At 43.5% G+C, this 57671-nt stretch carries 56 protein-coding genes (2 of these 56 running past the window's edge); 20 read left to right on the top strand and 36 right to left on the bottom strand.

The features are described from left to right. From K1X66_03525 to K1X66_03465, 13 genes are all read right to left on the bottom strand, one after another. A protein-coding gene (locus K1X66_03525) for a hypothetical protein (GenBank protein ID MBX7157438.1) crosses the window boundary here: on the bottom strand, nucleotides 1-633 show its 5' end (the start). 4431 nt of this gene lie to the left of the window's left edge; only the first 633 of its 5064 coding nucleotides appear in the window; its start codon is at nucleotides 631-633; its stop codon lies off the left edge, out of view. A gap of 15 nt (nucleotides 634-648) precedes the next feature. Beyond that, nucleotides 649-4518, bottom strand: coding sequence for a hypothetical protein (locus K1X66_03520; protein MBX7157437.1), 3870 nt, complete (start codon nucleotides 4516-4518; stop codon nucleotides 649-651). Nucleotides 4519-4572: 54 nt separating this feature from the next. Beyond that, nucleotides 4573-6477, bottom strand: coding sequence for a 1,4-alpha-glucan branching protein GlgB (gene glgB, locus K1X66_03515; GenBank protein MBX7157436.1), 1905 nt, complete (start codon nucleotides 6475-6477; stop codon nucleotides 4573-4575). 6 nt (nucleotides 6478-6483) lie between these two features. Further along, nucleotides 6484-7725, bottom strand: coding sequence for a glycogen synthase (gene glgA, locus K1X66_03510; GenBank protein ID MBX7157435.1), 1242 nt, complete (start codon nucleotides 7723-7725; stop codon nucleotides 6484-6486). A 69-nt stretch (nucleotides 7726-7794) separates the two neighbouring features. Continuing rightward, nucleotides 7795-10236, bottom strand: a complete 2442-nt coding sequence (locus K1X66_03505) for a hypothetical protein (GenBank protein MBX7157434.1) — start codon at nucleotides 10234-10236, stop codon at nucleotides 7795-7797. 136 nt (nucleotides 10237-10372) lie between these two features. Then, nucleotides 10373-12700: a hypothetical protein gene (locus K1X66_03500; protein MBX7157433.1), complete on the bottom strand. Its 2328-nt coding sequence runs from the start codon at nucleotides 12698-12700 to the stop codon at nucleotides 10373-10375. 90 nt (nucleotides 12701-12790) lie between these two features. Further along, on the bottom strand, nucleotides 12791-13450 hold the full coding sequence (gene rpe, locus K1X66_03495; GenBank protein MBX7157432.1) for a ribulose-phosphate 3-epimerase: 660 nt from the start codon (nucleotides 13448-13450) through the stop codon (nucleotides 12791-12793). A gap of 13 nt (nucleotides 13451-13463) precedes the next feature. Continuing rightward, nucleotides 13464-13844, bottom strand: a complete 381-nt coding sequence (locus K1X66_03490; protein ID MBX7157431.1) for a VOC family protein — start codon at nucleotides 13842-13844, stop codon at nucleotides 13464-13466. Nucleotides 13845-13853: 9 nt separating this feature from the next. Next, a complete protein-coding gene (locus K1X66_03485; GenBank protein ID MBX7157430.1) occupies nucleotides 13854-14930 on the bottom strand; it encodes a M42 family metallopeptidase in 1077 nt (358 codons plus the stop codon). An 87-nt stretch (nucleotides 14931-15017) separates the two neighbouring features. Beyond that, the gene (locus K1X66_03480; protein ID MBX7157429.1) at nucleotides 15018-15977 is read right to left on the bottom strand and encodes a hypothetical protein; all 960 of its coding nucleotides are present in this window, start codon (nucleotides 15975-15977) and stop codon (nucleotides 15018-15020) included. 132 nt (nucleotides 15978-16109) lie between these two features. Next, the gene (locus K1X66_03475; GenBank protein ID MBX7157428.1) at nucleotides 16110-17087 is read right to left on the bottom strand and encodes a hypothetical protein; all 978 of its coding nucleotides are present in this window, start codon (nucleotides 17085-17087) and stop codon (nucleotides 16110-16112) included. A gap of 129 nt (nucleotides 17088-17216) precedes the next feature. Further along, a complete protein-coding gene (locus K1X66_03470) occupies nucleotides 17217-18218 on the bottom strand; it encodes a DNRLRE domain-containing protein (GenBank protein ID MBX7157427.1) in 1002 nt (333 codons plus the stop codon). 45 nt (nucleotides 18219-18263) lie between these two features. After that, nucleotides 18264-19292, bottom strand: coding sequence for a DNRLRE domain-containing protein (locus K1X66_03465; GenBank protein MBX7157426.1), 1029 nt, complete (start codon nucleotides 19290-19292; stop codon nucleotides 18264-18266). 72 nt (nucleotides 19293-19364) lie between these two features. On the opposite strand from K1X66_03465, the gene rsmD reads away from it, so the two are divergent. From rsmD to pyk, 13 genes are all read left to right on the top strand, one after another. Then, nucleotides 19365-19928, top strand: a complete 564-nt coding sequence (gene rsmD / locus K1X66_03460; protein ID MBX7157425.1) for a 16S rRNA (guanine(966)-N(2))-methyltransferase RsmD — start codon at nucleotides 19365-19367, stop codon at nucleotides 19926-19928. Between the two features lie 10 nt (nucleotides 19929-19938). Continuing rightward, on the top strand, nucleotides 19939-20409 hold the full coding sequence (locus K1X66_03455) for a GNAT family N-acetyltransferase (GenBank protein MBX7157424.1): 471 nt from the start codon (nucleotides 19939-19941) through the stop codon (nucleotides 20407-20409). A gap of 144 nt (nucleotides 20410-20553) precedes the next feature. Continuing rightward, the gene (locus tag K1X66_03450) at nucleotides 20554-21390 is read left to right on the top strand and encodes a hypothetical protein (protein ID MBX7157423.1); all 837 of its coding nucleotides are present in this window, start codon (nucleotides 20554-20556) and stop codon (nucleotides 21388-21390) included. A gap of 144 nt (nucleotides 21391-21534) precedes the next feature. After that, entirely contained in the window at nucleotides 21535-22302 is a 768-nt protein-coding gene (locus tag K1X66_03445) for a hypothetical protein (protein MBX7157422.1), read from the top strand. 16 nt (nucleotides 22303-22318) lie between these two features. Then, on the top strand, nucleotides 22319-22486 hold the full coding sequence (locus K1X66_03440) for a hypothetical protein (protein MBX7157421.1): 168 nt from the start codon (nucleotides 22319-22321) through the stop codon (nucleotides 22484-22486). A gap of 251 nt (nucleotides 22487-22737) precedes the next feature. After that, the gene (locus K1X66_03435) at nucleotides 22738-23058 is read left to right on the top strand and encodes a hypothetical protein (GenBank protein MBX7157420.1); all 321 of its coding nucleotides are present in this window, start codon (nucleotides 22738-22740) and stop codon (nucleotides 23056-23058) included. Nucleotides 23059-23191: 133 nt separating this feature from the next. After that, nucleotides 23192-23686: a pantetheine-phosphate adenylyltransferase gene (coaD, locus tag K1X66_03430; protein ID MBX7157419.1), complete on the top strand. Its 495-nt coding sequence runs from the start codon at nucleotides 23192-23194 to the stop codon at nucleotides 23684-23686. Between the two features lie 12 nt (nucleotides 23687-23698). Next, nucleotides 23699-24190, top strand: a complete 492-nt coding sequence (locus K1X66_03425; protein MBX7157418.1) for a hypothetical protein — start codon at nucleotides 23699-23701, stop codon at nucleotides 24188-24190. Between the two features lie 6 nt (nucleotides 24191-24196). Further along, nucleotides 24197-24379 carry a 50S ribosomal protein L32 gene (rpmF, locus tag K1X66_03420; protein ID MBX7157417.1) on the top strand — a complete coding sequence of 61 codons (183 nt, stop codon included), beginning with the start codon at nucleotides 24197-24199 and terminating at the stop codon, nucleotides 24377-24379. A gap of 21 nt (nucleotides 24380-24400) precedes the next feature. Continuing rightward, entirely contained in the window at nucleotides 24401-25411 is a 1011-nt protein-coding gene (gene plsX, locus K1X66_03415; GenBank protein MBX7157416.1) for a phosphate acyltransferase PlsX, read from the top strand. Continuing rightward, entirely contained in the window at nucleotides 25408-26406 is a 999-nt protein-coding gene (locus K1X66_03410) for a ketoacyl-ACP synthase III (GenBank protein ID MBX7157415.1), read from the top strand. The genes plsX and K1X66_03410 overlap by 4 nt, the downstream gene beginning before the upstream one ends. 90 nt (nucleotides 26407-26496) lie before the next feature. Beyond that, nucleotides 26497-26829, top strand: coding sequence for a hypothetical protein (locus K1X66_03405; protein MBX7157414.1), 333 nt, complete (start codon nucleotides 26497-26499; stop codon nucleotides 26827-26829). Nucleotides 26830-26923: 94 nt separating this feature from the next. After that, nucleotides 26924-28330, top strand: a complete 1407-nt coding sequence (gene pyk / locus K1X66_03400) for a pyruvate kinase (protein MBX7157413.1) — start codon at nucleotides 26924-26926, stop codon at nucleotides 28328-28330. A 41-nt stretch (nucleotides 28331-28371) separates the two neighbouring features. Here pyk and K1X66_03395 read toward each other — a convergent pair whose 3' ends face one another. After that, nucleotides 28372-28914 carry an NAD(P)H-dependent oxidoreductase gene (locus K1X66_03395; protein ID MBX7157412.1) on the bottom strand — a complete coding sequence of 181 codons (543 nt, stop codon included), beginning with the start codon at nucleotides 28912-28914 and terminating at the stop codon, nucleotides 28372-28374. Further along, on the bottom strand, nucleotides 28915-30744 hold the full coding sequence (gene typA / locus K1X66_03390; GenBank protein MBX7157411.1) for a translational GTPase TypA: 1830 nt from the start codon (nucleotides 30742-30744) through the stop codon (nucleotides 28915-28917). Nucleotides 30745-30897: 153 nt separating this feature from the next. On the opposite strand from typA, the gene gyrB reads away from it, so the two are divergent. Continuing rightward, on the top strand, nucleotides 30898-33378 hold the full coding sequence (gene gyrB, locus K1X66_03385) for a DNA topoisomerase (ATP-hydrolyzing) subunit B (GenBank protein ID MBX7157410.1): 2481 nt from the start codon (nucleotides 30898-30900) through the stop codon (nucleotides 33376-33378). Between the two features lie 2 nt (nucleotides 33379-33380). After that, entirely contained in the window at nucleotides 33381-36008 is a 2628-nt protein-coding gene (gyrA, locus tag K1X66_03380) for a DNA gyrase subunit A (GenBank protein MBX7157409.1), read from the top strand. Nucleotides 36009-36013: 5 nt separating this feature from the next. On the opposite strand, the gene K1X66_03375 is transcribed toward gyrA, so the two are convergent. Next, on the bottom strand, nucleotides 36014-36961 hold the full coding sequence (locus tag K1X66_03375; GenBank protein ID MBX7157408.1) for a sigma-70 family RNA polymerase sigma factor: 948 nt from the start codon (nucleotides 36959-36961) through the stop codon (nucleotides 36014-36016). Nucleotides 36962-37015: 54 nt separating this feature from the next. Beyond that, a complete protein-coding gene (locus K1X66_03370; GenBank protein ID MBX7157407.1) occupies nucleotides 37016-38857 on the bottom strand; it encodes a bifunctional homocysteine S-methyltransferase/methylenetetrahydrofolate reductase in 1842 nt (613 codons plus the stop codon). Nucleotides 38858-38982: 125 nt separating this feature from the next. Between K1X66_03370 and K1X66_03365 the strand changes: the two genes are divergently transcribed. Beyond that, complete coding sequence (locus K1X66_03365; protein MBX7157406.1) at nucleotides 38983-39993, top strand: TIGR00730 family Rossman fold protein; 1011 nt, start codon at nucleotides 38983-38985, stop codon at nucleotides 39991-39993. Between the two features lie 13 nt (nucleotides 39994-40006). Here the strand turns inward: K1X66_03365 and K1X66_03360 are convergent, their stop codons facing one another. From K1X66_03360 to atpB, 9 genes are all read right to left on the bottom strand, one after another. Then, nucleotides 40007-41077 (bottom strand): TIGR03032 family protein, encoded by a 1071-nt coding sequence (locus K1X66_03360; GenBank protein MBX7157405.1) that lies wholly within the window; start codon nucleotides 41075-41077, stop codon nucleotides 40007-40009. A 9-nt stretch (nucleotides 41078-41086) separates the two neighbouring features. After that, nucleotides 41087-41497, bottom strand: a complete 411-nt coding sequence (atpC, locus tag K1X66_03355) for an ATP synthase F1 subunit epsilon (protein ID MBX7157404.1) — start codon at nucleotides 41495-41497, stop codon at nucleotides 41087-41089. 14 nt (nucleotides 41498-41511) lie between these two features. Further along, complete coding sequence (gene atpD, locus K1X66_03350) at nucleotides 41512-42927, bottom strand: F0F1 ATP synthase subunit beta (protein MBX7157403.1); 1416 nt, start codon at nucleotides 42925-42927, stop codon at nucleotides 41512-41514. 14 nt (nucleotides 42928-42941) lie between these two features. Beyond that, nucleotides 42942-43826, bottom strand: a complete 885-nt coding sequence (atpG, locus tag K1X66_03345) for an ATP synthase F1 subunit gamma (protein ID MBX7157402.1) — start codon at nucleotides 43824-43826, stop codon at nucleotides 42942-42944. Nucleotides 43827-43829: 3 nt separating this feature from the next. Continuing rightward, nucleotides 43830-45362 carry a F0F1 ATP synthase subunit alpha gene (gene atpA / locus K1X66_03340; GenBank protein ID MBX7157401.1) on the bottom strand — a complete coding sequence of 511 codons (1533 nt, stop codon included), beginning with the start codon at nucleotides 45360-45362 and terminating at the stop codon, nucleotides 43830-43832. A gap of 21 nt (nucleotides 45363-45383) precedes the next feature. Next, nucleotides 45384-45779, bottom strand: a complete 396-nt coding sequence (locus tag K1X66_03335; GenBank protein MBX7157400.1) for a F0F1 ATP synthase subunit delta — start codon at nucleotides 45777-45779, stop codon at nucleotides 45384-45386. A 15-nt stretch (nucleotides 45780-45794) separates the two neighbouring features. Continuing rightward, entirely contained in the window at nucleotides 45795-46349 is a 555-nt protein-coding gene (atpF, locus tag K1X66_03330) for a F0F1 ATP synthase subunit B (protein ID MBX7157399.1), read from the bottom strand. A gap of 57 nt (nucleotides 46350-46406) precedes the next feature. Further along, complete coding sequence (locus tag K1X66_03325) at nucleotides 46407-46610, bottom strand: ATP synthase F0 subunit C (protein ID MBX7157398.1); 204 nt, start codon at nucleotides 46608-46610, stop codon at nucleotides 46407-46409. 77 nt (nucleotides 46611-46687) lie between these two features. Beyond that, the gene (atpB, locus tag K1X66_03320) at nucleotides 46688-47509 is read right to left on the bottom strand and encodes a F0F1 ATP synthase subunit A (protein MBX7157397.1); all 822 of its coding nucleotides are present in this window, start codon (nucleotides 47507-47509) and stop codon (nucleotides 46688-46690) included. Between the two features lie 107 nt (nucleotides 47510-47616). On the opposite strand from atpB, the gene K1X66_03315 reads away from it, so the two are divergent. Genes K1X66_03315 through clpP form a run of 3 tightly spaced genes read left to right on the top strand, consistent with a single transcriptional unit; the run spans nucleotide 47617 to nucleotide 50120 of the window. Then, on the top strand, nucleotides 47617-48150 hold the full coding sequence (locus tag K1X66_03315) for a hypothetical protein (GenBank protein MBX7157396.1): 534 nt from the start codon (nucleotides 47617-47619) through the stop codon (nucleotides 48148-48150). A gap of 34 nt (nucleotides 48151-48184) precedes the next feature. Beyond that, on the top strand, nucleotides 48185-49480 hold the full coding sequence (tig, locus tag K1X66_03310; GenBank protein MBX7157395.1) for a trigger factor: 1296 nt from the start codon (nucleotides 48185-48187) through the stop codon (nucleotides 49478-49480). Between the two features lie 28 nt (nucleotides 49481-49508). Next, the gene (gene clpP, locus K1X66_03305; protein ID MBX7157394.1) at nucleotides 49509-50120 is read left to right on the top strand and encodes an ATP-dependent Clp endopeptidase proteolytic subunit ClpP; all 612 of its coding nucleotides are present in this window, start codon (nucleotides 49509-49511) and stop codon (nucleotides 50118-50120) included. A 60-nt stretch (nucleotides 50121-50180) separates the two neighbouring features. Here clpP and K1X66_03300 read toward each other — a convergent pair whose 3' ends face one another. From K1X66_03300 to K1X66_03270, 7 genes are all read right to left on the bottom strand, one after another. After that, on the bottom strand, nucleotides 50181-50945 hold the full coding sequence (locus K1X66_03300; protein MBX7157393.1) for a hypothetical protein: 765 nt from the start codon (nucleotides 50943-50945) through the stop codon (nucleotides 50181-50183). A 181-nt stretch (nucleotides 50946-51126) separates the two neighbouring features. Continuing rightward, entirely contained in the window at nucleotides 51127-52047 is a 921-nt protein-coding gene (locus tag K1X66_03295) for a cation diffusion facilitator family transporter (protein MBX7157392.1), read from the bottom strand. A gap of 64 nt (nucleotides 52048-52111) precedes the next feature. Next, on the bottom strand, nucleotides 52112-52276 hold the full coding sequence (locus K1X66_03290; GenBank protein ID MBX7157391.1) for a hypothetical protein: 165 nt from the start codon (nucleotides 52274-52276) through the stop codon (nucleotides 52112-52114). Between the two features lie 70 nt (nucleotides 52277-52346). Continuing rightward, nucleotides 52347-53213 carry an SDR family oxidoreductase gene (locus K1X66_03285; GenBank protein ID MBX7157390.1) on the bottom strand — a complete coding sequence of 289 codons (867 nt, stop codon included), beginning with the start codon at nucleotides 53211-53213 and terminating at the stop codon, nucleotides 52347-52349. A gap of 25 nt (nucleotides 53214-53238) precedes the next feature. Then, the gene (locus K1X66_03280; GenBank protein ID MBX7157389.1) at nucleotides 53239-53457 is read right to left on the bottom strand and encodes a hypothetical protein; all 219 of its coding nucleotides are present in this window, start codon (nucleotides 53455-53457) and stop codon (nucleotides 53239-53241) included. Nucleotides 53458-53542: 85 nt separating this feature from the next. Further along, nucleotides 53543-53818, bottom strand: coding sequence for an acylphosphatase (locus K1X66_03275; GenBank protein MBX7157388.1), 276 nt, complete (start codon nucleotides 53816-53818; stop codon nucleotides 53543-53545). A gap of 3 nt (nucleotides 53819-53821) precedes the next feature. Next, nucleotides 53822-54679, bottom strand: coding sequence for a TatD family hydrolase (locus K1X66_03270; GenBank protein MBX7157387.1), 858 nt, complete (start codon nucleotides 54677-54679; stop codon nucleotides 53822-53824). A 137-nt stretch (nucleotides 54680-54816) separates the two neighbouring features. On the opposite strand from K1X66_03270, the gene K1X66_03265 reads away from it, so the two are divergent. After that, nucleotides 54817-55248, top strand: coding sequence for a transposase (locus tag K1X66_03265; protein ID MBX7157386.1), 432 nt, complete (start codon nucleotides 54817-54819; stop codon nucleotides 55246-55248). Between the two features lie 42 nt (nucleotides 55249-55290). Here the strand turns inward: K1X66_03265 and miaB are convergent, their stop codons facing one another. The 3 genes in view from miaB to K1X66_03250 are tightly spaced (at most 45 nt apart) and all read right to left on the bottom strand, a layout consistent with a single transcriptional unit that may run on beyond the window. Continuing rightward, nucleotides 55291-56634, bottom strand: a complete 1344-nt coding sequence (gene miaB, locus K1X66_03260; protein ID MBX7157385.1) for a tRNA (N6-isopentenyl adenosine(37)-C2)-methylthiotransferase MiaB — start codon at nucleotides 56632-56634, stop codon at nucleotides 55291-55293. A gap of 45 nt (nucleotides 56635-56679) precedes the next feature. After that, entirely contained in the window at nucleotides 56680-57045 is a 366-nt protein-coding gene (locus K1X66_03255) for a peptide chain release factor-like protein (protein ID MBX7157384.1), read from the bottom strand. A gap of 45 nt (nucleotides 57046-57090) precedes the next feature. Further along, nucleotides 57091-57671 carry the 3' portion of a thioredoxin family protein gene (locus K1X66_03250; GenBank protein ID MBX7157383.1) on the bottom strand. It continues 1504 nt past the right edge of the window, so only the last 581 of its 2085 coding nucleotides appear in the window; the start codon falls outside the window, past its right edge; its stop codon occupies nucleotides 57091-57093.

The raw sequence follows: 57671 nt of genomic DNA, 5'->3' as shown, positions 1-57671 counted from the left end.
ATCAATCGCCTGTTGAATCTGTCCCTGTTCCATCGCCAAAACCGAACGACGCAATTTTGCTTTTTGATACATGTCGGTGCCCTTGGCAACTTGTTTTAAAATCCATTCGAAATTAAATTCCGCCTCATCCCAACGCCCATTAAATTGCGCTTCGCAACCCATGTGCAATTCCGCCTCTCCTGCCCAAGGACTATCGGGAAATTCAGTTCGATGTTTTTGAAAGAGTTGCACAGCCTCGGAATATTTATGCCGGTTCCACAAATCCATTGCTTTCGCAAAAAGCAGATTATCTTGTTCTTGACGCTTGCGTTGAACAGAATTCCTGATCGCCTTAGGCTCGGCAGGCCCCGTCGGAGTCAAAGGGCTACCGAGTTGACCTGCGCGGCGCAACTCTTTTTCGCCAGGCACTCGAGTTAAGTCTAAATTTCTTAAAGTAATTTTTCCTTTTTCGCCGCCATAAGGTGCGGGATAAATTTGATCAACAATTGATTTTTGCGATCCTTGCTTATGTGGGTTAAGCCATTGTTGAGCTTGAATTAAAAAATTTGTCTTTTTCTCTCGGTCAACCAGAAGAAAAGCTAAACTCATGGCGATAAGTCCACCCACTAATCCGATACTGATTATTTTCTTCATGTTTCCTTGTCCAATTTAGAAAATGAGCACTGCATTTTCCGGTTTTTTTAAAGTGATAATAGGCGCTTCTTCATCTTGAGGATCGCCCGGTGGCAACTGAGATTGATTCGGATCCAAAGGAAACGCGTCGTCTTTATCATTGACCCCATCCCCATCGGTATCAGGAAGAAAAGGATTGGTTCCTATCTCGTCTATTTCTACTGCATTGATCAGACCATCCTTGTCGACGTCCAGATCGACCGGGTTGATATTAAGTTGAATCGATACCCCATCAATCACCCCATCACCGTTGCTATCAGGATTTGTCGGATCCAAAGTTTCTCCATAAGTCTGTTGTAAAAGATATTCTTCATAATCCGAAAGCCCATCTCCATCATGATCCACATCAGCACTAGAAGTCGCAGGATCAAAACCGTAGCTTACCTCCCATCCATCTGGCATACCGTCGCCATCTGAATCAATTTTTTTCGGATCCGACTGATAAACATTCACCTCTTCGCCGTCTTTTAGTCCATCGCCGTCGGTATCGGCTAATTGCAAGCTGGTGCCTGCCTCATATTCACCCACATTAGTTAACCCATCGGCATCCCCGTCTCCATTGGCGTCCTCAGGATTATTTTTATCAAATCCTTGTTTCATTTCCCAAGCATCAGGCATTCCATCATTATCCGTATCAACAAATTCATCCACTCCAACATCCACAGGATCATTTCGCCATTCACCATCAACATCCCAACGAGAAAGCGCCAAATTTGCACCCGCGTTACGCGCAGCACTGCTAGCCTTTAAACGAAAACTGTTAGGAATTAAACCGGGATTTTCACCCCAAGCGCCATGCTCACCATTCATCACAAAAGAATGAGAAACATTAATCTCGCCCTTATTAGTTAAATAAATTTGTTTTTTATTTTCTTCGTCCTCATTCCAAACAATGGAATTTTGCAAATATAAATGGCCTTTTAACCCTACATAGATTCCTTTGCCACTGGCTGCATTACTCGTTTTATTTTCAACAATCAAACAATGATTAACCCAAAGACGTCCCGCATCCAAATGAATTCCCCCTGCCTTACCCACATCACTATTCCCTTGAATGATACAATGACTGATCGAGGCCATATTATTTTTCCCCATCGAAACATTGATACCTGAACTTTTGAAACCTGGCTGGTGAGTAATCACAAAACCATCTAACGCCCAATGATTGTCTTTCTCGTTAAACGCCTCAAAAGCCTCATTATTTGATTTTGAACTAATAGCTGGTAAAGATCCTTGACCTAGCTCTCCTAATAATAAAACACGTTTCCATAATGGATTAATCGATTCCTGATAAGTAGCCGCTTTCACAAAAATCACAGAATAAACATTTGTCTGTGCTGATGCTTTACTGATCGCTTCCGCAATCGTTTTATAAATATTATCATTCGGCGAATTAGCGCCGTTCACTGGATCCACAATGTGATGGGGCACCGGAAAACTATCTTTATCATTAGGCAAGGTGTTATTGGCAAATTCGTAAACATTTGGAATGCGATCTCCATCCAAATCCTGAAGACAATCGGTGTCATCGAAAGGATTCAAACCATAAGTATTTTCCCAAGGATCAAGCATCCCATCATTATCACTATCCGACTCCTCATAAGTCGAAGTGGTGGCTTGAAATTCCATGGCGCTTTGATTGGCCTGCGCCTGAATCGTGCTAGCTGTGTTATAATTCAAAGCTTGTTTGTAATAAATGCGAGCAAGTCCCTGCCCATCACTTTTGGTTTCGATAGCTTCAAGCAAAGGGGTATTGCCGTCGTTGTTTAAGGAAAGTTTTCCGCCGCCTGATAAAACCGTAAATGTGATTGGCGCATTTATCATGGACTGGCCTTCTTTTGTCACTTTAACAGTCAAAGCTTGCGGCAAAAATTGATTGGGGGAGCTTTTCTGATTATTGCCCTGAGTAATAGTAAGCGTGGGCGAAAATCCTTCGTAATAATCGTTAGGATCCGTTCCTTGTTGCTGTTCTTCCTGATTACTTTTTCCATCACCATCCGCATCGTCCCAACCACTTTGATCTACTGAATTACCAAAATATTTTAATTCCCACACATCAGGCAATCCGTCTTGATCCATGTCGGACTTGCTATAAAGCTCCTGCACTTCCGTCGTTTTCAAGGCGCGATCGTAAATGCGCACCTCATCAAATTCCGCAAACGTTGGCCAACCCCAAGCACCTCGACCCAAAAGAAAACCGTTGGATGAAACGTTTAAGGGAGTAATTGATCGATCAGCATCTCCTATAAATTGATCATCCACCCAAATCTTAAGTTTTTGTTCACTGCCATCTCGAATAAAAGTGAGTCGATGCCATTGATTATCTGCTAAAGAAGTAATTGGCCAATCCGTAAAACCCACGACCCCACTGATCCACCAGAGATAATTACTTTGCCACAAATAGCCTACAAGCTCATAAGTACTCTGTTCATTGATAGCATTAAAAAGCATTTGCTTGCCCGAATATTGTGTTTTCAATAAAAACGAAATCGTTACGTTATTTTGTCCATCAACCAAATCTCCATTTAATTGAAGATAACCATAAGTATTATCGAGCGATAAAGCCCCACCCACGCCTGCCGCCGGTTTCCAAACACCGCCCTCCTGCAAAAAACCATTACGTTGATAAGAAGATTGATCATAAGCCACCATCCCCTCCGCTTCATTTAAGGGATAATAGCCTTGCAAACCTAAAAAAAGACTATCGCTCATACCATAACCATACGTGTCATAAAGCGTAGGATTGGTTTGAAGTTTAAATTCTTGCAAGGCCGTAAGCGAGTCTTGATCATCATCACTGTTCGCATCGGAAGGATCAGCCGGATTCAGTCCATACTCTAACTCCCAAGTGTCTGACATCCCATCCAAATCAGCGTCACCTTCATTGCCATTTTTTGTCATGGTATTGCCAAAATTTTCCAACTCCCAATAATCCGCTAAACCGTCCTTATCCATATCAGACTTGTTATAAAGCTCCTGTAATTCCTCAGGTTTCAAAACGCGATTATAAATGCGCACCTCATCGAACTCTCCATACGTTGTCCACCCCCAAGCACCTCGACCAAAAATGAAACCATTTGGCGCAATATTAAGCGGACCTAAAGATCGATTCGCTTGGCCAACCAAATGATCATCCACCCAAACACTTAAACTTTGCCCTTGCGCATCGCGCACAAAAGCAAAACGATGCCATTGGTTATCCGCTAAAGATTCTGTTTGCCAGTCCGTGAACCCATTGATGTCACTGATAAACCAAAGATAATCACTTTCCCAAAAAAACCCTACAAGCTCATAAGAACTCTGTTCATTACCCGCATTAACTAATATTTGTTTTCCCGGATATTGAGTTCGAAACAAAAAAGAAATAGTCACATTGGTTTGCTGGTTAATCAAACCTCCATCAATCTGAAGATAACCTAACGTGTTATTTAATTCTAAAGCCCCACCCACACCAATTTGAGGATTCCAAGCGCCACCCTCATAAACATAGCCATGTCTTTGATAAGGAGTTTGGTCAAATGCTACGATGCTTTCCGTTTCGTTAAGGGGATAGTAACCTTGAAGACCTAAAAGCAAACTATCACTCATCCCAAAACCTTGAGTATCATAAAGCGTCGGATTTGTTTTTAATTGATATTCTTGCAAAGCCGTTAAAGAATCTTGGTCGTCATCACCTTTAGCATCCAAGGAATCTGTAGGATCTAACCCATATTCCAATTCCCATGCATCAGGCAAACCATCTTGATCGCTATCAGGCTCCGCATACAAATAGTTTGCTTCTAGAAAAAATCCTAAAATAAGAGAAAATAAGGCTAAAGAGACTCTTTTCTTTTCAAGAGAAATCATACGGGAGAATCCGTTTGTAGCCGCTTTTTAAGATAAGAGTCAAGATCAAAACAACTAAGACAGAAGTTTAAAAAACGAAATACTCAAGGGTGGCAACGTCAAATTTAACGAAAAATTTCTTCGTTGCGCAGGCACTTTCTCCGCATATTTTCCTCCCCAATTCCCGCGCCCACTACCAACATATTCTCGAGCATCGCTGTTAAGAATTTCCTTCCAAAAACCCGCCTCAGGCACGCCCACGCGATAATCCTCTCTGACTGCAGGTGTAGCATGACAAACCACCAAAATCAGATCCTGCGCCGTTTCGCCACGACGCAAAAAACTCACCACACTACTGTCCGCATCATTAAAATCCACCCATTCAAAACCGGAAGAATCAAAATCCTTTTCATGCAAAGCAGGCTCCTGTCGATACAAACGATTCAAATCGCGCACCCACCGTTGCACCCCAGCATGCAACCCATTTTCTAAAAGATGCCAATCGAGACTACCTTCATGCGACCACTCCCTCCCCTGCGCAAATTCGCCGCCCATAAACAATAATTTCTTACCCGATTGAGCATACATATAACCCAATAACAATCGCAAATTAGCAAATTTCTCCCACTCATCGCCGGGCATAATTTCCAGAAGTGATCCCTTTTCGTGAACCACTTCATCATGAGAAAGCGGCAACACAAAATTCTCGTTAAACGCATAAACCATTCGAAACGTCAGTGACCCTTGATGAAACTTGCGAAAAATGGGATTTTTCCGAAAATAATAAAGCGTGTCATGCATCCACCCCATATCCCATTTCATATGGAAACCTAGTCCTCCTTGTTCCACGGGTCGACTCACTGCCGGCCAAGCCGTTGATTCCTCCGCCATAGTAATCGTGTCAGGAAAATAGTGTCGTACCGATTGATTAAATTGTTTCAAAAGCGCAATCGCATCCAAATTTTCATTGCTCCCATAACAATTCGGAATCCATTCACCCGCCTTACGCGAATAATCCAAATACAACATCGAAGCCACCGCATCCACACGAATGCCGTCGATATGATATTTATCCAGCCAAAACAAAGCGCTACTTAATAAAAAACTTTTTACTTCGTGCCGACCATAATTAAACACACCACTCTTCCAATCGGGATGAAACCCCTGTCGCGGATCAGCGTGCTCATACAAATGCGACCCATCAAAAAAAGCCAACCCATGCGCATCATTTGGAAAATGCGATGGCACCCAATCCAAAATCACGCCAATGCCATGCTGATGCAAGCAATCAATCAAAAACATAAAATCTTGCGGCGTCCCAAAACGGCTAGTCGGCGCAAAATAACCTGTCACCTGATAACCCCAAGAACCGTAAAATGGATGTTCCATGATCGGCAAAAATTCCACGTGCGTAAAACCCATCTCCTTCACATAATCCACCAAAAGCGGCGCCAACTCGCGATAAGTCAAAAACCTATGTCCTTCTTCTGGAATACGACGCCACGAGCCCAAATGTAACTCATAAATCGACATCGCATCACGCGAAAAATTCTGCTTCTTTCTTTCCGCCAACCAATCCGCGTCTTGCCATTCATAATCCAAATCCCATGCCACAGACGCTGTTCGCGGCGGCGTTTCATGGCAAAATCCGATCGGATCCAACTTTTCCGCACAATAACCACGATGTCGTGAAACAATATAATACTTGTAACGATCCCCCTTCTTCACCCCAGGAATAAATCCTTCCCAAACCCCTGAATGACCGGTTGCCTCCATGGAATTCGCTGCGCGATCCCAATCGTTAAAATCTCCAATACAAAAAACTTTTTCCGCATTCGGCGCCCAAACCGAAAAATGCGCCCCTTTTTTTCGTGACTGAGTAGTCAAATGACAACCTAACTTATCGTAAAGACGCAAATGCGTACCCTCATTAAAAAAATGAATATCTTCCTGACTTAACCATGTGTTTTGTTTTTTCATTTTACTTTACTTAAGGACAGACCCTTTTTTCTTAAGCAATTCCTCATAAAATTCCAGTGTTTGTCGAGCAATCGCAGACCAACTAAAATATTTCTCAACCCGTTCACGCCCCTTAATCGCCATCGATTTTGCCAGTGTAGAATCATTCAAAATCCGATTCATCGCATCGGCTAAATCATGAGAAAATTTTTCTTTATCGATCGGCTCCGGATCCGCCAAGCTTCGCGCCTGAATTGGCACCAAAAATCCCGTCTCACCATCCACCACCACTTCAGGAATTCCACCTACTTTTGAAGCCACTACCGGTGTCTCACACGCCATCGCTTCCAAATTAATAATCCCAAACGGCTCATAAACCGAAGGACACACAAACACCGCCGCTTGCGAATAAAATGCAATAATTTCTTGGCGCGGCAACATTTCCGAAATCCAAACGATCGAATTTCTCGTTAATCTGCGCGCCTCATCCACCAACTGTTTCATTTCCACTCCTATCTCTGGAGTGTCAGGCGCTCCGGCACATAAAACCACTTGCACCCCTTCCTTCAAATGAGCAATCGCATTGACCAAATGCAAAATCCCTTTCTGCCGCGTAATGCGTCCCACAAACAAAACATAGGGAACATCCGGATTCACTCCGTAACGCTCCAAAACCGACCGATCATACCGAGGTTGATACTGTTTTAAATCAATCCCGTTATGAATAATTTTAACTTTATCAGGCTGTACTCCATACAACTTTTCCACCTCTTCCTTCATCGACTGGGAAACCGCGATCACCCCATCAGCATTCTGATAAGCCGTGCGTTCAATCCACGAACTCATCTCATAACCCCTACCCAACTGCTCCTCTTTCCACGGTCGATGCGGCTCCAAAGAATGCGTCGTCAAAACCAACACCGCATCCAACAACTGCTTTACCAAACATCCACCAAAATGGCTATACCAGGTGTGACAATGCACCACATCGGCCTTTGCTAAAGAACCTGCCATCACCAAATTTCTCAACAACGGATCAAAAACTTTCTTATGTCGCACATCCGCCACAGTCGGAAAATGAAATTTAGGCTCAACACCTTGCACATGAAAATGCTCTCGCTCTTCCTTTTGCTCACCAAAACACAACACCTCAATCGAATGTTTTCTCCCCTCCAAATTCGCCAACTCGCGAGTCAAATACTCCACATGCACCCCGGCTCCTCCATAGATATTCGGCGGATATTCGTTCGTCAAGAGAGCAATGTTCATGAAGAAGCAAATTTTTAAAACAAAAATGCCTCTGTGACAAATAAAGATTACTTGTATTGCAACTATTTATCACACCTTAGGAGCCATCGACGATTGCGGTTGCAAGGAAGGATCAACACTCATATTAAGTTCCCCTTCAGGTTCGCCTTCTTCAATTAGAGACATATTTCTTTCAATGGACTGTTGCGCTTTTTCTTCAATTTTGGCCCATGCTTCATCGCTTCTCTTTTTTCTTTTAGCTTCTGCCACTAAAGTTGGTGCTGGAGGTTCCGCATCAGGAATGATGATAACATTAGGAAACTTACCTTGGAGTGACTTGTCAATTTCATCATCGTCCCTGATTTCAGCAGCGCTAGCAAATCTTTCTGCAGCTTTTTCTTCACGTTGTCTGGCCTCTTCAAGTGGAGCCATAGGATTGGCTTCAGCAACAGCTCCTTCATAAGTTGCGAGCGCGACTGGCACAGCTACATGTTCTATGATAGCATCTTGAGCTGCGAGTAAGCCATGACCTATGTCAACGCTAGTGTCGGGACTAGCTATAGGATTAGGCATTCCCATCATATAGCCCCACCCATCCACAGCGTAAGCCAACCCTTCCTCGGTATAATGGAGACCAGTCATAACACCTTTTCCAACCCACTTCATGCCTTCCCAAGCCATGCCTTCTGCAGTGCTTTTGAAATAAGCTTCTCCTCTAGCTTCAGCTTCTTGTTCTACTTTTACTTTGGCAGCCTCCTCGGCTGCGATCTGTTCATCCACACGAGCCTCTACATATTTATCATAAGCACGTTCAGCACTCTCTTTAGCCGCGTGCGCTTTAAATGCAGCGCCGATCACCGTCACAAGTTCACTCAATCCAGCATCAGGACGAGCAGCCGCTTCACGCACCTGAGCTAGCCTTTCATTAATCATTCTGGCTTCGGCCCCCGCCTTTTGAGCCTCTTCACGCGCTGCCTCAGCTTTACTGGGAACTGTAATAAGCGTTGCCAAAGTAATACCACCAACACTAATGGTTGTAACTTGTTTAGTGTAGGCCTCGTTAGCGTGTTCCAATGCTTGAGCTTTTTCAGCAGCTTTTTTTTCTGCCTCTTCAGCTAATGCTCGTTGAGGATGAGTCGCGCCAGGACGATTAGCAATCTTTCGAGTTTCCTTAGCGCGCTCTGCCGCATGCACAGCTTCAATCCGCGCTTCGACTAACGCCACACGCGCTTCAGCCAAACGCCTAGCAGCAGTGTTGATAACTTCGAGATCGGTTTGCCCACTCGCAATCAATTTAATACGAGCTTCTGACTCAAACGCTGAAGCAGTTCTAGACCTCGCACCATCGACATAAGATGGTTTATTGTTTAGCGCATAGGCTAAATCTTCCACAGCCTCTGCCTCGTATTGGGCATAGTTTGCTACTTGACTATGCGTATCAATCTCTATCCCAAGGTCACGCAATTTTTTAGTTAATTCCTCAGCTCTCCGCGAACCAGGCACAGCGGTAGCTAATTCACCCCGCACCCAACTCTCTCGATCCCGCGCTAATCTAAGTGCATCACGAGCTGTTTGAACCTCTGCTCTAAGTTCAGATGCCGGACGCGGATGTTCACGCATTCTCTCAGCCAAGTAATCAGCCCTTTGATTAGCGTCACGGATTTGGACTTCTAAAATTGTCTCTTCCACCGAAGCGCCTCGCCCAGCTATATCAACCAAAGCCTCAGCCTCCCTTTGAGCTAAAGCCGCATCGCTCGCCACCACCGTTTGAAGCGCTTTATCCGCATCCTCTAGTGCTTCGGCTCCAGCTTCATCCGCTTTTTTATTATAAACTTTCACTGCTTCTCTTGCCTTTTCAGCGTCTTGAGCCTTTTCAATTGCCAAAGCTTCAAGCTCATCCAAAGTTAAAGGCCTACCATGAGCCTCTACAATTTCTTGCTCAATTTCACGCAGTCTATTAGCTGATTCCCGAGCTTTAATAGCCAAATTTTCAGCATAACGCCTAAACTGATCAGCATAAACTCGATCAGCCTCAGCCTTTTGTATGATAAAATCTATTACCTCTTGACGAGGTGTGCCAGGATCAAAACGATAAGCCGAATATTTAGCAATAATCTCATCTGTCGGATGCCGCACATGTTCCGCGGTTTCTTGCGCAACGCGGTCCAATTGTTCAGAGAACCTTTGACCTTGTCTCGCCTCATCTGCGCTTACTTTAACGGCTTGAGCGGCTTCTCTGAGACGATTTGCTTGCTCCACGAGGGCATCCGCATAATGTTGTAAAACCGTAGCATGACCTCTTCGCATAAGAGCTTCACGTCGTCTCATTATTGCATAGCCCACACGAGGATTAACGGCTGCAATCGCTCCTCTTCCTGATGCCGTCGTTCGAAAAGCAGTGACCCCACCTTCAATAGCATAGGCCCGTGAGTTAAGAACCATAGCACGCCCTCCGGTTTGGCTAACGGCTCTTTGAAGACGGCGCAAGCGGGCAACTGCCGCAGCACCACGAAGAATAGCAGGAACAGCCATTAGATTTATCCTTCCAATTTAAGACAAAATAGTTTCCTTATTATATAAAGCAATAAAACTCATAAAAAATCTTTGTCAAATTTTAAAAATAAAATGCCTCTGGGACAAATAAAGATTACTGCGTTACAACTATTTATTATACCTTAGGAGCCATCGATGATTGCGATTGTAAGGAAGGATCAACACTCATATTGGGTTCATCGGCTGCGCACATATTGTTTTCAAGAGAAGGATCCACCGATTGGTTTGCCTCCTCAATTGCCGTCCATACTCTACTGTTATCTTTTTGACCCAAATCTTTTTTACCTCCAGCTTCAGCCAAAAGCGTTTTTCGATCCAAAGGCTCCTCTTGACTAGGAACAATAACAGGAACAGGATGCACACTGCTTTCTTCAATCTCGATATCATCCTCAACTTTTCGGGCTGTTTTAAAATTGTAATAAGCTACTTCTCGTTTTAGTAGTTCTTCTTTTATACCATTACTCAACTCGCTCAAACCTTCGCCAGTTGCTTGCACAAGACCAGGCACTTCATAAATCAACTGTCCTAAAGCTACCAAACCTGTGCCATCAAGACTTACCTGATCCAAAGTTCCAGAGGAAAAATCTGTAGAAGCGCCATTTTCTCCATCTAAAACTGAAACCCCTTCTTCACTTGGCACATCCTCAGAATAAGTGTCAGTCCACTCACCAAGTTCTTTACGACGTTGCTCGGTCACAAGCGCTTGAACATAAGCATTCCTGGCTCTCTGAGCTTCTTCAGAAGCCTTTTTCGCCTCTTCCATCGCCATCCCATAATCGACCGATCCACCCGAAGCTGCCGATCCCTTTACTTTTGAAAACTTCTCGTTTGCAAGCCGAGCTTTTACACTCGCATCCCTAAACTCAAATTGAGCATCCTCCACTAATGCCTCAGCATCTGTTGGAATAGAATAGCTGGCTGCTACACCTGCTGCAATGGTCAGCCCCCTAGCAACGCGACGTTCCATATCGTATCGAAACTTGGCTAAACCAGCTGCTTCAGCCGCTTGACCCGCCTTTTGTTTGGCTTCATGGGCCGCTACCCGATCTGTCTCGGTAGCTCTAGGCCTGGCTGCCCAATTATCTAAATTTTTAGCTTCCACAGCGGCTTCATCAGCTTGAAAACGTGCTCTTCTAAGAGCCGCGCGAGCTCTAGAAAAACGTCCCATGGCTTGATTCACTTGCTCTAAAGTTGCTCCCGTGCTAGCTGAAACATATTCAGCCCGAGCAGCAACCCCAATGGCCCGTACAGCTCTTGTTTGAGCATTAGACAACGCAATACGGGCATTAAATACTTCAAGTGTTGCTTTTTCATCAAACACCTCACTCATTCCAAGTTGATATTGATAAAATTTAGCTTGATCCGCTGCCTCTCTAGCTGCCTCGGCTTGTTCAATGAATTGATTAATATCGGTTGGAATTTCATCTGCAGACCTCGCAGTGGCTTCATATCCTTCAACAGCTTCTTTTAACCTGTTATAGTCAGCGGTTGATTGTGCAGCTCTGGCTTCAGCTCTTAATAAATTCTCTTGAAACATATCAGCCTCAGCAACTAGTCTATCTGCTTCTCGCCTCGCGATGCCCGCAATTTGCTTCACTTCTTGCTGCGCCACTGCATCACCAGTAGTCGCTCTTGCAAGCACACCTTCAATTGCACCTGTTTCTAAATCATCAAAAATCCCCTTTTCTGCAATTATTACCGCCGCTTCAGCACTTCTTGACTCACGAAATAATTGATCAGCCATTTTTCTAGCTTCCTGAGCCTCAACTGCTGCAGCTTCTGCGCGCTCAAAAATATTAACAGGCTCAGCTATACCCAACTCTTCTGAAATACGACGTCCCTGAACTGAGGCCAAACGCTCCCGGCGAGCTTGTTCCGCTAAAGCACGTTTCATTTCAAAATCAGCCTCTGCTTCTGCAAGATTACGTTCCGCTTTTTCTAAAATTTTTTGAGCCCTTTCACGCTCCCCAGCAGCAGTTGGACTATTATTTTTTACTGCCCAATCACCCTGAGCTCTATCCACTGTCTCTCTTGCATTAATCATTTTTTCACGGGCTGCTCTTTCCGCTTCAATACAGTCCAAACGAGCGATAACATCGCTAGGTGCTCCCGTTCGATGAGCTGTCCGAGCCGCTTCCGCTAAGCGAAGCGCTTCTGCTTCTTTAGCCTCTGCAAAGCGCTCCGCCGCCACAGCGCCACGCTTTGCTATATTTGCATAACTACGTCGAGCCAAAGCAACCGCAACTCGCTGTCTAGCCGCGGCAGGAGTAGTCGCCCCAGCTTGAGCCAACGCAGATCTGGCACTTGTCACTCGAGCTTCTGCATTCGCCATACGCCTTAAGACTAAATCCAATGATCTTTTTGCTCGACCTATCCGACTGGTTACACCCCCAGCTATACCTACTCCACGAACAATCCTTGCTCCAGTCGCTAAACCACTCATTATTGTCTATTCCTTTAGATAAAAATATTACTCCCAACAATAAATTCCACAAAAAATAATGGTCAAATTTTAAGTAAAAAATCGTCCCACCTAACTACATTTAGCCATTCTTGCAATGGTTTCGGCCATATCTTCTGCCCCATAAAGCGAAGTGCCCGCTACCAGGACATTGGCTCCATTTTCTACGCACTCTTTAGCATTTTCTAAATTCACACCGCCATCCACTTCAATTTCAAAATCTAATCCCATATCATCACGCCATTGTTGGGCCTGTTTTGTTTTCTGAAAAACTTCTGTAATTAAACTTTGGCCACCAAACCCTGGATTGACTGTCATGCATAATAATAAATCAATCTGTTGTAGATAAGGTTTCACTTCATCCAAAGAAGTGCCCGGGTTCAAAGCTAGCCCACAACGCGCTCCTCTTTCACGAATAAAAGACAATGTTCTTTCAATCTCGTGCTCCGCCTCCACATGCACCGTTAAAATATTCGCGCCGGCTTTTAAAAAAGCTGCCGCATACAGATCAGGCCGCATTAGCATCAAATGAACATCCAAAGGCAACTGCGTCTCTCGTTTCAATGCAGCCACCGTGGCTGGGCCAAACGTCAAATTTGGCACAAAAAAACCATCCATAATATCCACGTGCAACCAATTCGCGCCCGCCAATTCGGCACGTTTGGCCTCCGCACCTAAATGCGCCATATTCCCTGCTAAAATCGAAGGAGCAATAAGAATGGGTCGATCCATGATCTTTAAGATATCATTTTTTTCGTTGAATCAATTCAATTTCATAACCTTCCGGCGCATCAACAAAAGCAATGAGATTACCCGATGAAGTTTCCGTAGGCCCGTCGCTTAAAGGATAACCTTTTTTCTCTAGCACTTTGGAAAAAGCATTTAAATCCTCCACCTCAAAAGCCAGATGCGTTAAATCCGCTTGCACCTGCACCGGACCGCTCGGCGGATAATAAGAAATTTCAATTTGCTCCTCGCTATTCGGTACGGCAAAAAAAATTAATTTCGAACCGCGGGGTGATTCGTGACGAGACACTTCTTTCAAACCTAAAACATCACGATAAAAATTTACCGTTTTTTCCAAATCATTCACTCGATAGCGTGTGTGCAAAAATTTTGTAATCATTATTTCCTTTTATATTCTAACTTGGAACATTTCGTCCGATTTCAAGTCCAAAGCAAAACTCCCCAACAAATCACCAATCGCTTCCAAGTCCGAAAGCTCAATCACTTCCACAGGAGAATGCATATAACGATTTGGCAACCCAATGCTAGCTGTAGGAATCCCACCATGTTGAATAAAGATCGCATCGGCATCCGTGCCCGTGCATCGGGGATTAATTTCTCGTTGCAATGCCATCTTATTTTTTGACGCAACTTTTTCCAAACGCTCGTTCACCATTGGATGATTCGCGCTTCCAAAACTAATCACCGGTCCCTTGCCTAATTTTACATCGCCAAATTTTTCTTTGGAACAGGAAGGAATATCCGTAGCATGCGTCACATCCACCACCAATGCCACATCCGGTTTCACCCGATAGCCCGCCATGCTCGCACCATAAAGACCATTTTCTTCCTGAATGGTGGAAGCGGCCACCACGCACGCTTTTAATTGTTTGCGATTTTCTGATGCCAGGCGCACCCCTTCCGCTGCGGCAAATGTGCCAATTCGATTATCGCAACCGCGAGCCGCAATGCGTTTTTTCCCTTCTCCTAAAAATTGAAACCCCACGCTATAAGTAATCGCGTCCCCAATTTGCACCCATTCTTCTGCCTCTTTCTTTGAACCCGCTCCCACATCAATATACATCTCATGAATCCCCGGCACTTTCTTGCGATCATCCGATTCCTGCAAATGAATCGCCAATAAACCCGTCACACCCGCCACAGAACCTTTACGACCATGCACCGTGACTCGTTGGCCACGAATGAGCGTATTATCGACCCCGCCAATTCCTTTAAAATAAATAAAGCCCGCATCCGAAATATAATTAACCATAAACCCTAACTCATCGCTATGGCCGCCTAACAAAACTTTGGGCGTTCCTTTTGGATTCAAAATTGCATAACAATTCCCATAACTATCGGTTTCCACCTCATCAGCAAATTTCGAAACATAATCCAACCAAACCCGTTGCCCTTTTGTTTCAAAACCTGAAGGCGACGGAGTTTCCAATAAAGTCTGAAGAAAATTTAAAGAAGCTTCGCGCATAACAACGCTATCAAAGCGCATCACAAAGCAATTTGGCAAGCTTGGAAAGTGTTGTGCAGATTACACTCAATTATCATCCTCTTACCGTTAAGGCGAAAAACTTGGCCACCAACTTCCTCCTGTGGCACGATTACCAATTTCTTGAGTTGCTTTTTCCGGCACCCGAAACGCCGCTTCCAATTTCGTTCCCACCTTTTCGTTAAATTGTTTACCTGCTTCATCAGCCACGGTATTTACCGTTGAACCTGCTGTTTGAACTACCGGCGTGGCTAAATCTATAGCTTTCTCAACCACCGGGGCACTCACATCTACTGCTTTATTAAAAGCATAGCCTAAACCAGCATCTACCGCACACATTAACCCAACCGTAACCGCACACTCAACCGCCTCACCGGCTTTTAAATTATAATCTAAAGCAGTTAAGAGGCCATTTTGCACCGCCTTGGTAGTTTCGGTTCGGTTATCTTCTGGATAAGTAAATGCCACAGAAGCACTTCCCATCCAAACTCTGTGATTGGTTGCTCGTTGAAAAGTTTTAGACGCCTCTTTAGAAAGATTGGTATATCGCTTTATATCAGTAAGCGCTGAATCATAAGCTGCTGTCATTTCTGCCGTACTACACCCTTGGTTATCAATAGCTCTTTGAGCTGCCTTTTGAGTTTCTTCGGCATAATGACGCAATTTAGTCGCTTCTAAAATCAAATTTTGTGCTTCAAGCTTCTGCATTTCTGTGCCCATTTGTTCATTGACTTTCAAAAATGTTTTTGCGCGCTCTTCAATCGTCTTAGCTCTTTTTAAAACATTATCTGTCGCTGCCGCTAACTCTACTAACTCAACCGGTCCACTATTTTTAGCAAGAAATGCAAGTCTGGTTTCGACATTTTGCAAGTCCTTTGAAAATTTCCTAATACTTGATTGGAAAGAATTCATGGCCTTGGAAATCCAGTTCGTAGCAGAAGAAACAGGTGGCAAAGCTTGAGGTGGAACCTCCTCTACAGACCCCCTAAAAAGACGTCGCCAAATTCTACGAGCCAAACCAAATGCCATATTTAAAAATATAATCTAAGATAATATATAATCAAATAATTTAAACATGGCCCAGACAAACTTTTTGTTTTCACCCTATCAAAACGCGAAAAAAATTTAGTAATCGATAAGAATGAATATTTTTTTGATCAGCTAAGGCGAAAAGCTTGGCCACCAACTTCCTCCTGTGGCACGATTACCAATTTCTTGAGTTGCTTTTTCCGGCACTCGAAACGCCGCTTCCAACTTCGTTCCGACTCTTTTGTTAAGTTGTTTACCTGCTTCATCGGCTACGGCACCGGCGCCTGCGGCAACTGTTGCCACACCCTGACCTCCCCACTCTATCACTTGACCAACAACAGGCTCTACAACGGGAGCACTAACTTCAATCGCCTTATCCAAAGCATACTCCAATCCTGCGTCTACCACACAGCTTACGCCAAATGTAGAGACACACTCCACAGCATCCGCGGTTTCCAAACCATAATCAATCGCATCTAAAACCCCATCCGTCACCACTTCTAAAGTGCCCCGACTATAACCTGCAGTAGCCCCTGCTAAAATAGCATCTTTCAAAGCAGGATCTTTTGAAATTTGGGACATAATAGATTGGGCTTTCGCTATATCATCTTTTGCCTCACCAAGCGCTACAATACTGGCTACTTGAGAGCGTTGGCCATAATCCCTAGCAATGCCTAAAGCTTTTTTAGCCGATTGATCAGCGCTTTCTGCATGTTTACGTAATTCAACTACTTTTGCTAAAAGCTTTTTCGCTTCCCTGGCATCAGCACTTCCCGATCCTTTCAGTTCTTTTTCTAAACTCTTCAAATACGTTTCTATCTCTTTTACCTCTAACAAATGCTGTCCCGTTGCAAGCTTGATTGCTTCAACGTCTTTAATAAACTCTTTATGAGGCCTTAATATGACAAGAGGAGGGCTTACATCATCCCAAAGAGGCACATCTAAATTTTTTTTAAGATTTTCCTCAATTTTTCGATTTATATCATCAAATTTTTTACTCAACCCATTTATTTTCAATTTAATAGATTCTTCTATAGCATCAGAGAGAGAGCCTCCCCAAAAATGACGCCTAGCACGACGAAAAGCACTACGAACAACACCTAAAGCCATAATTCAGTAAAACAATAAATAATTGGGTTACTAAATTCAGAAAATGCTTCTTGTCAAATTATGTTGAGAAATAAATTTAATTTTTACACCTTATGCCCAGACGTATTTCCGGCTTGGGGTTCTAAAAAACTATTTAATCTTAGAAGTGGCTAAAGTATTAGTGACCGACGCACTTCCAATACTATTGGTCACAACGTAAACCACTTGATAAGCGATTTTACCTTTCGGAGCACCTGCCCCTACTTTTTTCGCCTTTATTTTTTTGCCCACCACTTTGCCTTTCCTCTTCAAATCTTTGAATTTAGAAAAAGGCACATGCGCGGTTTGATTGGAACCCATCACCAGAAACGCAAAACCGCCATCCAACTGATTTGTGGTAATCACGCGCCCCTTAGCAACAATGCCACGGGAAGATCGAAAATTCTTTTTCTTACCTGTTTTCGGGCGCAATTTTTCAAAGGCAACGTCTGACAAAATCACATTCGTAGAAAAACCAACTGTTAACACAGGCGAATTAGTCGAAGAACGACTGGCAAAACTTTTAATAGTATTGGCAGCCGTTTCGTCACCGATCAAAATCCATCCTTGATTCGCCGTCGCATTCGTCACCCAGATTTTCACATCTGCCAGCAGTTGAGCTGAATTCCAAACATAAGCGCCCACATCATCCACATTCACCGTCGCGCTCGGCGCCTGAACAAAATCGCCTCCCGGATTCAACCAAGCCACCGACCCAACAAAAGCATTGGTCCAAGTCGCATCTCCATTGTTGGCAGGCGAACCGTTAATCTGTGGGTCTACGGCCACGGCAATGCCTTCGCCCCAAGCCTGTGTCAAGCGATGCAAATTAGCCACTCGCGGTCCCACCATATTCACACTCACACAATCCAGTCTCAAGGCAGCATTCGTGATGACTGCATCAACTGGGATCGCGCTAAAATCAAACTGTAACAGAGAGCGCCTCGGACTTTGCATGCCATCCGCTCCAATAATTAATCGGCTTCCTCCGCCATTACTTAATTCACCATCTTGATAAATCGTGGTGTCTTTTGTAGGAACCAAATCCAACGTGGCCGCTTGCAAAAATAAAGTAGGAATCAATAGGCTAACTGCTAGCAAAATTCTTTTCATAACTTTGCTTTTCTAGCGAAATTCTCTTTCGCGTCGACGAAAAAATTATTTGATCTTGGAAAGCCCAATCGCATTAGTGACCGAAGCATTGGCTGATCCGTTACCAACCGTAATCACCACATCATATGCAGACTCACCCGATGGTGCACCAACTCCGACACCTTTAGCCTTGAATTTCTTACCAACAAGAACACCTTTTTGCTTTAAATCTTTAAAGGTCAACGCAACAGGAGCCGTCTGGTTACTTGCGCCAAATTGTAAAAATGCGGTGCCCACTGTAATTGTATTGGTCGTAATAACGCGACCTTTTACCTTGATGCCTTTCGAGGCCACAAAATTACGTCGCTTTCCGGTTTTCGGTCTCAATTTTTCAAATGTGACACCCGATAAAATAGGATTCACCACTTCATTCGCATTTGTCGTAAATCCAATGATTAAAACCGGCGAATTTCCACTGGTGCGACTATCAAAACGTTTTGCAGTTTGAGTCGCACTTTCGTCACCGATCACAATCCAACCGAAATTTGCGCTGCCATTAGTTAGCCAAAAATTAACATCATTTACCAACCCAACCGAACTCCAACTATAATTGCCTTCCAAATTCACTAATGCTACCGCACTAGGCGCCACAACAAAATCGCCACCCGGTGTAGTCCAAAGCGCACCGCCAAAAAAGGCATTAGTCCACGTCACATCACCCATCGCAGCAGTAGCTCCTTGTCCTTCAGCATTCAGGGCGTCGGAAGTTCCCTCACCCCAATCACCCATCAAACGATGCAAAGCAATGTTGCGACTTCCACTTCCTGGATTCGTGAACGAATTGGTCATTTGCAATACAACATTCGTAACAATGGCATTGGTAGGAACGGAATTGGTTAAAGTAAAAGCCAAAAAAGATCGTCGATTATTGCCTAAATTATTTTGTCCGGCAAAAAGATGATCACCCGCGCCATTGCTCAAATCGCCCTCCTCGTAAATCGCATTATCCTTACTAGGATTTAAAACCACCGAATCGGCTAATAAACCGGAAATGAAAGTAAAAGTGAAGCAAGCAACTAAGATTTGTTTTAACATAAAAATTTTCCTTAAGCCCTCATCGAAGAATAAACTTTCCTTCTTGTCAAAGTTATATTATTTCAAAAACTTATGCGCGTAATTTCTGGAACAGTAGGCGGTTTGCAACTCAAAGCACCTAAATCGCCTCTTTTGCGTCCCATTCAAGATAAGGTGAAAGGCGCGCTCTTTTCCATGCTCGGCGATAAAATTTTTGATATTAAAATTCTCGATCTTTTTAGTGGTGTAGGCTCGCTAGGGATCGAAGCATTAAGTCGTGGAGCAAAATCGATCACCTTTGTCGAACGCGATCGCCAAATTGCCCATTTTCTTAAGCAAAATTTAATACATACCAAATTTCAAGAGCAGGCGCAAATCGTGCAACAAGACGTTTTCACCTTTCTAAAAAGCTCCCCCACTCCTTACTCAATTATTTTTGCCACGCCCCCTTACCGCAAAGACACAAAAAATCCTGATGAAGCCGAACAATTTCATCAAAACTTATTCGACGCCGTCGCACCGTGGCTAGCGCCTGAAGGGTGGTTTATTCTGGAATATTTCACGGCTTTATCGCCAAAAAAATTGGTTCCTTTTGAAATTCTACGCCAAAAAAATTATGGTGAAACAGGCCTTCTCATTTTACAGCTTTGTATTTAACTTCCCCCTTATGGCCTTACATTATCTCGCCGACATTCATCATGTTATTCCTACTCTGGCTAACTGGTTTTATCAACAGTGGCCCGCTCTTTTTCAAGATGAAGCCGACGCCATTCGCGATCTTGAACAAGGAACTTATCGTGATCGCATTCCTCTGCATCTCGTCGAAATAGAAAACGATAAAATCCTAGGCACAGCAGCCATCCTAGAAAATGATATGGAGGAAGTTTATCCCTATGATTCCCCGTGGCTAGCGTGCGTTTACGTTCCCAAAAATTATCGCGGCCAGGGCATTGGGAAAAAAATGGTTCAAGCTGCCATCAATGAAGCGCGACGTCTTTCCTTTAAAAAACTTTACCTCTGGACCGATCAAGCAAAAACTTTTTACGAAGCCATGGGTTGGAAGCCAATCCAAGAAACAATTTATAAAACTTATCCAGTAACGGTCATGTCGATCCACTTAACACCCTCTTCATCTTAAAAAGTTATTGTATTAGTTATAGATTGCAGACCCAGGCATGTTAATAGAGTCATCTTACCCAAACAAAAAATAAATTTGTTATGATCAACTGCTTGATAATCACAAGTTGCGTATTTTAGAATTTAAACTTAGCATTAAAAAAATATGGGCTTCAGAAGTAAACTAGGTAAAGCAGTGCTTGAAGTTTTAGGATTGGCAAAAAAAGTGCCTCATCCCCACCTCGTCCACATCATTCCAAATACTGCTGATGGCTTAAAAACTTCACTTACTCATGTCCATGGCCTCCGCAACAGGTTGCATCACCTTGAAGTTCAAATTAGCACTCCATCTTCTAAAATACTCCCACACAGAACTCTCCAAGCAAGTGGTATCGCTGATGATATTGGCACACTTGCTAAAACAAATCTGGAAAATGCGACAGCTTTTCATAAAACGGCCATGTTAACTGAGCGTATTTTAGATAGTTACGTTCGAGCAGCAAACTTATTTCGCCCCATTCTCAGACATAACTACTTGAATTCCGCAAGAAAAGTAACTGATCAAACTCATCAAGCAGTCGAAGCAGCCAAAAAGCTTCAAGAGTTAAGTGATCGTTTGAGTAAAATGATAAGCCGGTCTACCCAAAATGATTTGGCATTTGGCCATCTAATTAAAGAACTTGAAAAAGAAATCATTGTCTCAGAAAAAGCATTAAACGACGCCCAAGATGCTCTAAAAGAACTTGCTCAATCTATGGGCATTCCCATTTCTGTTTTGGTGAGTGGCAATATGATTGTGCCATACCATGACAACTCTATTACAACAAACGATCTTATTGAAGCTGGATTAGAAACACTAGATGTCTTAACTACCGGTCCAATCGAACACCGTCTTTTAGGCACGCCAAAAACTGAAAAACTTGATCGAGTCTTTGGGGAAATAGAAAAAAAAGCCACGGACCCGAATTTACTAAACCAAGGCACTTGGGGAATAGGATTTTAATACCAACAGTAGTTTTCGGCTTTTAGGTCACCAGTTTCAATGCACAACTTGCAAATCAGTCGTCTTTCTTGCAAGTAGATCAATTTAAAAATTGACAAGAAAAATCCTTCACATACATAGTTTTCTTAATAATTATTAAAAAATATGCTGTATGGTGTTCTGCGTAAACTTCGCCGTTTGTGGCGAGGTGTGGATCATTTAAATGACGCTCTAGAAGCCGCTCGCCACTCTTTCAAAACTATCGATAAGCTTAATAATGAAGCTAAAGAACTTCAAAGCTTGGCCAAGGCCGTAGGAAAGACGCAAGAACTTATTGAAAAAACTTCTCACCTAAAAACACTTTCTCAGGATGCTCTTGCCAAAACAAAAAGCGCCTATGATAAAGCTTATGACGCTGCAACAGCATTGGGAGGTACTGCCGATGCAACAATAGCCTTTGATCATGCAACAAGAGTTTATCAGGAGGCCAAAAAGGCTACTGAAGCCGTTGCCGAATTAGAAAAAACCCTTTCCAATTTTGAATTGCGAAATCCCAACAATGTTGAAAAAGCAATTGAAAAAGTTATTGCAACAACTGAAGCTGCCAATAAAGCCGCTGCTCTGGCTGCCACGACAGGAACAGCACTCCTCTTAGCTCTTCCTGAACATCCCTTAAATGCCACAGGCAAAACTCTAGGTAATACTTTGGATGGAATTTTAGAAACAGTTGAAACCATTGAATGTTTAAATGGCTACAACCCTCTTTGTTCCGTAGAAGATGCCGTCATCGATAGGACAATTCAAAGCGGAACCGCTCTCGGTGATAAAGCTGGAACAAGATTAGATCAAGCATTTAGAGAAGTAGAAAAATTTGGAGAACAAACCACTCATCATATCGTTGACCCCCGAGCCTGGGGAATTGGCCCCTATTAATTTAAAAATTCTTTTTTTGATTTCGCCAACTTTAGAGACTGGAATTACTGGCATAAGCTCTTCGTCACAACTCCCTGTACATCATTTGCAGCCAGTGGTCGATAGCGCTATGAACAGCGCCAGCCAAGGTCTAGAAGCGGTGGATTCTGTGGCTTTGACGTCTATAAACCTCTTGGCGTTATAGAATATAGGGTATATCAAAGTGCAGCTAGAGTTGGCGCTACCGCTAATAATCAAGTAGGTGCTTAGGTGCTTTTAACAATGTAGGAAAAACCCGATGCCCTACTTTATTAAACTCAACCACTTGGGGACCAATGTCTTTAAATTTATCTATATTGGAACCATTCATCCTCCAATTTGACAAAATGCTAACAAAATCTAAAATTTTATTCTCGATCTTTATTTATTCATAATTTAAAATAATAAATATTATTTATGATTAAATGGCTCCGTAAATTCGTCCACAATATCACCACTTTAGGAAAAATGGCTCGTTTAAGCCGCGGTATTCGAAGCTTAATAACAAGGGCATCTCATTCAGCGGAAGCTGTTCGCAAATGTAGTTTTAACGAACTTAAAACAGCAATCGAAAATTATAACAAAAAATTATTAAGTCAGAACGATCTCGTAGAAGAAGCCACAAAATTAAAAGCTATTACCAATCGGGCTTTTCTAGATATAGACCAAACAATTATCCAAGCATTGCGAATCATGGAAAATCTAGGAAAAGTTCAAGATTCAGCTGCCATCAAATAACTCATAAGGCTACCGATTCAGCTACAGAAAACCCAAAGTTCATTTGGTTAATAAGCTATAAGTCGACGGGCTAAGAGCTTGTCCTTTTTTCTTAGTTTCTATAGCTTATCTAACAAACCTATTGATTAACTTTGTGAAACCCTCCTCTTCCATTGCTATTTATCCCGGCAGTTTTGATCCCATTACCAATGGGCATTTGGACGTTTTAGAGCGTGCACTGCATCTGTTTGAAAAGGTTATCTTTGCCATTGCCCCCAATGAACCCAAAAAACCGCTTTTTACTTTGGAGGAACGCAAAGCGATGGCTCTGGAGGCTATGGCTAATTTGGGCGAACGGGTGGAAGTGGCCACGTTTGAAGGGTTGTTGGTCAATTTTGCCAAATCGCGTCAGGCCCATGCGATCGTGCGAGGCTTGCGAGCGGTAGCGGATTTCGAGTTTGAATTCCAACTCGCACTTCTCAATCGCAAACTCGCTCCCGATATTGAAACAGTTTTTTTGACGCCTAAAGACAATTTTATTTGCATTAGCTCCTCGCTTATTAAAGAAACGGCCAAGCTCGGCGGCGATGTTTCTTCACTTGTGCCCAAAAATGTGGAACGTTGTTTAAAAGCGAAATTTAATTTATAATATAAATGAACCGTGAAACCTTCCTCTTCCTCTGCTTCTTCACCGCATGTCTTAGTTTTGCATTTGCATTATTTGCAATCGGGCGATGTTGTCGAAGGTCAACTGAGTTCTGATCTTCTCGAGATTCCCGAATTTCATCCCACAACACCTTTATCGTATCATTTAAACGTTAGCTTTGAAAAAGACGAAGTGTTAGTGCATGGCAGCTTGCAACTTTCCGGTCAGGCTCCTTGCTCGCGATGCCTAGCGGATCTTCCTATCAACTTAAAAATTAACGATTTCACAGTGCTGGCACCTAAAAAGCAGGATACAATCGACTTGACGAATTTTCTTAAGGAAGACATTCTCCTTGCCATTCCATCCTACCCCAAATGTGAGTTGGATGCAGAAGGCCGTTGTCCAGTGACCGGTAAAAATTGGAAAGCGGTGTGGCAATCGACCGAAGCCTCGCCTCCCTTAAGTAACGAATGGTCGAAACTGGATAAATTAAAGAAGAAAGATTAGGAAGTTATGGGAGTTCCAAAACGTAGACGATCCAAAGCTCGCATGCGCAGTCACAAAGCAGCCATCCGCTGGCACGCACCAAAATTAGTCACTTGCTCACAATGCGGCAGTCGCACTCTGCCTCATCATGCCTGCCCTTCCTGCGGCTATTACGCGGGACGCCAGGTTTTGACTGTCGAAGCAGCTTAATCTCAAAACTAATCTCCCACCATGAAAATAGCCCTCGATGGAATGGGCGGCGATTTTGCGCCTCAAAATCCGGTTTTAGGCGCTTTAGCTGCATTAAAAAGATTTCCCGCCATCGAAACGCTTTACCTCGTTGGCGATGAAACACAGCTCCGAAACGAAGTCCAAAAACACGGAAAAATCCCTGAACCCATACAATTCATTCATGCCACACAGGTCGTAGCCATGAACGATTCCGCCATCGACGCGGTTCGAAGAAAAAAAGATTCCTCCATCAGTCGCGCTGTGGAACTGGTAGCCAAGGGACAAGCCGACGCGGTGGTTTCCGCAGGACACACCGGTGCTGCCGTCGCTGCCACCACCATTAAACTACGCACTTTACCAGGAGTCGAACGACCCGGCATCGCTACCGTCATGCCCACAGAAACCAACCTTTTCGTTCTTATCGATGCCGGAGCCAACATCGACGCTAAACCCATTCACCTCGGCCAATACGCCATCATGGGCTCACTTTACTCCAAACATGTTTTAGGATTTTCCAATCCTAGCGTTGGCCTCATGAGTATCGGAACCGAAGACATCAAAGGTAACGAACTTACCAAGGAAACCTTTAAACTTCTCAACTCGCTACCGATCAATTTTCGCGGCAATATCGAAGGCCATGACCTATTTGAAAACCCTGTCGAAGTTGTCGTCACCGACGGCTTCGTGGGCAATGTCGTTTTGAAAACATGTGAAAGTATTGCCAGTGCAATGTTGCATTGGCTAAAACATGAACTCATGAAATCGCCGATCCGAAAATTTGGCGCGCTCATGGCGCAAAACGCTTTCAAAACCATAAAAAAGAAAACGAACTACGAAGAGTTTGGAGGCTCACCACTTTTAGGCGTCAATGGCATCTGCATCATTGCCCACGGCAGCTCCACTCCGCGCGCAATTGAAAATGCTATTCGTGTTGCCACCGAATCCATCCAACACAATCTTAACCCTCATATCATTCAAGCCATAGCTCAAGCTGCTCCACTCTTTTCATGAACACTGTGCCCTCCTTACCAACCGTCTCTATTACAGGCTTCGGCTCTTACGCGCCTAAAAAAGTTTTAACGAACTTTGATTTAGAAAAAATGGTCGACACCACCAATGCTTGGATCGTCGAGCGCACCGGTATTCAAGAGCGTCATATTGCCGAACCTGATGAATGCACCTCCGATATGGGCACGATCGCCGCACAACGTGCTATGGAAAAAGCAAATGTTAAACCGGAAGAAATCGATCTTATCATTGTTGCTACGGCCACTCCCGATATGCCTTTTCCTTCTACTGCCTGCTGGATTCAGAAAAAAATCGGCGCCACGCGTGCTGCAGCCTTTGATATTACTGCTGCCTGTTCCGGATTTCTCTATTGCTTGGCCATAGCACAACAATTTATTCAAACCCAAGCCTACCGCACCATTCTCATTGTTGGCTCGGAAAAACTTTCTTCCATTACCAACTGGAATGATCGTAACACCTGCGTTCTCTTTGGCGATGCCGCAGGAGCTGTCATCCTGCAAAACCAACCCGGCTTTGCAAACATCCTAATCAATCAACTTTGGTCCGATGGTAGACAGAGCGAAATTCTGAAGCTCCCAGCTGGAGGCACACAATGCCCCACCACCATTGAAACCCTCCAACAAGGCTTAAACTACATGCAAATGAGCGGTCGAGAAGTTTTCAAAATCGCCATCAACACCATGGTCGAAGCGATCAAAACCACCTTAACAAAAGCTAATTTAAGCTTGTCTGACATTTCATACGTTATCCCTCATCAAGCTAATATTAGAATTATCCAAGCTATTGCAGAAAAACTTAACCTCCCAATAGAAAAATTCCATGTCAACATTCAGTATTATGGAAACACCTCTTCAGCTAGCATCCCCTTAGCCTTGGACCAGATTTTACCTATGAAAAAGTTCAAAACAGGTGATAAAATTCTCCTTGTTGCCTTTGGTGGCGGATTGACTTGGGCATGCACAATTTTGTCTATTTAGAGTTAATTTAGAAAAATTTTTAAAAATTTAATTTTTTCTATTTGACAAGTGAACAATTATGGATAGTTTTTCTTATAATAAATTATCCCTATGAATAACTATTCCCAACATGATGGTTTAAATTTTGCTAATGAAATTACCTTAGATTATCGAGACTTCATTCTCGACTCTAAAGGCATCTGTTTCACAAGTCATTGCCCATTCAACCTCTATTCCGAAGTCGTTGTTACGGTAGAGCTTCCCCAAGAGCAAGTTGACTTGAAAGGCATTGTTGTCGGTTGCCAAAAAAATGACATCGATCCCGTTTTTGATATCACGCTCTTTTTTCATGAGCAATCACCAGCCTTACAAAAAAATATCAAAATCGCTTCGCGTTACATCACTTCTGCCAAAGCTCAACCCGAGCTTTTGGCAGCAGCATGATCAGTGCTGTTTTTATCAGCTTAAAACTGCATAGACTACAGTCTTGATTTCATTTCTTTTCTACGCCACAAGAGAAGCAATCTCTTAAAAAATCATGCGTAGAACTAAAATTATTGCCACCCTCGGCCCTGCCACAGAAACTCCTGAAATCCTAACTCAACTCATCCAAAGCGGGGTAAATCTTTTTCGCTTTAATATGTCCCACGCCCAACATGATTGGGTTAAAAAAATCGCTAGCGACGTTCGACAAATCAGCGAAAAACTGAATCGCCCTATTGGTCTTCTTCTCGACACCCAAGGCCCCGCTATTCGCACGGGCGATCTCGACACTAACCTTCACCTCAAAGTTGGCGATATCTTTACCTTTACCGTGCGAGGAGAAACCAGCCCAGAAGAACGATCGGTTGATGTGAATTACGATAATTTAGTCAACGACATTCGAATCGGCGACGTCGTACTAGTTGATAATGGCGTCATTCATATGAAAGTCTTATCTAAAGAAACCAATCGACTCCGTTGCGAAGTTTTAACCCCAGGCACTTTGACAAGTCGGCGACACATCAATCTACCCGGCGTTCACATCAACCTACCCGCTTTAACCGAAAAAGATATTGCTGATGTGCAAATTGCCATTGATCTGCAATTCGATTTTGTTGCGCTTTCCTTTGTTCGCGAAGCTAACGACATCCTGCAACTGCGAAATCTTATCACTTCAAAAACCTCTCACCCCATTCGCATCGTAGCAAAAATCGAAGATCAATCCGCCATTTCCAACCTTGATAGCATCGTAGAAACTGCCGATGCCATCATGGTCGCGCGCGGCGATCTCGGCATCGAATGCCCCTACGAAGAACTGCCCATCATCCAACGTCGCATCGTCAAAAAAAGTATTCAAACTATGAAGCCCGTCATTGTGGCCACTCACATGCTAGAAAGCATGATTCAAAATCCGTTGCCCACACGCGCCGAAGTCACCGATGTTGCCAATGCCGTTTACGAACAAGCCGATGCCATCATGTTATCTGGCGAAACCTCGGTCGGTCGCTACCCGAAAAAATGCATCGAAGTCATGGATCGTATCGCATACAGAACAGAAATAAGCGGAGGCGCTAATTTCGCCGATACCATTCATCTGAGCCAACCCCGCGAATCCGTTGTCAATTCGGCGATTCATCTTGCTAACAATCTACGCGCTGATGCTTTAGTCGTTTTTACACGCGGAGGACGCATCGCCTCTATCGCCTCTGCCCTGCGCCCTCGTTACACCCCCATTTTTGCTTTTACACCCGACGAAAAACTCATGCATCGACTCTGTCTTTATTACGGTGTCATTCCCATTCATCTCACTTTTCCCGAAAAATTGGAGGACACCATTGCCACCGCTCTTCAGTGGCTCAAACAGCACCAAAATCTACCGCTCGGCTCAAAACTTGTCGTGATTTCTGACATCTTAGCTGGCGAAGAAGTCATCAATTCCGTTCAACTGCATACTTTAAACTAGCCATTAGCTGTTAGCTAAAAGCTAATCGCTCAGTCCACAAACTAACCTTTTAACTTCCTCACAAACTCAATAAATCCTCTAGCCTGTGCTCGTAAACGATTAGGAATTTCTTCATCTTTAAACTCACCTTTTGCATCTAAAAGATCATTAATTCGCGGCATAAAAACCCGATCGGGATAAATAAACGCATTACGATAACCAAAAATAAGCTCCAACTGTTCTACTGGCCGAAGCGCACCCCACATGCCAGCCGCCAATCCAATAAAGCACACTGGCCTTTGCTCAAAACTCTCCGGAAACTTTAACATATCAATAAAATATTTTAAAATGCCCGGCACACTCCCGTTATATTCAGGAGTAATAATCACAAGCCCCTTCGAATTCAAAATCGTTTTCGAAAAATGCTCAAACGCTTTGGGTTTTTCCGCATAAGAAAGCGGCGAAAAAATTTCAGACGGTAACTGTGCTAAATCTAAAACTTCAAACTCCGCTTTTTCTTCGGTGTAAATGCGCTCCAGAATGTTAGTAACCCGACGCGTATTGCTCCCCGGACGATTCGTTCCTGAAATAAGTGTTAACATAATCTAACCCGCCTGCTGTTCAGCTCGTTTTCGTTTGTTATGATCTAAAATCCGCTTTCTCAAACGCAATTGAGTTGGCGTGGCTTCCACAAATTCGTCGGGCGCAATATATTCCAGTGATCGCTCCAAACTCATTTTTAAAGGGGGCGCAAGTTGCACACCTTTTCCATCCCCTTGCGAGCGCATATTCGTCAAATGTTTCGATTTGCAAGGGTTCACAATAATATCTTCATTACGCGCATTCTGCCCCACAATCATGCCGGCATAAACCTCCTCGCCTGGACCCACAAAAAGAATGCCGCGCTCGCTCAACATATCCAAAGCATAACTCGTCGTTAACCCTGCCTCCATCGCCACTAACACACCATTTTGACGCGTCGCAATCTCTCCTTGGTAAGGCGCATATTTGCGAAAAAGATGGCTCATCACACCGGTGCCCTTCGTCAAATTCAACAAATCAGTTTCAAAACCAATCAAACCACGGGTAGGAATAGACGCTTCAATCATCACCAAATTCGTTTGATGCGTCATATTCAAAATTTCGCCCTTACGACCAGCCAAGTTCTGTAGCACTCCTCCTAAATAATCCTGGCCCACTTCCACATATAATGTTTCGAAAGGCTCCAAACGATTGCCCGCCTCATCTTTTTGAAAAATCACTTCAGGCCGCGACACCATCACCTCATACCCTTCACGACGCATTTGCTCGACAATAATAGCAATCTGCATTTCTCCTCGAGCGCTCACTTCAAAAACACCCGCGACTTCGGTGTCAGCGATAGCAATTCCAACATTCGTTCGCGCTTCGCGAACCAAACGTTCTTTAATATGTCGAGCTGTCAAAAATTTCCCATCTTTACCTGCCAAAGGAGAATCATTCACAACAAACTGCATTTTAATGGTGGGCGGATCGATTTCTACAAAAGGCAACGGCTCACGATCTTCGCGATCGGTTATAGTCTCTCCAATAAACACATCTTCAAACCCGGCCAACCCCACAATATTTCCGGCCGAAGCATGTTCAATTTCCACTTTCTTAAGTCCTTCATAGGAAAATATAGCTGTCACCTTCGATCGCTCACGCTTACCATCACGGTGAATGCATATCACAGGATCGCCCACATTCACCCGACCACCTAAAATTTTTCCATAACAAATTCTTCCTAAAAAATCGCTATAATCCAGATTAGCCACCGCCATTTGAAAATGCGCGGCATCATCAACCTGAGGAGGCGGCACTTTTTGCACAATCGCTTCAAACAAAGCGGTCATACCCGCCTTACGAATTTCATCGGTCAACTCCCCTTTCCACTCTTTTACCGCGTAACCATCCCGACCCGAAGCATAAACAATCGGAAAATCCAACTGTGCATCATTCGCATTAAGCTCCACAAACAAATCGAACACACGATCCAAAACTTGATTCGGATTTGCATTTTCACGGTCTACCTTATTAATCACTACAATCGGTTTAATTCCGGCTTCCAACGCTTTTCTTAATACAAACCGCGTTTGCGCCTGTGGCCCCTCCCACGCGTCGACCACCAACAAAACGCCGTCCACCATTTGCATGATTCGCTCCACCTCACCACCGAAATCAGCATGACCCGGTGTGTCCACAATATTAATCATGTAATCCTTCCAATGGAACGAAGCGTTTTTCGCTTTAATCGTAATCCCTTTCTCCCGCTCCAGATCCATCGAGTCCATCACCCGCTCTTCTACATGTTGATTTTCCCGAAACGTTCCGGATTGACTCAAAAGCTCATCAACCAAGGTCGTCTTGCCATGGTCAACGTGCGCAATAATTGCAATATTTCTAATATTTTTCATACCACTTTAAATCTCACTTAAAAAAGAAGCCGTTTGAGTTAGCAGGGTCTTTCTTCGGAAGCCAGATAAATATAAATATATCACTTTCCTTTTATTTTGAAAAACTATCAATTTCCCCTCGACAAATAAGCCCCCCAACACTATAAACGGCCAATGCCAGACGAAACTAAAAAAGTAGAAAATATTCAACAATACGATGCCTCAAAAATTGACAAACTAGAAGGCCTTGAAGCAGTTCGAAAACGTCCTGGCATGTATATCGGTCACACCGATGAACGCGGCCTACATCATTGCGTTTATGAAGTTTTAGACAACTCCATTGACGAGCATCTCGCTGGGTTTTGCCAAAAAATCCTCGTCACCTTACACGTCGATGGCTCTTGCAGCATTCAAGATGACGGACGCGGCATTCCAGTTGATCTTCATCCCAAATTCAAAATGCCAGCCATTGAACTCGTGCTTACGAATTTGCACGCGGGCGGAAAATTTGGCCAAGGTGCTTACAAATACTCTGGCGGTCTACATGGCGTTGGTGCGAAGTGTGTCAACGCGCTTTCTGAATGGTTCGATGTAGAAGTGTTTCGCGATGGCCAGGTGCACCACATGGCCTTTGAGCGAGGAAAAACAACAGAAAAATTAGAAGTTATCGGGAAAAGCAAAAAAACTGGAACGCTCATTACGTTTAAGCCAGATGCTCAGATCTTCACCATCACCCAAGAATTTCAATTTGATCTTCTAGCCAACCGTCTACGCGAGCTAGCTTTTCTTAATCCCGGATTAGAAATCGTGCTCACAGATGAACGAAGCGAGGAAACCAAACAAGAAACTTTTTATTACAAAGACGGCATTTCAGAATTCATCAAACAATTAGGTAAAAACAAACAAATTATTCATCCCAAACCGGTCATCATCGCTAAACAAAAAGATGATATGTTTGTGGATTGTGTTCTGCAATACAACGACTCTTACAGCGACCAAATTCTTTGTTTCACCAATGCGATTCCCAATCCCGACGGTGGCACGCATCTCGTAGGATTTCGCACAGCCTTGACTCGCTCCATCAATCAATACGCCAAAGCCAACAATCTTCTCAAAGAAAAAGATCCTGCCATTTCTGGCGATGATGTTCGTGAGGGTTTGATTTGTGTGCTTTCCATCAAACATCCCAGCCCCAGTTTCGAATCGCAAACTAAAGTCAAACTCGTTACTCCTGAAGTCGAAGGCGTTGTGTCTTCCGCTGTTTATGACGGGTTAATGACTTATTTTGATGCGAATCCGCCCATTGCAAAAAAAATTGTTGATAAAGCCCTGACCGCTGCACGCGCTCGAGAAGCAGCACGCAAAGCTCGCGAAGCTGTTCGCAAAACAGCCATGAGCGCTGGAGGTTTGCCTGGTAAATTGGCCGATTGTTCCGATCGCGATCCTATTAATACCGAACTTTATATTGTTGAGGGCGACTCGGCTGGCGGCTCTGCTAAACAAGGACGAGACCGCAAATTTCAAGCTATTTTGCCTTTGCGCGGTAAACTCATTAACGTAGAAAAAGCGCGCCTCGACAAAGTGCTACAGAACAATGAAATTCGCACCATGATCACCGCCATTGGCACAGGCATTGGCGATGGCGAAGGAGAAGGCGCTTTTAAACTCGACCGACTTCGCTATCATAAAGTGATCATCATGACCGATGCGGATGTTGACGGTTCACACATTCGCACGCTTTTATTGACCTTCTTTTATCGACAAATGCCTCTCTTAATTAAACACGGTTTTGTTTACATTGCCCAACCACCTCTTTACCAAATCAAACGCAAAAAACGTGAGGAATATGTCGAGGACGATTCGCGACTTAACAAGATTCTCATTCAACTCGGTACGGAAGATGTTCGCTTGCGCAGCTTGGCCGATGAAGAAGAATGGGATCCTAAACAACTCGCAGAACTCCTCGAACTTCTTTCACAATTAGATAAATTCTACGTAGCTATTAAACGCCATGGCGGCAATTTCGAAACTTACCTCGCCGCTCGCCATAAAAAAACGCAGGAATTGCCTAAACATTTAGTTCGCGTTCGAGAGGGCAATCAAGAAAACGTTCATTATTTTGTTACGGACGAAGAATTAAATGAATTCGCTGCATCGAATATTGATCTCGGCCTTTTTGGCGAAGAAAATGGTATAGAAGAAGGCGAAAAGAAAAATGGTGTAATGCGGCGTGCCTTACATATTCCGTTAACCGAGAGCAAAGCCATCGCATCGCTTTTAGAAAAATTAAATAAAAAAGGGCTTCACTTAGATCATTATGCCGCACAAGAAAAACCACTTTACGAAATCATCGTTGGTGAGGGAGAGGATGCTAAAGTCACACCGCTTCATTCCATTCCACAAATTTTAGAAAGCATCAAAGAAATTGGAAAACGTGGCGTTCAAATCAAACGCTTCAAAGGGTTGGGCGAAATGAATGCTAAAGAACTTTTTGAAACAACGATGAATCCTACAAAACGCAAACTGCTTCGCGTGGATTTAACTGATGCAATCGAAGCGGAACAAATGTTTACCACACTCATGGGCGATGAAGTTGAACCTCGACGCCAATTCATCGAGGATAATGCGCTGAATGTTCGCAATTTGGATGTTTAATTATGGCTGAAGAAAATAAACCGGAAATTAGCACGCAAGTTTCACTTTTCGCCCAAGGCGAAAAAATTGATAAAATTAATATCGCTGAAGAAATCAAAGGTTCATTCCTAGATTATTCCATGTCCGTTATTGTTTCCCGGGCACTGCCCGACGCGCGAGACGGTCTGAAACCTTCACAACGCCGCATCCTCTATGCGATGCACGATTTGTCTTTATTTCCCAATCGACAACATCGTAAATGCGCAAAAATTTGCGGTGACACTTCGGGTAATTACCATCCTCACGGTGAAGCCGTGATTTATCCCACCCTAGTGCACATGGCTCAACCTTGGGCTATGCGGCACATGCTCGTCGATGGACAAGGTAATTTTGGTTCGGTCGAAGGCGATCCGCCAGCAGCCATGCGTTATACCGAAGCGCGCATGACGCATCTAGGCTCAGTTCTTCTCAACGACATGGATAAAGACACCGTCGACTTTATCCCCAATTACGATGAAACGCGCACCGAACCCACGGTTTTTCCTGCTGCTTTTCCTAACTTACTCGTCAACGGCGGAACAGGTATTGCAGTCGGCATGGCCACCAATATTCCTCCTCACAATTTAGGGGAAGTTATTGATGGCATTTGCGCTCAAATTGATAATCCCAATATCACCATCGCCCAACTCATGAAATATGTGAAAGGTCCGGATTTTCCAACGGGCTGTTCCATTTTGGGCATGGAAGGCATCAAAAATTATTTTCATACGGGTCGAGGCAGCATCAAAGTTAGAGGCAAAATTCACACCGAAGAACTGAAAGGCGGTAAGGAAAATCTCGTCATTGATGAAATTCCTTTCAATGTGAATCGCGCCGTTTTAGTGGAAAAAATTGCCGAAGCCATCTCTGAAAAACAACTTCCCGATGCCAGCGCGGTTCGCGATGAATCCGACGAAAACACGCGCGTGGTCATTGAACTCAAACGCGATGCGGCCACTAAAGTGGTTATTAACAAACTTTATAAACTGACCTCACTCGAAAGCAGTTTTAGCGCAAACATGCTGGCAATCGACCAGAGAAAACCAAAAGTTCTTAACCTCAAGGAACTCATTAATTGTTACATTGAACATCGACGCGAAGTTGTGATCCGTCGCACTCGTTTCGATTTGGCTGCAGCGGAAAAACGCGCGGAAACGGTGGAAGGCTTCCTCATTGCACTAAAAAACTTAGATGAATTCATCCGCATCATTCGCAGCTCTAAAACGCGCGAGGAGGCACGCATCAAATTATTGGGTTATGAATTCACTCGAAAACAGATCGAACAATTCGGCATTATAATTCGTCGTGATGACCGATTAAAAAATGGCCGCTACGAAATTAGCGAACAACAGGTCGATGCTATTCTCGAACTACGTCTCTACCAACTCACGGGCATGGAAATGGACAAGGTTCATAATGAATATAAAGAACTGATCGCAACCATCGAAGATTTATCGGATATTTTAGCCAAAGAAGAGCGTGTTCTTTCCATTATCAAATCCGAATTAAAAGAAATTAAATCAAAACATGCCGAACCGCGTCGCACACAAATTGTTCCAGACGAAGGTGAAATGGTGATTGAAGATTTGATTGCTAATGAAGGCATGATTATCACTTTAACGCACGCAGGGTTAATTAAACGAACTGCCATTTCCAGCTATCGCTCACAGCGACGCGGCGGTAAGGGAGTCATTGGCTTAACCACTCGCGAAGCCGATGTGGAAGGTGAAACAGGTGATTTTGTCGAACACCTCTTTACCGCTAGCACTCACGACTACCTCATGTTTTTTACCAACACAGGCCGCGTGTATGTGGAGCGCGTTCACGAAATTCCCGAAGGCAGTCGTGCTTCTAAAGGTCGTAGCATTGCAAATGTTTTGGAATTGCAACCAACAGAAAAAATCGTGGCTCTCTTGCGCGTGGAATCGAAACGCGGCGCTAACAACGAAGATTTAACCTGGCAACAAGAACAGTTTGTTTTCTTTGCGACCAAATTAGGCACTGTGAAAAAAACTCCTTTGGAAGCTTTTGCCAATACACGACGCGGTGGTATTATCGCCATTGGTATCGAATCCAACGACACGTTAATTGAAGTAAGATTAACATCCGGTCATGATGAGGCAGTACTCATCACGCAACAAGGCATGAGCATTCGATTTAGCGAAGAAAATGTGCGGAGCATGGGTCGACCTGCTACAGGGGTTCGGGGCATTACGTTGGATAAAGACGAAGTGGTCGCACTAGCCATCGTTAACCCTCAAGCCACTCTGTTAGTAGCAGGTGAAAATGGAATCGGTAAACGCACCGCTTTCGAAGCTTATCGCTTACAATCGCGGGGTGGTAAAGGCGTTATCACAATGAAAACAGGCGAGAAAACAGGCAATGTCGTAGGCGCTTTAACAGTCGTCGATGATGACGAAATCATGTTGATTACAGAAAAAGGTCAAATGGTTCGCATCCGTTGTAAAGATATTCGCGAAACGGGACGCAATACAATGGGCGTCAAACTCGTGAATTTAGAAACTAAAGATAAACTCTTGGCAATTGCTCCGGTTATCAGTCAATCCCAAGAGGAAGCCGCCGAAGGAAATGAAAATCCCCCAGGCGAATAAAAACTTTATCGAACGCGATCTTTTTTATCTAAAGCGCGTTTTAATTTATTAAGACTTACTTTTTGAAGTTGGCGAATGCGTTCTCGCGTCACCTGAAATTTTTCACCCACTTCTTCTAACGTAAGTGGCGTTTCGCCATCTAAGCCGTAGCGACAAGCTAAAATTTCTCTTTCTCTAGGCTCCAACACCTCTAAGCATTTTAACATTTCCTGTGTTAAATCTTCGTCTCCAATTAACTCATCTGGAGAACGCATCGCTTCGTCACTTACCACTTCCCCAAACTCTAGCCCATCCTCATCTTCTCCCATCATGGCATTCAAAGAAGCAGGACGAATACCAATATTTCGCCATTCCGCTATTTTGCTTGGCGAAACCCTCAACTCTTCAGCAAGTTCTTCATCAGTCGGTTCACGACCAAATTCCTCGGTTAATTGAGAGCTTAAACGGCGCAATTTAGAAATTTTGTCTGTTATATGAACAGGTAAACGAATGGTTTTACCTTGATTTGCTAAAGCTCGCTTCACAGCTTGCTTGATCCACCACGCAGCATAAGTACTCAATTTCGCGCCATGCGTCGGCTCAAAGCGCTCCACTGCCTTCATCAAACCAATATTTCCTTCAGAAATTAAATCTAAAAGTGGCAACCCATAATTGGAATAATCTTGAGCGATTTTCACCACCAAACGCAGATTGGATTTTATCATCTGTTGACGAGCCGCCTGACCTTTTTCTACTACCTCTTCTAAATTTTTCTTAATAGCTTTTTCTTCATCAGAGAAATTATGATTTCCTTTTTTGTCTAATTCACACAATTCTTTCTCTGCAGCCATCCCATTTTGTATTAATTCGGCCAGTCTTAATTCCTCTTGGACAGAAATTAAAGGCACTTCCCCTATCTCTCTTAAATAGATTTTGATAGGATTATCACTCTCGCTTGGCGGCGGTTTAATCATGTAACTGCTATTTTGAACAGACTTTTTAAAATAATAAAGCCAAAAAAGTAATCTTTAAGCAGGGGAATTTTTTTTAGGAATTAAACTCATTAAAGCCAAACTCATTTCATAACGCAACAAAGGCGTAATTAAATAAATTCCAGAAAAATAATTTAAAATTTCAGCCTGAATTTCAGCCGCAATCTTCAACCCCTCTTTTTCTCCCTCACTCCCTTCCTTGCCCCTCATCCGTTCACGAACTTCATCCGTAAGCACAATTCCTGGAACTTCATTATGCAAAAATTCCGCATTACGTGATCCAATTAATGGCATTGCCCCCACAAACACAGGCACACCAAACGCACGAGTTGCTTCATAAGTTTTTTTCACTAAAGCCAAATCAAAAACAGGTTGCGTCATTACATAAGTAGCACCCGCTTTTAATTTCGACTCCAATTTCTTGATCTGCGAATCAAAATTTTTCGCATTAGGATTAAAACTGCATCCAATCACAAAGCAAGTTTTCTCTTTAAGATCACGCCCTACAGAATTTTTCCCTTCATTCATCTGTGCCAAAATTTTAATCAATCCCACCGAGTTCACATCATACACACTGCTCGCACCAGGATGATCTCCACCCTTTGCCGGATCGCCCGTAATCGCCAACACATGATCCAATCCCAAAACCGACCAACCCAACACCTCCGATTCCAAACCCAAAACATTACGATCACGACAAGAAAGATGCAGCAAAGGCCGGACGCCTTTTTCTTGCAACAAAACTCCCGCTGCAGAATTGCCTACTCGCAAAATAGCCAAAGAATTATCCGCTAGCGTCACCGCATCAGCTCCCGCCTCATGCAAGGCCTGCGCGCCTGCCAAAAATTTTTTCATTACCAACGACTTCGGTGTGTCCAACTCCACAATAACCGTGGTTTGCTTGCGATAAAGATCAACCAACGTGGAAGATTTTTCTCTTTCCATTTTTGATTCAGCTTCTTGAACCTGAATCTTAGCTGGAACAACTTTCTTAATCTTAACCGGCTGCAACCCCTTAACCGCTTCCGCTACCGCCGCAATATGGGCTGGTTCCGTGCCAATACATCCTCCAATCAATCGCACCCCTTCCTGCACCAACTCTTTCGCAACCGAAGCGAAATAATCAGGTTCCGCATAAAAAAGATAATGCCCTTCCAAAAACTTAGGCTTACCCGCATTAGGAAATGCCGCATAAGACACATCCGCATCCAAAGGCAAATTTTCAAATAAATGCGTCATCGCACGCGGCCCCAACGTCGCATTCAGACCCAGCAACGTTGCCCCTTCCTCTTTCAAAATTTGAAACGCTTCCCACACCGTTTCGCCACCTGCCAAATGACCATCCTCCGAACAAGCCAAAGAACATAAAACAGGTCGACTATCCAAACTTCGAAACACATACAACGCTCGCCGGATCTCCTCCAAATCTGAAAACGTTTCTAAAAAAATCGCATGCACTCCCCCATCCAAAAGCGCCCCGATCTGTTCACGATACCAAGTTTCGCGATCCGATATCGTCCACCCTTCATCCGTAGCCGCTCGCAAAGCCAAAGGCCCCACCGATCCCACTACAAAAACGTCCTGCGATTTAGCAGCTGCTTTAGCCAGCTGAACCGCTTTCCAATTAATTTCAGCCACTTGATTTTCTAATCCGTAGCGCGTCAGGTGGGGACGATTCGCTGCAAAAGTATTTGTCTCAATCAACTGCGCGCCAGCTGCTAAATAATCCTCGTGCACTCGCTGAACCATTTCAGGCTGTGAAATATTCAACTCCTCCAAACAAGCCGAAATCGGTACACCCCGACTTTGCAACAGCGTGCCCATAGCCCCGTCGCCCACTATTATTTTTTCATCTAAAACATTTAAAAGATTTGCCACAGTAAAGGTAATTGTGCGAAACTATTGGCATGATGCAAAATAAAAAATCAAATTCATCACCAACTTTTCCAGAAGCCGAAGATAAAGTGTTTGCAACCGTGCAACACCGAAGACCTCGCGGCTTCATGGGGGATTCCGCCATCGACGAGGCCATTACTCAGCTACTAAAAGCCGCCAATCTCGAAGAGCCTAATGAATTTTATCGTGAAATAATCGCAAACGCTATTAAACTTGGTAAAAATAAGCCGCAGCGTGGCGATTTGAAATTAATCTCACGCGCCCTAACCGAAATGCGCGTTGCCGATCGTGTTTTCTCCCAATATCGCGATACCAAAAAAGTTGCCGTTTTCGGTTCCGCCCGCACTCGCTCTGAAAGACAAGAATATATTGCAGCAAAACAATTCGGCCAAATGATGGTGAAATCCGATTACATGGTCGTCACCGGAGGTGGTGAAGGCATCATGGGCGCCGCTCAAATTGGCGCCGGACGCGAAAAAAGCTTTGGATTAAATATTATTCTTCCCTTTGAACAAGAAGCCAACGAAACCATCCAAAACGATCCCAAACTCGTTACGTTCAAATATTTCTTCACTCGAAAATTAACTTTCGTCAAAGAATCCCATGCCGTTGTTTGTTTTCCCGGCGGTTTTGGAACCATGGACGAAGCCTTCGAAACCTTAACCCTCATCCAAACCGGTAAGGCTCGCATTGTCCCCCTGCTATTCGTCGATGCCACGGGTGGCAATTTTTGGTCAGCGTTTGTTCACTACATCAGTGATCATTTGCTTCATAATGGATTAATCTCAAAAGAAGATTTTCATCTTTTTAAAGTGACCGATTCACTCGAAGAAGCGCGTGAAGAAATTTGCCATTTTTACAAAAATTTCCACTCCTATCGTTTCGTCAAAGATGATCTCGTCATTCGCATGCAAAGAGTAATTCCTGAAGCAGAAATTGCAAAACTCAATGACGAATTTAAAGATATCATTTTTAATGGTAAAATTCGTAGTTGTGAAGCTTACGCAGATGAAGCCAATGAACCTGAAATCCTAACATTGCCTCGCCTTACTTTTCCATTTAATCGAAGAGCTTTTGGTCGATTCCGACAACTTATCAATCGCATTAACGATTATTAATTTTAAGAATAATTTACTCTAAACTTGGCAGTGATAAAATACGGCGAATTTCATCCGTTTTTAGCCCTATAGCCATCGGCCGCATAACACCTGAAAGCACAACAACATCGTAAAGCTCCTCCACGATACCTTCAATCCGCAACCAATGCACCACATCACCCGTTTGCAAATCGATGATTTGCAACCCACAACGGGCTTCTGTTTTTTTAGCCGCCAAATTTTCCTGCAATACCAACCCTTCAAAAGTTTTATTTTGTCGCAGTTTAGACAAACCCACAATGGCGTAATGATCATGAAATGCCAGTCCGCGAGGATAACCCGGGCAAAAAGTTGTGGATGTAAAAGCGCCACTGGAGCGATCAACATAACCTAAATCGCCTGTGCCAGAATTTAATACCCAAAGTTTATCCTGATAAACGCGAGGAGAGTGCGGCATGGAAAGCCCAGTCGCAATGACCTGATCGGTTGCCATGTCCATCACACAACCTCCATCACGTCGATGCTCTCGCCAACCGTCCACTACATCGCTTTGGCTAACCGCAGTTGTATAGCGCGCCACCCCATTTTCCAAAGCTAATCCATTCAAATGACACCGATCTTCCGCTGCCAACTTACTCAAAAAAGGCGCCTCCCAAATCTTATTAAAACTATGTGCCTCATTTAATGTTGCCACACAACCAAATAATGTGTTAACAAAAAGTAAACGGCCATTTTCTTCCACTACGATATCATGAATATCTAAATCGCCCGTGGTATAAGCAAGTTTGGGAACGTACATACGATCGTAGCCATTCGCCATCTGTCCCGCCGGTAAAAAATTTTCAAAACGCCACAGTTGATAAAGCGTACTCATCCATAATGTTTGGGTCCCTGGATCAGCCCACAAACCCATGCATCGATTAAACGTTCTCTCAAAGATGGATAGTTGACCATTCGGTTGTAAACCAACAAAAAAAAGTTTGCCCGTTTGATAAGTGGTAAACGCTAAGCTGATGCGTTGTTCATATAACCAGCTATTAAACTGACGCGATGCCAAAAACTCCAAACGCGGCGTCTCAGGCGCTTGAATTTTTTCTTCCGTCATGGATATCTGTTAGCCTCCACGACGACGACGCTTAAGTTTGAGTTGGGCGAGTGATCGACTAATTAACGCTTCAGTTGTCGCAATTTCCTCAGAAGACAATTTTTCAGATAACGCTTCCTTAGCGCGCGCGATAGCTTTTTCCACGGCATCCTCGTCGATCTCTGCTTCAGTTAAAGCGCTATCGGTTAAAATCGCAACCTGCTCGCTAGTGATTTCCGCAAAGCCTTCGCCAATTGCTAAATAAACTTCTTCATTCTCTTTACGCACATGAACTTCTCCCGCTTTCAAACGAGTCATTAAAGGAACATGTTTAGGAAAAATCCCTAATTCTCCCTCTTGCCCCGGTAAAGTGACATAGTTCACTTGATCGGAATAAGCATTCCCTTCGGGAGTTACAATTTTCAAAGTTAATTGGCTCATAGTTTAAAAGAAAACTATTCGGAAGCTTCCTTTACCATATCAATGCCGCCCTTCATATAAAAGTTGGCTTCAGGCACTTCATCATGTTTACCTTCGAGAATTTCTTTAAAGCCTCGCACAGTTTCTTGAATGGAAACATATTGCCCTTTCGTGCCCGTAAACACTTCAGCAACATGGAACGGTTGACTCAAGAAACGTTGAATTTTACGCGCGCGATAAACGGTTAATTTATCTTCTGGCGATAACTCATCCATGCCCAAAATCGCAATGATATCTTGCAAGTCTTTATAGCGTTGCAAAACTTTTTGCACGCCGCGAGCGACTTCATAATGTTCTTGTCCCACAATCTCAGGCGCTAACGCTTTAGAGGTAGACGCCAAAGGATCTACCGCAGGATAAATTCCTAACTCCGCAATGGAACGCTCCAACACAATCGTTGAGTCCAAATGCGCAAAAGTATTAGCCGGTGCAGGGTCCGTCAAATCGTCCGCTGGCACATAAACGGCTTGGAACGAAGTAATGGAACCTTTCTTCGTGGAAGTAATCCGCTCTTGCAAATCGCCCATTTCCGCAGCCAACGTAGGTTGATAGCCCACCGCACTAGGAGTTCGACCCAGCAAAGCTGAAACTTCTGAACCTGCTTGCGAAAATCGGAAAATATTATCGATGAATAACAACACGTCCTGATTTTTTTCGTCACGGAAATATTCTGTCATCGCTAAAGCCGACAATGCCACACGCAAACGCGCTCCTGGCGGCTCGTTCATCTGACCGTAAACCAATGCTACTTTGGATTTTTCTAAATTTTTCAAATCAATAACCCCGGCTTCTGACATTTCATTGTAAAGATCGTTCCCTTCACGAGTTCGTTCTCCCACGCCTGCAAAAACGGAATAACCACCGTGACCTTTTGCAATATTGTTAATCAACTCCATGATAACAACCGTCTTACCGACACCCGCACCACCAAATGCACCCACTTTTCCTCCCTTGGTGAAAGGACAAATCAAGTCGATAACTTTAATGCCCGTTTCCAAAATATTAGCTTTGGTGTCTTGATCCAAAAGAGTCGGCGCTTTGCGGTGAATCGGATAACGTTTTTCAAATTGAACAGGCCCACGCTCATCGACAGGCTCGCCCAAAACATTAAAAACACGTCCCAAAATTCCATCACCCACTGGCACTGAAATCGGTTCACCTTTATCGACAACGCTCAAACCCCGCTGCAATCCCTCCGTAGATGACATCGCAATCGCTCGCACCCAACCCTCACCCAAATGCTGCTGCACTTCGAGGGTTAACTTTTTGTTTTCTTTTCCTATGCTGTATTCTACTTCCAAGGCGGAGTAAAGCGCTGGCAATTGACTGGATGAAAAATCAACATCCACTACCGCGCCAATGATCTGAACAACTTTTCCTGTATTTGCCATAATATTTTCCTTCACTAATTCATCGCCGCCGCGGCCGCGCTAATTTCCAAAAGCTCTGTGGTAATTGCCGCTTGGCGAATCTTGTTATACTCCAAAGTTAAATCTTTAATCAACTGTTTCGCATTATCCGTAGCATTTTTCATTGCCACCATTCGCGAACTGTGTTCCGAAGCGCGTGCTTCTAAAAGATAATGCCAAATTTCAAAATTAACCGCATGCGGAAACAAACTTTCCAAAACCGCTTGGGAAGAAGGTTCAAATAAACCTTCCAACCTCTTTTCCTTAGGTTGAGTTTCCTGCGCAGCTTTATCACTCACCGTTAAGCCGGCTGCCGTTGCTTTAAAATCCACCGCCAAAGGTAGCAAAGGTTCAATGGTTGGCGTCTGTGTCAAAGTGCTAATAAAATTGGTGTAAGCCACCTCCACTCGATCCACTTTTTCTTCCAGAAAAAGTTTCATCAAAAAAGAGCCGATTTTTTTCGCTTCTAAAAAACGACAGCCTTCGCTGACTTCAAAATCCGCCACCAAATTGCGTTTCGTGCGAGCTAGAAATTGACGACCTTTACGCCCTACCGTGACAAATTGAGTTTCTGCAGGATAATTAGCCACCAAACGCAACAGATTAGAATTTAAAGCTCCGCACAAACCTTTATCCGTTGTAATCACTAACAAAGCTGTGCGATTACCCTCTCGCAATTGATGCAAAGGATGTTGAAATGTTTCTCCATCCGAAGCCGCTTCCAACATTTGATTCAACAACTGTGAATAAGGCCGGCCCGAAAGCGCTGCTTCCTGTGCGCGACGCATTTTCGACGCCGCCACCATTTGCATCGCCTTCGTAATTTGTGCAGTATTACGAATCGACTTAATCCTGCGTCGAATATCACGAGTATTGGCCATGAACTAGCTAGCTTGATAAGTTTCTTTAAACGTAGCAATGGCTTGTTTTAATTCCGCCGAAAGCGAATCATCAATTGCCTGTTTTTGAGCAATGGATTGCAATAGCTCAGTTTTGCGCGTGGTAAAATATTCCGATAAACGATTTTGAAAATCCTTCACTTTATCGACCGGCACATCATCCAAGAAATTATTTTGTATCGCGAACATAATAGCCACTTGAACTTCCGTGGGGATGGGGTTGTATTGCGGTTGTTTGAATAACTCAACAATTCGCGCACCACGATCCAATTTTGCTTTTGTCCCAGCATCCAAATCGGAACCAAATTGAGCAAATGCTGCCAATTCACGGAACTGAGCTAGCTCGCCTTTAATTTTTCCCGCGACTTGTTTCATCGCTTTAATCTGTGCAGCAGAACCCACACGCGACACGGAAAGACCCACAGAAATCGCAGGTCGCACACCTTGATAAAAGAGGTCGGTTTCTAAATAAATCTGACCGTCCGTAATGGAAATTACGTTGGTCGGAATGTAAGCCGAAACGTCACCCGCTTGAGTTTCAATAATCGGCAATGCAGTTAAAGAACCATCACCATTTTTTTCATTCAAACGCGCGGAACGCTCCAACAAGCGACTATGCAAATAAAACACATCACCTGGATAAGCTTCGCGACCGGAAGGCCGTTTCAACACCAACGAAATCTGACGATAAGCCACAGCATGTTTGGAAAGATCGTCAAACACAATCAACGCATCCATGCCATTATCCATAAACCATTCGCCCATTGCCGCACCGGAAAAAGGAGCCAGATATTGGTTTGCCACCGATTCGGAAGCAGGCGCTGAAATGACAATTGTGTAAGGCATAGCGCCAGCTTCTTCCAACACGTTTAATACTCGCGCAATATTGGAATTTTTCTGACCCACTGCCACATAAATGGAATAAAGCGGACGAAAACCAGGCTTTCCTTCATTGGCTTTATTAATGCGGGCTTGATTAATCATCGTATCAATCGCAATCGTTGTCTTACCTGTAGCGCGATCGCCGATAATCAACTCGCGCTGTCCGCGACCGATCGGAATCATCGCATCAATTGGCATAATTCCTGTTTGCACCGGCTGTGAAACAGAACGTCTTTTGATAATGCCAGGCGCAATTTTTTCTACAGGATAAAACGTTTCCGAAGCAATTGGCCCTTTGCCATCCAAAGGTTGACCCAACGCATTGACTACGCGTCCTAGCAAACCCTTTCCAACAGGCACCTGCAACAAACGACCTGTCGTTTTGCATTCATCACCTTCTTTAATTCCCATGTCGTCACCTAATAAAATGCCACCCACTTCGGTTTCTTCGAGATTCAACGCCAAACCAAATAATCCATTGGAAAATTCAATCATTTCATTAAGCCGGACATCGGTTAAACCCTCAACCTTCACCACGCCATCACCCACTTCGCGAACAATGCCGACGTTTGATCGATTGACTTCAGTTTTTAGTCCTGAAATTGTTGATTCTAATTCCTGTAAAATACTGCTCATAAATTTATCTTTCTTTTAACTCTAATACATTGCTTTAAGTCGCTCGAGACGATTTTTAATCGAACCATCCCACACGTCGGATCCCACTTTAATCAATAGCCCTCCGTGTAATTCTGGTTTCACTTCGAAAGCAGCGCTCAATCCCTTTCCATAGCGGCCTTCTAAAAAATTCATTACATTTTGTTGTTGATCTGATTCCAAAGGCACCGCACTTTGCACAGTCACAGCACGCTTAGCTAACTCCAATGCAATTAATTTTTTAAATCGCGTCAACACCGCCAAATACTGGCGAGGTTTTTCTTTTAAAATCTTCTCCACAGCCAAACGCACACGAGAGTCATCCACCCTCCCTTCGCCAGCTCGACAGAAAGTCAGCAGCGATTTTGCTAACTGTCGGGATTCACTGCTGAGTTTCATAATTCTTTTAGTTTCTTAAGCGGCTAATTCTTTTAAGGTTTCTTCGTTTAAGCGACGTTGATCGTCTGCTGAAAGCACTTTGCCACTAACTTTTGAAGTGGTTTCAATGACTAAACGACCAATTTCGCGCTTTAACTCCGCCATCATTTGTTGGCGCTCCAATGAAACAGCTTCTTGCGCTTTTTTTATGAGAGCTTCGGCTTGAGCTACGGCTTCCTGCAATTTGCGCTCGCCAAGAATTACTGATGATTTTTGGGCTTCTTCAATCATCTCAGTGGCTTGCTGATGGGCCTTAGCAATCACATCCGCACGTGTGCGATCGGCTTCAGCCAATTCTAATTTAATGCGTTCAGCATTTTCCAAGCTCTCCGCAATTTTTTGTCGTCGTTCATCCAATACTTTTTGAATGGGATTAAAGGCAAAACGTTTCAAAGCGTAAGCCAGAAGAACAAAAAGAATAATTTGCGAAAGAAGTTTCGGTCCACTTACGCCCACTCGGTTGGCAATTTCACCAACTAAGCTATCCGAAGTGGCAGCTTCAATTGCTCCTAAAAAAAACCATGAAGTCATTGTTTTCTTTCCATGTCTTGGTGCGATTTTATACAAATCGCACACAAGACTTTAAATTTATTTCGCGAGGAAGATAGCGAAGAAGATAATACCTTCTGCTAACGCCATCGCTAAAATGGATTGCACCAAAATAGGTGTGGCAGCGCCTGGATTACGACCCACTGCTTCTGCAGCTTTCGATCCAATGATGCCCACGCCCAAGGCGGAGCCAATGGCAGCCAAACCTACATGAATACTACCTACAATTTCTGCTACGAACATATCTTTCCTTTCATTACTTTAGTTTTTTTTGTTAATCCTCGCACGCGAAGCACGATCCGATTAACGAAATCTTTATTTTAATGATGTCCCTCCTCATGACGACACATCATGCCGGTAAACACCGCAGTCAACAAACAAAATACCAAGGCTTGCACCAAACCCACAAGCAATTCGAAAAAGTAAAAAGGCAAAGGAATCAACCAGCTTAACCACTTATTAATTGCCATCATCGATTCCAACATATATTCGCCGCCATAGACATTACCAAAAAGACGAAAACTTAAAGACACTGGACGAAATGCGATAGAAATGACTTCAATCAAACCCACAAAAATAAAAACTCCAATCATGATAATACCAATTAATCCTTTATTATCCGCTTTAGAGCCAAAGATATGATGAACAAAACCTCCCACTCCATTAGCCTTTAATGACCATACTGTCCATAGAACAAAAAATACTAGAGCCATCGCCATGGTCATATTCACATCGGCATTTACCCCACGAATAAAAGGATGGGTAATCATTAAATCATACCAATTATCACCATGACCTCGACCAATGGTTCCAACACCTGGAAAAAGACCAAACCAATTAGAAAAAAGGATAAAAAGAAAAATCGAAGTAAAAAACCATAATGTTTTTCTCGCCCATTCCGTTCCGAGCACTCCTTCCAACAAGCCAGAAATGGATTCTACTATCCACTCCAAAAAATTCTGAGCGCCTTTAGGCACGAGTCTAGGAGAACGCATGGCGATTTGAGCAAAAATAATTAGCCCAATAGCAATGATCCAAGCAGGAATCATGGAGTTTGTAATAACAAAAGGTCCAAAACGAAATAACTCCACTGCCGACATCGGCAATTCGTGGTGACCTTCAGTAGCGGCTAAAATGAGCATGCGCGCAAGAATTAAGCAGCCTACGAGAACTTACACAAGCGAAACTTTTAAAAAAATGCAAAAATAAATCTTTTTCCCCATTTAAAATAAAACGCTAATAACTTTTTATGCCTTTAATTCTTTTCAAATTGAAAGGGGAAACCTTCACTTCGGATCAACTTATTTTACTCCGAAAGACAAAGCCCTTTATCTACCAATTGCTAACAACTCCCACTCTTACCACACCTCTTTTAGAAAGAGCGGTAAATCAAACCTTACAAAGCCAGCAAACTTTCAAAAAAACAGAAAATACCCTTATCCGATGCAATCAACTTCGGCTTTCTCAAAAACCCAACACCTTAATCGAAATTGCCGAAACCACTTTTTCAGAAAAAATTCCTGATTGGGCGCAAATCGATGAACCCTTAGGCCCTTGGCTTGCCTCGCAAGGTTATGCCCTCGAAAAAAAATCAATCACCCCACTCCTTTTTCTCTCGTGCGATTTTTTACAGCAACTTTTCTCCACAACTCAAAATTGCTATGGACGAAGCTACCAATTTCAGATCACCTCACCACAAAACATGATTTATTCCGTGCCAACACTCGAAATTTGGAATCCTCTTGTCACCAGTTACTCGTTGTATTTTCAACCAACCGCTTGACCATCACGCGCCTGATGCTTAAGCTCTCGCCCTCATGAATATAGCCATAGAAGACATTAACAGTTGCAGGAAACGTCTCAAAATCGAATTACCTGCCAACGAAGTCAACGAAGAGATTGAACGCATCACCAACGAATTTCAAAAACAAGCTAAACTTCCCGGTTTTCGTGCGGGCAAAGTGCCTCGCGACGTAATCAGCAAACGATTTAGCGAAGAAATTGATGAAGAAACCAAGCGCTCCCTAGTTCCGAAAGCTTATCGACGCGCCATTCAAGAAAAAAAACTACGCGTCGTGAGTTCTCCATCCATCGAAGATCTCAAATTTCAACGTGGCCTTTCCCTTAGCTTTTCCACGTTAGTTGATCTGGCTCCCGAAATTCGCCTCCCGGAATACAAAGGCTTATCCTTACCCAAAATCGATGACACATTAACTGAAGAAGAATTTGAAAAACAACTCAATCAACTTCGCGAGCACCAAGCCCACTTTCACGACTTAACCGGCCGTCCTACACAAACCGACGATTTTGCCGTGATCGATTATACCGCAACCGTCGATGGCAAGCCACTACTAGAAATAGCCCCTGAAGCCAAAAAAATCGCCGAACAAAAAAATCTTTGGATCAAACTGGAAGAAGACGCCTTTCTGCCAAAATTTGGCGGACAACTCGTCGGCATGAATATCGGTGACAAAAAAGAAATCACCGTAGAATTTCCCGAAAACTTTCCCTACCCCGAACTGGTCGGGAAAAAAGCGATTTTTTCCGTAGAAATGAAAAGCATTAAAGAAAAACATCTGCCAGAACTGGACGAAGACTTCGCTCAAAACCATTTCAAAATGTCATTGGAACAAGTCAAAACCAATTTGCGCGAAGGATTACAGACACAAAAGAAAAATGACATCGTTGCCCAGCAAAAAAATCAACTTCTGGAACAACTTTTAAACAAAACCGACTTTGATCTTCCGGAATCGCTTCTCGCGGCTCAAACCAAAAACGTCGTTCGCGAAATCGTTGAACATAATCAACAACGCGGCATCAGCCTCGACGCTATCCAAGACAAAAAAGATGAGATTTATCAAACTGCCCAAAAAAGCGCTCGCGAGCGCGTGAAGGCAGCTTTCCTCCTTTTGCAAATTGCGCAAAAAGAAAATTTGCAAGTTACCACCGAAGAAATGAACCATCGCATTCATCATCTTTCGCATCAATACGGCATGGAACCACAAAAATTTCTCGAAGAACTCAACAAACACAACGGTCTTAACCAAATCGAAGAAGAATTGCTTATTAGCAAAACGCTTGATTTTCTTTTAACCCACGCGAAGGTGGAATAAAACCAAGCTAAAACTGAGAAAAAAAATTATGAACATCAGCAACAACTACCTCGTTCCCATGGTCGTCGAACAAACCGGCCGCGGCGAACGCGCTTACGATATTTACTCTCGACTTCTCAAAGATCGCATCATCTTTATTGGCACCCCTATTGATGACACCATCGCCAATGCCATCATCGCCCAACTGCTTTTCTTACAAATGGAAGACCCCAAAAAAGATATCAATATCTATTTGCAAAGCCCCGGTGGCTATGTAACAGCTGGCTTAGCCATCTACGACACCATGCAATTTCTTACCTGCGACGTGGCAACCTATTGCATCGGCCAAGCCGCTAGCATGGGCGCAGTTCTCCTCGCTGCGGGCACTAAAGGAAAACGCTTTGCCCTACCCAACGCCAAAGTCATGATCCATCAACCCCTCGGCGGCGCGCAAGGTCAAGCCAGCGACATCTCCATTCAAGCCAAAGAAATCCTTAAAACCAAACAACGCTTGAACGAAATCTTAGCACATCACACTGGCAAACCCATTGAACAAATCGAAAAAGACACCGATCGCGATTATTATTTAAGCGCAGAAGAAGCCAAAGCCTACGGCCTGGTCGATGAAGTGGTTAAATCGCGCAAAGAAGTGAAAAGTTAAATCAATTAACAATTTTCTTTGGGAAGATTCATTCAGACATTTTAAAAGCGTTTAAAAAATTTACATTCGCAAATAACCGCCGTTTCGAGCGTAATCTTCAAGCTGATTAAAGTTCCGATTTATCTCATCCCCAGCGTGCTTAATTCCGGATTCTGTTTCATTTAATATGCCATCCCAAACATTTTTAGCTCCACGTCCCAAATTGTCAGCTTGATCTCCAATCGAATAAACAAAATCCGCCATATCTTGAGGCGAAACAGGAAGAGCTAAAATCGCAGCAGGATTATTATCATAATCTGTACTTCCACCTCCTACTGCATTAAATCCTGGCCCAGCAATACTTGTGTTAACCTCAGCAGAAACTTGTTCCAATTTTTTAACTTTTGCAAAAAGATTATCCAATGCATTGGCTAGCTCCCCTCTCGATGCCTCGCCATGAGCCACCCTAATATACATATCAAGTGCAGCATCATAAGCTTCAGTAGCCTCTGTCATTGGCACTGAAAGCCTATAAAATCTTCTAGCAACTCCTTCACCAACACCGGTTTTACCGATAACTTCGAAAGATTTATTTAAATCTGTAAGCACATCCATGATTTCGTCCAGAGAGCCTCGTAAATCCATTAAAACCTCTCCCGCCTTTAATAATTCTTCACTTTGAACACGACCAGAAAATCGTATAGCTCTACTCAATTCAGGAAGTTTAGTAGTGGATTGAGAGATCTTGCCAACTGAAGTAGCGATACTACCCATCGCTTCTTTCAAACGAGCGATACCCGTACCCACTCTTCCCAATCTACCCATTCCTGCAGAAAATTTTCCCATAACAACTATTTTATTTTTAAAAAATTAATGATTTCTGGGAATAAAACTCAACTTGACCACTTTGTCAAATTTCTCACTCAAAAAAATAAAAGCCAATTTAATGACAGAAAAATTTTAACTCAAAATCGTTTTTTCCAAACACCAAAACTGTTATTTTCTCCAATTTTGTTTTACTAAAATCCTATTTTTCATGAAAAACCTTTCCCCTCTCTAACTTCACATCTTCCCACGATGCCGGATCTTCGAGAGGCTCCATATGAGTAAAAACAATGAGGTTGGGGATGGCATTGCGAAGGTCTTCTTCGATGCGTTCGACGATGGTGTGACCCTGAACAACAGTCCACTCTCCTGGCATCAGGAGATGAACCGCAACAAATTTTAATGCAGCAGCGCGGCGTGTGCGTAGAGCGTGATAGCCAATGCCTTCAGCAGCATATTTGTCTAGCGTGGCTTGAATAAGGGCGAGTTCTTTTTTGGGTAATCGGAAATCCATTAGGCCGCGCATGGATTCCTTCATGAGTTTTAAGCCGGTCACAACAATGTGAGCGGATAAAAGCAATCCAACCATCGGATCCAGCCACCACCATTGGGTCAAAGCGACTAAACTTATTCCAATAATAACGCCCACGGAAGTCCAGACATCGGTCATGAGATGTTTGCCATCCGCTTCCAAAGCGACCGAGGATCGTTTTTTGCCAACGCGCAACAAAATCAAAGCCACTACCAAATTAATCACTGAAGCGCCGGAGGAAACAAGAATGCCTTGAAAAGTGTGAGTAAGGGCTTGAGGATGAAAGAAGCGTTCAATCGCAGCCCATGCAATGCCTAAGGCTGCAATAAAAATGAAAAGACCTTCCAAACCCGAAGCGAAATATTCCGCTTTGGAATGGCCAAAGGCGTGTTCTTTATCTTCCGGTTGAATCGCTACTGATAATGAAATCCAGGCAATAAAAGCTGCCACCAAATTGACCACCGATTCCAACGCATCAGAAAGCAAACCAATCGAACCAGTCAAATGCCAGGCAACCAATTTTAGAAGCAAAATAACAATTGCTACCGCAACGGAAAGCAAAGCGTATTGGGTTAAAGGACGTTCTTTCATTGAGTTAAAGAATGAAGAACGTCCTTCTTTCTCGCCAGGAAGAAATTCTTACAATGATTTGCTCCTACTTTTTCTTAAGGAAAAAGCGAGCTACAACACCAGCGCCTAAAACCATAGCAGTGGCTTTCCAATGTCGACGAAAGAATCCTTTTGTTTTATCTACCGCACGCTCTACTTTCTTCACGACATCCGTTGTATCCATTTTGTTATCTGTAGCATTTTCGTTCATAGATTTTGTTGGTTTTCATTTTATACTAATCACATCCATTCGAGGCGATTGAATCGCCTCATGACACCCTTTACGTGTTCACGATTTCACCACCATTCGGGTGAAGCACTTGTCCAGTAATGTAAGAAGAATCGTCTGAAGCCAAAAAAACGTAGCTGGGCGCCACCTCTTCCGGCTGTCCTGCTCGTTTCATGGGAACTTGCGATCCAAAAGTAGTAACATCCTCTTTGGGAAAAGTTGACGGAATTAAGGGCGTCCAAATAGGTCCAGGCGCCACTGCATTCACACGAATTCCTTTACTGACTACCGACAGTGCCAAAGAACGAGTAAATGAAACAATCGCTCCTTTGGTGGAAGAATAATCAAGAAGTCCTGGACTACCACGATAAGCGGTAACAGAGGTCGTGTTAATAATCGTATCACCCTTTGACATTTTTTTAATGACCACTTTGGTTAAATAAAACATAGCAAACACATTGGTTTGAAACGTTCGCATCAATTGCTCGCTCGTGATGTCCTCGATTGATTCCTGAGGATGTTGTTCGGCAGAATTGTTCACTAAAATATTAATTTTACCCCATTGATCCCAAATTTTTTTCACTAAAGCTTGGCATTTTTCTTCGTAACCCATATCGCCCGGCAGCAAAAGACATTCTCCCCCGTATTCTTCTACGAGATGTTTAGTTTCTTTTGCATCTTCTGTTTCATTCAAAAAATTGATTGCCACATGGGCTCCTTCTTTTGCAAACGCAATGGCGACCGCGCGCCCGATGCCACTATCACCTCCAGTAATCAATGCAATTTTTTCTTGGAGCTTTCCACTACCACGATGCCGAGAATCGTCTGATTGGGGACGAGGGGTCATTTCAGATTCTAAACCTGGTTGACGCTCTTGATGCTGCGGCGGAAAATTTTCCTTTTTCGCTTCCTTTTTCATATTTCCTTAAGTTGAGTCCAAACTATTAATGTTTGCGCCACAAACAACCGGCAACAACTCCCGCACTTACCACCATCGCTAACGCAATCCAGCGTCGCTTCGACATATGACGATTCACTTTATCCGCGGCTTCTTTCAAACAACACTTTGCTTTCCCTGCTTTAGTCATCACCCAATCCTTAGCTTGATCGGTGGCTTGATCCAAAATTGCCTTTGCATCATTAGTCAGAGTTTCGGTGTTCATACTCCTAATATAGAAAAAAATTGTTGAAACGCAAAAATCACCCTTGGTTGCGTTTATTGGGCAAGCTCAAATGATTGACGATAGCTCAGTAAGCAATGTGAAAACTTTTTAAATCGCCCTGGGACCCTAACCAATCAGCCGCTTGATCATGAATAAAACTATTGAGATAGCTTTCTGAAATACCCTTAAGAAAAGCTTCCAGTTCCGATTTATCTCCTTCAGCCACCATCTCCACACGACCATCAGGAAGATTTTTTACCCATCCTACTACCTCGTAACCACAAGCGATCTGTTTCACACTAGCGCGAAAACCCACACCTTGCACACGACCAGAATAAAAAATGTGTAAACGCGCTTTCATCATTCATTGAGAAAATCGAAAAAAATGTTTAGCTGTTTCTGTGGTGCATTGTTCAACCTCTGACAAAGACATGCCACGCACTTCAGCAATTTTTTCCGCAACTTTTTGTACATGTGCCGGCTCACATCGCTTACCACGATAAGGCACGGGCGCTAAATAAGGGCAATCTGTTTCCACCATAAAACAATCTTGAGGAATTGCCGCAATAACTTGTCGAACATTCTCAGCGTTTTTAAAAGTAACAATACCAGTAAAAGAAACCAGATGGCCCATGGATAAAATGCTCAAAGCTTGCTCTACCGATCCTCCAAAACAATGAAAAACACCGCGAAGTTTTCCGCTGTAACTCATTAAAATATTTAGAGTGTCCTCCCAAGCGTCGCGTTGATGAATAACGACATTTAATTTCTTTTCCAAAGCCAAGTCCAATTGCGCGCGAAACACAGTTGCTTGAAGATTTTTATAATCGTCATCCGCAATCTTCCGAGAAATAGCCAAAGGATCCTGCGCCACCTCCATCGCAAGCACATTACGAAAAGGATTTTCCATTTTTCCACTCGGCAAATGATGATAATCCAAACCCATTTCTCCTATCGCCACCACCTTCGGATGATCGGCCATTTGCGAAAGTTGCTCAATCCAATTGCCTTGAACCGTTTCAACTTCCGTAGGATGGACACCAATCACCGCAAAAACTTCAGAATATTGTTCCGCTAATTTTATCGCTCTTTGCGAACTCTCAACATTCGTGCCAATGGTAATGATTCGTTCCACACCCGCTTCTTTGGCGCGTTGCACCACCGCATCGCGATCTGCATCAAAATCGCTGTAATCCAAATGAGCATGAGTTTCAATTAACATATATGGGATTCAATTTAAGGCAATCCCCTCTAATTGCCAAGTTGTTAGAATTTCCAAATATCATAAGCACTCAAGATATTTTGTAGGGCAAGCGCACCGCTTGCCAAATAATGGAATTCCCATTTAAATTATGATCCATGGCTCATCCTCCACGTATTCCAGTATGGTTAACCCATGAAACGTCAGTCATTTATTTCATCACTTTTTGTGTTAAAGATCGTCAACCCGTACTAGCCAATACGAAAGCTATGAATGCTTTTTGTAATGCAACTAAACGACTTAAAAACTGGATAATTTGTGCTGCTGTTTTAATGCCTGATCATCTTCACCTTCTTGTTAGTCCGAATCAAAAAGATCAAGCAATAGGCCATCTCAGTGCAGCGTTGAAACGTTGGATTCGTCAACAATTAAAAGCTACCTGGCAATGGCAGCCTGGCTGTTTCGATCGACTTCTAAGAGCTGAAGAAAACATTCAAGAAAAATGGATTTATATGCGCGAAAATCCTGTTCGAGCAGGTTTAGTAAAGCAATGGCAAGAGTGGCCTTATCGAATGGGTTTTGATCATTAGAAAATGGCAAGCGAAGCGCTTGCCCTACAATTTAGAAATAAACTAATTGTAAATCGCCGGATCGCCGTAAAATGTAAAACCGGTGCTGCGCGTTATTTTCATCGGCAATAACTGGCCGCGATGACGTTCGCTCCCTTCAAAAATGACAATTTTATTTTGTCGCGTGCGACCAAAAAAATTCTCGGCGTTGGTCTTACTTTCGCCTTCGACTAAAATTTCTTGTTCTGTGCCCACTAAATTTTCCCCGATCGCTTTGGCAATATGATCCAATTTCTTGAGAAGAATCTGGTTGCGCTCTTCTTTCACCGACTCTGGCAATTGATCCAGCAAAGCCGCAGCAGGCGTGTCTTTGCGTTGAGAATAGCGAAAGATAAAAGCATTATCAAATCGCACCTGATCCACTAAATCGCAAGTCTGTTGAAAATCTTCTTCGGTTTCTCCCGGAAATCCCACAATGATATCCGTAGTAATCGCAATTTCGGGACGCGCCGCGCGCAATGATTCAATTTTTTTTAGATAAATTTCCCGCGTGTAAGAACGATGCATCGCTTTCAACATGCGGTTGCTTCCCGATTGCAACGGCAAATGAACGTGCTCACATAATTTTGGTAACTCTTGATAAGCGCGAACGAGATCTTGTTTGAATCCCACCGGATGAGGTGAAGTAAAACGAATGCGTTCCAACCCATCAATTTCTTGCAAAGCGTAAAGCAGTTGAACAAATGGCGTTTTACCGTGCACTATCGGAAATTCACGTCGACCGTAAAGGTTAACAATTTGCCCCAGTAAAGTAACTTCCTTCACGCCCGACGCGACCAAAGTTTTTACCTCAGAAACAATTTCGGCAATGGAACGCCCTCGCTCGCGGCCGCGCGTGTAAGGCACAATACAAAACGTGCAATACATATCACACCCTTGCATGATCGAAACAAAAGCCGTTACCTGTTTGGGTTGCAAAATATGATCTTTAATCGTCGATTGAGAACCTTGCGATTCTGAAGTATCAACAATAGATTTTCTTTTCTTTCCACTTTCTCGAATTTCTTCCACATAATCGGCCACGCGATGAAATTGTTGTGTGCCTACTACAAGATCCACATCAGGTAATCGATCCAAAAGCGCTTCACCGCGACTCTGCGCCATGCAACCCAAAAAACCGAGCACCACATCCGGTTTATTTTTTTTGAGCGATTGCATAAAACCCATTTTGCCCAGAGCTTTTTGCTCGGCTTGATCACGCACGCTGCAAGTATTAATCAAAACTACATCGGCCTCCGTTTCGTGCGATGCCAGCGCGTAACCGCGAGCCTGGAGCATTTGCGCTACTTGCTCCGAATCACGCACGTTCATCTGACATCCATAGGTTTTAATAAAAACTGAAGGCATTTTCATAACTTAGAAAAAGCTTTCCCTGCTGTCGAGTCTCCAAGCTCAATTTTCTTGACTCACCGCACGACGCCATTGTTTCTTTTCAGCATGATGATGTTTTTGTTGCAACATTTTTTCTTTTTGGCGACGACTACGACGCCGTTTTTGGCGTCGAATTTTCTCGCGCTCTTGTTGGCGCTGGCTTTTTTCGCGAAACACTTTCTCAGCAATTCGATCGCACAATTCGCGCCGCGCTAGAAAGCGGTTAAGCGCTTGAGAACGTTCCCGTTGGCAACGAACTTCTATGCCCGTAGGGATATGCAACAATTGCACACATGAAGAGGTTTTATTGATTTTTTGGCCTCCATGACCCGAACCGCGAATAAAATTTTCGCGCAAATCTTCCTCGTAAATGGCCAATTCAGCCATGCGTTTTCTTAACGCTTCTTCCTTCTGAATATTGGCACTCACAAATTATTTTTCTGTAAATAAATTAGCGATGATCTGGGGAGTTAAAATCTCCGGCAAAATCACGGGCGATTTCGAGCGATCCGCAGGATAAAAAAGGTAAAATGGCACTCCGGCTCGTCCATAAGAAGCCAACGCTTCGCTTACCTCAGGATTTCGCGTAGTCCAATCTGCCTTAAAAGCAATCACTTGATGACGCTCAAAAAGTTTTTGAGTTTGATCAATGTTTAATGCAACGCGTTCATTGACTTTGCAACTCAAACACCAGTCAGCAGTAAAATCGATGAAGATAGGTTGAGTGGTTTGCAAAGCGTTCTGTAGCGCTTGGGGAGAATAAGGTTTCCAATCCATTTGCGATGAAGTCTGCTTTATTTTTTCGGAACCTAACAAAGGTTTAATGAAAAAATGTCCTGCGCTTGCAATTAAGAATAAGCTCAATAACCAAGTGATTATTTTTGAACGACGCGTTTTAATAGGAGTCCCAAATTGACCGATCAACCAGCAACAGAACGCCAGCACAAGGAGAAAAACGCAAAGCAAAATCAGCGCATCAATTCCTTGCGTTGTTCCAAAAAGCCAAAGTAACC

This window comes from Verrucomicrobiia bacterium (genome assembly GCA_019694135.1).
Classification (GTDB): domain Bacteria; phylum Verrucomicrobiota; class Verrucomicrobiia; order JADLBR01; family JAIBCM01; genus JAIBCM01.
The sequence above is the reverse complement of the archived record's forward strand: the minus strand, read 5'-3'. Positions and strand labels throughout refer to the sequence as shown.

Coding starts and splice junctions, on each gene's coding strand:
- K1X66_03520 (MBX7157437.1), bottom strand. CDS start 4,518: ATGATTTCTCTTGAAAAGAAAAGAGTCTCTTTAGCCTTATTTTCTCTT.
- glgB (MBX7157436.1), bottom strand. CDS start 6,477: ATGAAAAAACAAAACACATGGTTAAGTCAGGAAGATATTCATTTTTTT.
- glgA (MBX7157435.1), bottom strand. CDS start 7,725: ATGAACATTGCTCTCTTGACGAACGAATATCCGCCGAATATCTATGGA.
- K1X66_03505 (MBX7157434.1), bottom strand. CDS start 10,236: ATGGCTGTTCCTGCTATTCTTCGTGGTGCTGCGGCAGTTGCCCGCTTG.
- K1X66_03500 (MBX7157433.1), bottom strand. CDS start 12,700: ATGAGTGGTTTAGCGACTGGAGCAAGGATTGTTCGTGGAGTAGGTATA.
- rpe (MBX7157432.1), bottom strand. CDS start 13,450: ATGGATCGACCCATTCTTATTGCTCCTTCGATTTTAGCAGGGAATATG.
- K1X66_03490 (MBX7157431.1), bottom strand. CDS start 13,844: ATGATTACAAAATTTTTGCACACACGCTATCGAGTGAATGATTTGGAA.
- K1X66_03485 (MBX7157430.1), bottom strand. CDS start 14,930: ATGCGCGAAGCTTCTTTAAATTTTCTTCAGACTTTATTGGAAACTCCG.
- K1X66_03480 (MBX7157429.1), bottom strand. CDS start 15,977: ATGGCATTTGGTTTGGCTCGTAGAATTTGGCGACGTCTTTTTAGGGGG.
- K1X66_03475 (MBX7157428.1), bottom strand. CDS start 17,087: ATGGCTTTAGGTGTTGTTCGTAGTGCTTTTCGTCGTGCTAGGCGTCAT.
- K1X66_03470 (MBX7157427.1), bottom strand. CDS start 18,218: ATGAAAAGAATTTTGCTAGCAGTTAGCCTATTGATTCCTACTTTATTT.
- K1X66_03465 (MBX7157426.1), bottom strand. CDS start 19,292: ATGTTAAAACAAATCTTAGTTGCTTGCTTCACTTTTACTTTCATTTCC.
- rsmD (MBX7157425.1), top strand. CDS start 19,365: ATGCGCGTAATTTCTGGAACAGTAGGCGGTTTGCAACTCAAAGCACCT.
- K1X66_03455 (MBX7157424.1), top strand. CDS start 19,939: ATGGCCTTACATTATCTCGCCGACATTCATCATGTTATTCCTACTCTG.
- K1X66_03450 (MBX7157423.1), top strand. CDS start 20,554: ATGGGCTTCAGAAGTAAACTAGGTAAAGCAGTGCTTGAAGTTTTAGGA.
- K1X66_03445 (MBX7157422.1), top strand. CDS start 21,535: ATGCTGTATGGTGTTCTGCGTAAACTTCGCCGTTTGTGGCGAGGTGTG.
- K1X66_03435 (MBX7157420.1), top strand. CDS start 22,738: ATGATTAAATGGCTCCGTAAATTCGTCCACAATATCACCACTTTAGGA.
- rpmF (MBX7157417.1), top strand. CDS start 24,197: ATGGGAGTTCCAAAACGTAGACGATCCAAAGCTCGCATGCGCAGTCAC.
- plsX (MBX7157416.1), top strand. CDS start 24,401: ATGAAAATAGCCCTCGATGGAATGGGCGGCGATTTTGCGCCTCAAAAT.
- K1X66_03410 (MBX7157415.1), top strand. CDS start 25,408: ATGAACACTGTGCCCTCCTTACCAACCGTCTCTATTACAGGCTTCGGC.
- K1X66_03405 (MBX7157414.1), top strand. CDS start 26,497: ATGAATAACTATTCCCAACATGATGGTTTAAATTTTGCTAATGAAATT.
- pyk (MBX7157413.1), top strand. CDS start 26,924: ATGCGTAGAACTAAAATTATTGCCACCCTCGGCCCTGCCACAGAAACT.
- typA (MBX7157411.1), bottom strand. CDS start 30,744: ATGAAAAATATTAGAAATATTGCAATTATTGCGCACGTTGACCATGGC.
- gyrB (MBX7157410.1), top strand. CDS start 30,898: ATGCCAGACGAAACTAAAAAAGTAGAAAATATTCAACAATACGATGCC.
- gyrA (MBX7157409.1), top strand. CDS start 33,381: ATGGCTGAAGAAAATAAACCGGAAATTAGCACGCAAGTTTCACTTTTC.
- K1X66_03375 (MBX7157408.1), bottom strand. CDS start 36,961: ATGATTAAACCGCCGCCAAGCGAGAGTGATAATCCTATCAAAATCTAT.
- K1X66_03365 (MBX7157406.1), top strand. CDS start 38,983: ATGGGGGATTCCGCCATCGACGAGGCCATTACTCAGCTACTAAAAGCC.
- K1X66_03360 (MBX7157405.1), bottom strand. CDS start 41,077: ATGACGGAAGAAAAAATTCAAGCGCCTGAGACGCCGCGTTTGGAGTTT.
- atpC (MBX7157404.1), bottom strand. CDS start 41,497: ATGAGCCAATTAACTTTGAAAATTGTAACTCCCGAAGGGAATGCTTAT.
- atpD (MBX7157403.1), bottom strand. CDS start 42,927: ATGGCAAATACAGGAAAAGTTGTTCAGATCATTGGCGCGGTAGTGGAT.
- atpG (MBX7157402.1), bottom strand. CDS start 43,826: ATGGCCAATACTCGTGATATTCGACGCAGGATTAAGTCGATTCGTAAT.
- atpA (MBX7157401.1), bottom strand. CDS start 45,362: ATGAGCAGTATTTTACAGGAATTAGAATCAACAATTTCAGGACTAAAA.
- K1X66_03335 (MBX7157400.1), bottom strand. CDS start 45,779: ATGAAACTCAGCAGTGAATCCCGACAGTTAGCAAAATCGCTGCTGACT.
- atpF (MBX7157399.1), bottom strand. CDS start 46,349: ATGACTTCATGGTTTTTTTTAGGAGCAATTGAAGCTGCCACTTCGGAT.
- K1X66_03325 (MBX7157398.1), bottom strand. CDS start 46,610: ATGTTCGTAGCAGAAATTGTAGGTAGTATTCATGTAGGTTTGGCTGCC.
- atpB (MBX7157397.1), bottom strand. CDS start 47,509: ATGCTCATTTTAGCCGCTACTGAAGGTCACCACGAATTGCCGATGTCG.
- K1X66_03315 (MBX7157396.1), top strand. CDS start 47,617: ATGCCTTTAATTCTTTTCAAATTGAAAGGGGAAACCTTCACTTCGGAT.
- tig (MBX7157395.1), top strand. CDS start 48,185: ATGAATATAGCCATAGAAGACATTAACAGTTGCAGGAAACGTCTCAAA.
- clpP (MBX7157394.1), top strand. CDS start 49,509: ATGAACATCAGCAACAACTACCTCGTTCCCATGGTCGTCGAACAAACC.
- K1X66_03300 (MBX7157393.1), bottom strand. CDS start 50,945: ATGGGAAAATTTTCTGCAGGAATGGGTAGATTGGGAAGAGTGGGTACG.
- K1X66_03295 (MBX7157392.1), bottom strand. CDS start 52,047: ATGAAAGAACGTCCTTTAACCCAATACGCTTTGCTTTCCGTTGCGGTA.
- K1X66_03290 (MBX7157391.1), bottom strand. CDS start 52,276: ATGAACGAAAATGCTACAGATAACAAAATGGATACAACGGATGTCGTG.
- K1X66_03285 (MBX7157390.1), bottom strand. CDS start 53,213: ATGAAAAAGGAAGCGAAAAAGGAAAATTTTCCGCCGCAGCATCAAGAG.
- K1X66_03280 (MBX7157389.1), bottom strand. CDS start 53,457: ATGAACACCGAAACTCTGACTAATGATGCAAAGGCAATTTTGGATCAA.
- K1X66_03275 (MBX7157388.1), bottom strand. CDS start 53,818: ATGAAAGCGCGTTTACACATTTTTTATTCTGGTCGTGTGCAAGGTGTG.
- K1X66_03270 (MBX7157387.1), bottom strand. CDS start 54,679: ATGTTAATTGAAACTCATGCTCATTTGGATTACAGCGATTTTGATGCA.
- K1X66_03265 (MBX7157386.1), top strand. CDS start 54,817: ATGGCTCATCCTCCACGTATTCCAGTATGGTTAACCCATGAAACGTCA.
- miaB (MBX7157385.1), bottom strand. CDS start 56,634: ATGCCTTCAGTTTTTATTAAAACCTATGGATGTCAGATGAACGTGCGT.
- K1X66_03255 (MBX7157384.1), bottom strand. CDS start 57,045: ATGGCTGAATTGGCCATTTACGAGGAAGATTTGCGCGAAAATTTTATT.